Raw genomic sequence first — 57,671 nt, forward strand, 5'->3', positions numbered from 1 at the left:
TTAAGCTCACTCTCCACCCTCGTGCTGAGCACAGCATTAAAACCATTACGGTACCTAAAGATGGCGTACGCTTTTTAGTCGGCCCAGAAGGCGGCTTTACCGACGATGAAATGGCACTAACTAAACAACTAGAATTTGTAGATATTCGCTTAGGCCCGCGCGTTTTACGAACGGAAACAGCCGCTTTAACGGTCTTAAGTGCATTACAACTTCAATTTGGCGATTTAGCTAATTGAAATAACTAAAAGCACCCTCATATAAACAGTAACATTTATAGTAAGGCACAGCGCATGGCAATTAAGTTAGGTATTATTTCAGATCCTATTAGTGGATTTAACATCAAAAAAGACACCGGTTTTGCAATGATGATGCAAGCGCAAGAACGCGGCTACGAAATTTATTATATGGAGATGGATGATTTATCTCTTCGTAAAGGTAAGTCGTACGCTTCAGCGTCTAAAGCGCAAGTGTTTAATAATGCAGAAAAATGGTACGAGCTTGAAGAAAAAGCCACTATAGCGCTTGCCGATCTTGATGTGATTTTAATGCGTAAAGATCCTCCTTTTGATACTGAATACATTTACGCGACTTATATTTTAGAACGTGCAGAACAAGAAGGTACGTTAATAATTAACAAGCCACAAAGTCTTCGCGATGCTAACGAAAAGCTATTTACAGCATGGTTTAGCGAACATACGCCAGATACCCTGGTTACACGCAGTCAAAAACAAATTCGTGAGTTTTTAGCCGAGCATAAAGACGTTATTTTAAAACCCCTTGATGGCATGGGCGGCGCATCTATCTTCCGCCTTAGAGAAGACGATGCCAACATTGGTGTAATTTGTGAAACGCTAACCGAGCACGGCAGCCGCTTTGCTATGGTGCAAAATTACATCCCAGAGATCAAACAAGGCGACAAGCGCGTATTGGTTATTGATGGCGAGGTTATTCCGTATTGTTTAGCGCGTATTCCACAAAATGGTGAGACACGCGGTAATTTAGCTGTTGGCGGTCGAGGCGAAGCGCGCCCACTTAGTGAATCTGATTTAAAAATTGCGCAAGCAGTTGCGCCAACGCTTAAAGAAAAAGGCTTAATATTTGTAGGTTTAGATATTATTGGCGATAAATTAACTGAAATTAACGTAACTGCACCAACGTGCGTGCGCGAAATTGAAGCTGCTTATGATATCTCTATTACAGGTATTTTGTTTGATGCAATTGAAAGAAAGTTAGATAAATAAGCATCTATCTGTCGTTATTAAAAGCACTTTCGTGTCATGAATTTAATATAGTTGTTAACTATTAATCTTTAAACCGTATGAGAGTGCTTTTTTAATTTTAAAAACAAAGGTATGTGCCATACTCAAAGTTCATTAACTAAAAAGGGTGAAGTCTATGCAATCATTAGAAAATCATTTTTTAATCGCGATGCCGTCGATGCAAGACCCTTTTTTTAAACGTGCTGTTACCTATATTTGTGAGCACAATGAAGATGGGGCTATGGGCTTGGTAATAAACCAACCTATTGATGTTACTGTTGGCGAACTTTTAGATAAAATAGAAATTGATAACGACAAAACTCAAAACGCAGCAAAAGTAAGTGTATTTGCAGGCGGACCCGTTAAAACTGACCGTGGTTTTGTACTGCACTCTCCTCAACCGGGTTATTCAGCGAGTCAAAAGCTCAGTAGCGATATTATGATCACTACCTCAAAAGACGTTTTAGCAAGCTTAACCACAGCACAAGCACCTGAGCAATTTATTATTACACTGGGTTATTCAGGGTGGGAGCAAGGACAACTCGAACAAGAGTTACTTGATAACAGCTGGTTGATCATAGAAGCAGATCCAAAGATCATTTTTAATACCCCCGTTGAAAAACGGTGGGAAAAAGCAGTTTCAATGTTGGGCTTTGATATTAGCCAACTCAGCCTTGAAGCTGGTCACGCATAACAACTTAAAATTTAAACAAGATACACATGACAAAAAAATCGCTTAAGCCGCAAGGCGAACGCACTGTAATGGGCTTTGACTTTGGCACCAAAAGTATTGGTATTGCTATTGGGCAAGAGCTAACAGGCAGCGCGTCTAGCCTTAAGGCTGTAAAAGCACAAGATGGTATTCCTAATTGGGACCATATTGCTGTGCAAGTGGCCGAATGGCAGCCTGACTTAATGGTTGTTGGCTTACCACTAAATATGGATGGAACGTCACAAGAGGTTACCTTTAAAGCAAAAAAGTTTGCCAACAGATTGCATAATCATTATGGCATTCCTGTGCAAACACAAGACGAGCGTTTAACGACCGCGGATGCTAAAGCGCGACTTTTTGAAAGTGGCGGCTATAAAAACTTAGGCAAAGGTAACGTAGATAATATGTCTGCGGTTATTATTTTAGAAAGTTTTTTTGAGTCTAGTTACGGTGAATAAGCCTGCTATATAAACAACTCGTTATATACAAAAAAAGCGCCAATTGGCGCTTTTTTTGTATTAATACTTAATAGAAAATTCGTTGGTTTATTGATCGCTATTTTTATCGTCAAGGCCATCAATAGTAACGCCTTGTAAAAAGCCCGCACCTTGCTGTTCGTTATTGCGCAGTTTAATCATTAAGCGTAAATCATTCGGCGAATCAGCATGATGCAGTGCATCGGCGTAATTAATTCGCTGCTGTCTGTATAACTCAAATAGCGCTTGGTCAAAGGTTTGCATGCCCATCTCTTTCGATTTAGCCATTGCCTCTTTAATACCACCAATATCACCGTTTTTAATCAGTTCAGCAACCATTGGTGAGTTAAGCAATATTTCAATAGCTGCAACACGACTTTCACCATCAGCAGTCGGTACTAATTGCTGGGCTACAATGGCGCGTAAGTTAAGTGCTAAATCGTACTTAAGCTTATCGTGTTTTTCTTTGGGGACTAAATGCATAATACGGTCAATTGCTTGGTTAGCATTATTAGCATGCAGTGTTGCAACACACAGGTGACCTGTTTCGGCAAAGCTTAGTGCGTATTCCATAGTTTCTTGAGAGCGAATTTCACCAATCAAAATTACATCGGGCGCTTGGCGCAATGAGCTTTTAAGTGCTGACTCAAAGCTTTCGGTATCAAGCCCTACTTCGCGTTGAGTAATAATGCTTTTACGATGCTCATGAACAAATTCAATCGGATCTTCAATAGTCAGTATATGACCACGTTGGTTACGGTTTCTGTAGCCAATAAGTGCAGCTAGTGAGGTTGATTTACCGGTGCCAGTACCACCGACAAACAATACTAGGCCACGCTTAGACATAATTACATCGGTAAGAATTGAAGGTAGACCTAGCTCACTCACATCAGGTATTTGCGTCACAATACGACGAATAACCATACCTGCTTTATCGCGTTGCCAAAAAGCAGAAATACGAAAACGCCCTTCGTCGGTGGCAATCGCAAAGTTACATTCTTTTGTTGTATGAAACTCTGCTTTTTGTTTTTCGCTCATTGCAGATTCAACTAGCTCAAGCGATTGCTCATCAGTAAGCCTATCATCGCTTAGAGCTATTAACTCACCGTTTATTTTTGCGCTTACAGGTAGCTGACTCGATACAAATAAGTCAGATCCTTTTTTCTCAATCATGATAAGTAAAAAGTCGTTTAAAGATAAAGCCATAATAGTTTCTTACCCACCAAATTGTGTTTTGTCTTGTGCTTTTTCTTTCGCTGCAGCATTTGTAACAATGCCATGATTAACTAAATTAGTTAAACATTGATCCATTGTTTGCATGCCTACAGACGCACCTGTTTGAATAGACGAGTACATTTGTGCAATTTTATCTTCACGAATCAAGTTACGAATAGCAGGTACTGCAATCATAATTTCGTGTGCCGCAACTCGCCCGCCGCCAATCTTTTTAAGCAGTGTTTGCGAGATAACAGCACGCAAAGATTCAGATAACATTGAACGTACCATTGACTTTTCCTCACCTGGGAATACATCGATAATACGGTCAATGGTTTTTGGTGCAGACGTAGTATGTAGCGTGCCAAACACTAAGTGGCCTGTTTCGGCTGCGGTCATTGCAAGACGAATTGTTTCTAAATCACGTAACTCACCTACAAGTATTACATCAGGGTCTTCACGCAATGCACTACGTAGCGCGTTTGAAAAGCTATGTGTATCGCGATGTACTTCACGTTGATTAATAAGGCTTAATTTATTATCGTGAACAAACTCGATTGGATCTTCGATTGTTAGAATATGGTGATGTTTATTTTGATTTATATAATCGACCATAGCGGCAAGTGTTGTTGATTTACCAGAGCCCGTTGGGCCTGTCACTAACACGAGTCCACGTGGGGTATCGGAGATTGTTTTAAAAATATCTGGCGCACCTAAATCATCAAGCGTTAACACTTCACTTGGTATGGTACGAAATACCGCAGCAGGCCCGCGATTAGAGTTAAATGCATTCACACGAAAACGTGCTAAATTAGGCACTTCAAACGAAAAATCCACTTCGAGATTTTGTTCGTAGTCCTTGCGTTGATTATCGTTCATAATATCGTAAACCAGACTGTTTACGTCTTTATCTGCAAGGGCTGGTATATTAATGCGGCGAACATCACCGTCTACGCGTATCATAGGTGAAACACCCGATGATAAATGTAAATCGGATGCTTTGTGTTGCACACTAAACGCTAATAATTCGGTAATATCCATTTATGACTCCACAACTAACTGATAAATATATGGTTACAATAGCAGAACGACTCACATCCGCCTACGCTAGAATTGCAGACGCGGCAAAAAACGCACAGCGAAACACTAACGAAGTTACTTTACTGGCAGTGTCTAAAACTAAACCAAGCGAAGATGTTATTGCAGCTTATGAGCATGGCCAGCGCGAATTTGGTGAATCTTATGTTCAAGAGGCTATAGATAAAATAGCTCAACTACAGTCATATAGCGATATCATTTGGCATTTCATTGGACCAATTCAATCAAATAAAAGTGCATTAGTGGCTGCCAACTTTGACTGGGTGCAAAGTGTTGATCGCATAAAAATAGCCAAACGATTAGATTCCCAGCGCCCAGACGATAAATCGCCCCTTAATGTACTTATTCAAGTAAATATAAGCGAAGAAGAAGCTAAATCGGGTTGTAGTGTTGGGCAAATTTCTGAACTTGCCGATTTTATTAACCAATGTGAGCACTTAACACTTCGCGGTTTAATGGCAATTCCGGCTAAAAGTGACGATCTGGATACGCAAATTCAATCTTTTGAGCAATTACAAACTTGCTTTGATAAACTAAAGACCCAATATCCTCAAGTAGATACTTTGTCGATGGGTATGAGCGGTGATGTTGAAGCTGCCATTAGTGCAGGCTCAACCATGGTAAGAGTCGGCACAGACATTTTTGGAACACGAACTTAAAAGGTGATAACAGATTTATGTCAGATAAAAAAATCGCATTTATAGGCACAGGTAATATGAGCTACGCCATTATTGGTGGCATGGTAAAAAACGGTTTTAACGCAAGTAACATTATTGCGACTAACCGCAACCAAGAAAAGCTTGCAAAGGTAGCAGCCGATTTCAAGGTGCAAACCACCAGTGACAATAACGAAGCCCTGCGCGATGCTGATGTAATTGTTTTGTCTGTTAAACCACAAATGATGGGCGATTTATGTAAATCGTTTCAAGATTCGGGCGTAGATTTTAGCGACAAACTGTTCATTTCGGTTGCTGCGGGCTTAACTGTAAAACGCCTTCGCGAAATGCTAGGTCAAGACGTTAAAATGGTACGCTGTATGCCAAACACACCGTCTTTATTAGGCCGTGGTGTATCAGGTTTATATGGCGCGGGCGAAACACAAAGCGAACACGAGTTTGTACAACAAGTTTTTGAATGCACTGGCATTGTTGTATGGGTTGAAAAAGAATCTCAAATTAACGACATTATTGCTGTGACTGGCTCTTCGCCTGCTTACTTTTTCTTATTTATGGAAGCCATAGAAGAAAAAGCCAAAGCGCTGGGCTTTAATGATGAAGACGCTCGTCGCCTGGTACAACAAACAGCCCTTGGCGCCGCCGAAATGGCACTTAGCCAACCTGATATTACTATTTCGCAACTACGTTCAAACGTAACATCTAAAGGCGGTACGACTCATGCAGCTGTTGAGCACTTAAAAGATGAAGGCTTAACTAAAACCGTTGGCGATGCAATGGATGCGTGTATTGCGCGTGCGATGCAAATGGAAAAAGAACTTTAAAACCACTTTTTTATTGAAGGTTACACTATGAATGCCATGCAATTTTTGATCAGTACCCTGTTTGATTTGTTTTTAATGGTGGTATTACTGCGCTTTTGGCTGCAGTGGGCAAAAGCCGACTTTTATAATCCAATGAGCCAGTTTGTGGTTAAAGCCACGTCGTTTGCGGTAAAACCACTGCGTAAAATTATTCCGGGGTTTGGCGGACTTGATTTAGCATCTTTGTTGCTGGCATTTATAGTGGCTGTAGCCAAAATTAGTACTTTAATGCTTGTTATATATAATGCGTGGGCAATACAGCCTGTACTTATTCAAGCACTTATAACGGTACTAAAAGAAGGCCTTAACTTAGTTTTTTGGGTACTTATTATTCGCGCTATTTTAAGTTGGGTTAGCCAAGGTTATAACCCTATAGAAGCCGTTTTCCATCAGCTTACTGAACCAATGCTAAAACCAATTCGTAAAATATTACCATCAATGGGTGGCTTAGATTTATCAGTTTTAGTGCTTATTATTGGTATTCAGTTTTTGCAAATGTTGCTTATGGACTTTTTAGTCTAAGCACTTAATTTTTGAGTAAAAGAGGCCCAAAGGCCTCTTTTTTATATGTTTTGAGGAATACATGATGAACCGTTTAATTAAGTTTTGTTTTATTGCTTGTTTAGCATTTGCATTTAACGCGCAAAGCGAAGAAATGCAAGGCGCACAATACAAAGAGCTTGGCCCTTGGCAAGTGCATTACATCGCTTTTCCTTCTACTTTTATTCAGCCAAAAATAGCGAAAGCGTATGGCCTTGAGCGAAGCGGATACAAAGGCATTGTGAATATTTCTGTTTTAAAAAATGATGCCGAAAACACAGCCCAAACGGCAAAGCTTACAGGCACAGCTAAAAACCTACTTGGCAACAAGCAAACGCTTACTTTTAAAGAAGTAAAAGAAGGTGAGTCAATTTATTACCTTGCCCAAGTTGATTACACCAACGAAGAGATTTTACGCTTTGAGATTGAAATACAACAAAGTAATCAATTTCAAAAATTACAGTTTCAGCAAAAATTTTACGTAGATTAATAACATGACCAAAACTTTAGTACTTGCTACAGGTAACCCTGGCAAAGTAAAAGAGCTAGCTAACATGCTAAGCTCTCTGAATATTAATGTAGTTCCACAGAGCGATTTTAATGTAAGTGAAGTTGCCGAAACCGGCACTACCTTTGTTGAAAATGCCATTATTAAAGCGCGCCATGCCGCTAAAATTACTGGCATGGCAGCTATTGCCGATGACTCTGGTTTAGAAGTTGATGGCTTAAATGGCGCGCCCGGCGTTTACTCAGCCCGTTTTGCAGGCCCAGGTGCCAGCGATCAAGATAACATTGATAAGTTACTCGTTGATTTGGGTAATAACCCTATCCGTAGTGCTCGTTTTTGGTGTGTACTGGTATTAATGCGCCACGCAGATGACCCTACTCCACTTATTTGCAGTGCAAGCTGGGAAGGCGAAATTACATTAACTCAAAATGGCAACGGTGGCTTTGGTTACGATCCGGTGTTTTTTGTAGCAGAGAAAAATTGTACGAGTGCTGAGCTTACAAAAGAGCAAAAAAATGCAGTGAGTCATCGCGGACAAGCGCTACAAAAATTATTGCTAGAGCTAAAGCAAAAAGGCGGCCTGTGAACCTTCCACCACTGAGCTTATATGTGCACGTGCCTTGGTGCGTGCAAAAATGCCCGTACTGCGATTTTAATAGCCACGGACAAAAAGGTGAAATACCTGAAGCTGAATATGTTCAGCATTTAATTGATGATTTAAAAGCTGATTTGCACTTAGTGCAAGGGCGTAAAATTCACAGCATTTTTATTGGTGGCGGCACTCCAAGCTTATTAACTGGTACAGCTTACACCCGCTTACTAAAAGAAGTCGATAGCCTAATTGGACTTGAAGACAACTGCGAAATTACCCTTGAAGCCAACCCTGGCACAGTAGAAACAGGTCGTTTTAAAGATTACGTAAAAGCAGGTATTAACCGTATTTCTATTGGCGTGCAAAGCATGCAAAACGACAAGTTAAAAGCACTTGGTCGGATTCATGGCAGCGACGAGGCTAATTATGCTGCGCAGCAAGCTAAAGAAGCCGGTTTAAACAGCTTTAACCTTGATTTAATGCACGGCTTACCGGGGCAAACACTTGACGATGCACTGAGTGATTTAAAGCAAATAATAGCGCTAGATCCTCCGCATATATCTTGGTATCAACTAACTATTGAACCTAATACTCAGTTTGCATCAAAACCCCCAACCTTGCCACAAGACGAAACACTGTGGGACATTCAAGAACAAGGGGTCGAGTTACTAGCTCAAGCAGGTTACATACAATACGAAATATCAGGCTATGCAAAACCAGGCTATCAGTGCCAACATAACTTGAATTATTGGCGTTTTGGCGATTATCTCGGTATTGGCTGCGGCGCGCATGGTAAGGTTACTGATGCAAATACAGGGCTTATTACGCGTACCGAAAAGGTTAAACACCCACGCGGCTATATGGATTTAATTAAACCGTATATGTACAAAAGCTGGCATGTAGAGCAAGACGATTTAGCGTTTGAATTTTTTATGAATCGCTTTCGCCTTGTTGAGCCTTGCCCAATTAATGATTTTAATAAATTAACAACACTGCCACTGCAAAGTCAGCAAAGTGCATTAAACCAAGCAATTAATAAAGGTTTATTGACTCAAACAGGCAGTCATTGGCAGGTAAGCTTAAAAGGTCATCGCTTTTTGAATGACCTGCTAGAATTATTTGTGTAGCGCCCAGCGCTACACAAAAAATAAATATAAAACACCCTAATGGGTTTCTAACAACAAAAGGGAAAACAATGCGTAAACTTACCTTTATTGCGGCCGCAGTAAGCGTTGCACTACTTGCTGGTTGCCAGCAAACAACACAACAAGCGACTTCAGCTCCTATTGCACAAGCAGCAGTTCAATCACAACAAAGTGAAATAGACAAAGCCAATGCGTTTTTTGAAGACACATTTAACCGCGATGTAATGAGCAGTCCTGTATATCAAACATACATGGGTATTAAGCAAGATTACGATAAGTGGGACGATGGCAGCGAAGAAAGACAGCTTAAAGATTTAGCGCAAACAAAAGCTGACCTCGTTGCACTAAAAGCAATTAGCCGTGATTTATTAGATGATGCAACAAAAGTTAGCTACGACTTAAAAAAACAAGATCTTGAAAGCTCAATTGCTGACTTTAAATGGCGTTACCATAACTACCCTGTGAACCAAATGTTTGGTACACATTCTATGATCCCTGCATTTTTAATTAATCAGCACTCAATTAGTAATGTAAAAGAAGCTAAAGACTACATTTCACGTTTAAATGGTGTAACTGGTGTTATTGATCAGCTTATTATTGATTTAACTGTACGTGCAGAAAAAGGCATCATTGCCCCTAAATTTGTGTTCCCACATGTTATTGATTCAAGCAAAAACATTATTCACGGTGCACCGTTTGAAAAAGGCGATGATTCTACATTGCTTGCTGACTTTAAGCGTAAAGTAACAGCGCTTGAAATTAGCCAAGACGAAAAAGACTCGTTAATCAGCGATGCATCAGATGCATTAAAATCGGCTGTTAAACCATCTTACTCTAAGCTAATTAATTACCTAGCGCAGCTTGAGAAACGTGCTGATGATCGCGATGGCGCATGGAAACTACCTGACGGCGAAGCGTTTTATAACAACGCACTTAAGCGCACAACTACAACAGATTTAACAGCTAAAGAAATTCATGCAATTGGTCTATCTGAAGTGACACGTATTCATGATGAAATGCGTGAAATTAAAGATAAAGTGGGCTTTAAAGGCGACTTAAAAGCGTTTATGCAGTTTATGAAAACTGACAAGCAATTTTACTACCCTAATGATGCACAAGGTAAACAACGCTATCTTGATGAAGCCACTGGGCTTATTGATACAATGAAAACGCGTTTAGATGAGCTATTCATTGTTAAGCCAAAAGCTGATTTAAAAGTAAAAGCAGTTGAAGCATTCCGTGAAAAAGCGGCAGGTAAAGCATTTTACCAACAGCCAGCTCCGGATGGTTCACGCCCAGGTGTTTACTACGCAAACCTTTACGATATGGAAGCAATGCCAACGTATCAAATGGAAGCACTGGCTTACCATGAAGGTATTCCAGGACACCACATGCAAATAGCTATTTCGCAAGAGTTAGAAGGTGTTCCTAAATTCCGTAAGTTTGGTGGCTACACAGCGTATATTGAAGGCTGGGGTTTATACTCAGAGTTCATTCCTAAAGAAATGGGCATGTACTCAGACCCTTACTCAGATTTTGGTCGTCTTTCAATGGAATTATGGCGCGCATGTCGTCTAGTAGTTGATACGGGTATTCACGCAATGAAGTGGACTCGCCAAGAAGGTATTGATTACTACGTAAATAACACGCCTAATGCAACATCTGACGGTGTTAAAATGGTTGAGCGTCACATTGTAATGCCTTCACAAGCAACGGCTTATAAAGTGGGTATGCTTAAGATTCTAGAACTTCGTGAAGACGCTAAAAAGCAACTTGGTGATAAATTTGATATTCGCCAGTTCCACGACGTAGTACTTAAAAATGGCCCGGTGCCACTTAATGTACTAGAAAATTTTGTAAATGAATGGGTAGCAAGCAAAAAGGCTTAAAACCAATTTAAACAATTGCTTTAAATATGAAAGGTCGCATTTGCGGCCTTTTTTGTTTTATAGTAGTAAAAAAGATTTTTGGAAATAATAATGGATTTAAGCATACAACTACTTAATGCGCGTATTTCAAAGCAGCAGTTAAATGAGCTCGATAACGACTTTAAGCAGTTAAGCCCTGCTCAGCAAACTTTGCAGCTTAACCATTTATATGACAGTGCCCAACGGTTGAGTGTTAAGTATGACTTTATGCAAAACATAGCAACCCGTATACTAAGTACTAATACAGCACCTTCTCCATTTATTAATCAACTCACTAATATTGACGCATTGAGTTTTTTTACCCCAGCGCTGAGAGTAAATAAAGGCTTTTTAGTACAAGATACACAAGGAAATAACGTACTGCACAATGTGTTTAAGCATGCCGATGCTACAAAGCTGCCATTTAACTATGTGCGTTCTTTAATGTTGTTTGAATCAAATGATGACTTAGTTAAAGCGCTTGCGCAGCCCAACTCAGAGGGGTTAACACCTGTTGCCTGCTACATTGCCTACGCAAATAAACCAAGCACACCGGTAAAGCATGAATTTTCAGCTTTGTTAGCATTAATGGAAATAGAGCAAAAACAAAATCCGAACGCAAAACAGCAGCTTATTAACGTATTAAAAGGACAAAAACTTAACGAAACCACAATTTTACTGAGCGCAGCTTATTTACAACGCTCAACGGCGCAAGTTGTGCACCTAATCAAGGCGCTTTAATTCACCCACTACTTCTATACGCACACTATCTATAGCGTGTGTAATGGATTGCGCAGCACTTTCGTGCTCAACCATATTTGGCCAATTTGTTTGCCAGACCTTTTGTAAGTCTTTTGTTTTTAAATGTACTTTATCAACGGCTAAGTAGCTTAAGTCGTGAATTAAGTTAACTTTAACCCAGCCTTTTCTAGGGCTACCATCTATTTTGTTATTGTCGTAATGTGCGGCAAATACTATAAGCTCAAGCTCGGCTAGTTCTTGTAATATTTGAAAGCTAGCAATGCGTGTATTGTTGTTCTCTTCACTTGCCTCCATTCGCCATGCATTATAACTAAAGCCTATAAACGCAAATACTACGCTCGCTATAGCAGTAAAAAAGTACGAACGGGGAGCCAGTACAAACTGACCATATTTAGACTCTGACATATTATTTCCTAGGGCCTGCTTATCTTTCGAGGTTGAATTTGCAGCAGTATGTTTGGTATTTAGGCAAGGCAGAGCCTATGCAGTGTGGTTATTCCCCATAAATAGTTGATAACGTGGAATAAATGCCAAACATGCGCTGCCCGAAGGGTTCTGCCTAGGGGCAATTTACTCTTTGTTGCTCGGTTTTTACTTATTCTTACATGGATGTAAGCCATTAGAATAACGCAGGAGCAGTTATCGAGCCCGCTAGGTTACAAACCTCACGCCGCGATTAAATCGCCCCTAGATTGAACAAATTTTAATCCTGAAAGGTCAACAGGCCCTAGTCATTTAAATAATATTCAACACTGGTTACCACTCTTATATTTTTTATTTGCGGTGTATTTGAATCTCGATTACTGATACTAAATTGCCCTTGGCGAGCTGTTTTTATTTTGCCTAATTTTGAATTAGAGTCTTTAGCAAATTTATTAGCGACTTCACGCGCTTTTTCAGTTGCTTCTTGCACCATCGCAGGTTTTACATCATTGAGGCCTGTAAAAATGTATTCAACTTTTGTTTCGTAGCTGTCCTGCACTATTGCGATATCTTGTTTAGCAAGCTGGCTTACTTTGCTCAGCGCATTTTGTACTTTATCTGGCGCAGCAGAATAAACAATAATATTTGAGCGCACTATGTATCTAAACTGCTGATTTTCGTTACTGTATTCACGTGCTTGCTTATCAATAACTGACTGGCTGCCTATTGTTATTTCATCGTCGTCAAAACCATGCAGTTTTAAAAAAACAGTTACAGCATCATTTTTTTTCTCAACTCGGCTGACTAATTTTTCAAGATTATTGTCGGCATCACTAAATTGCAGAGGCCAAATTACTGTATCGGCTATTACTTCTCGCTCGGCCAACCCCTTAACCTGCACAGTACGTTCCATCTCTTTTACACTCAAAGCTGTACTCTTTAAAATAAACCCTAAGCTAATTAAGCCTATACTTAAACAAATAGCCGCTACAACAATGTAAAAACCGGGGGTTTTATTCACAATAATCTCCTTGATTGATATCAATAATAAGCATCTAGACGCTCGAAATAACACAGTAAACAGGGTACATTGAGACTATAAATAACGCAAAATTTAATCAGCCTAGGAAAAACCATGAGCCTTAAGCGCATTACCCAGTTTTTTAATCCAAGCTCAGTGGCCGTTATTGGTGCCTCTAATATATCAACTCGTGCTGGTTTTGTGGTTATGCGCAATTTGCTTCAAGGCGGCTTTAAAGGGCCGATAATGCCTGTTACTCCAAGCCATAGCGCAGTACATGGCGTGCTTGCTTACCCCACTATTGCTGACTTACCAAAAGTACCCGACCTTGCTGTTATTTGTACTAACAAAAACACCTTAATTGATATTATTGAGCAGCTTGGAGAGCTTGGCTGCAAAACGGCGATTGTTATTGCTGATGGGCTTTCTGGAGAGCAAAAAAGCGCGCTCATAGCATGCGCTCAAGCCAAGCAAGTTACTTTGCTCGGGCCAAATTGTTTAGGCTTGCTGATCCCTCATATTGGTTTAAATGCGAGCTTTTCACATACTGTGGCAAGCCCAGGTAAAATTGCATTTGTATCGCAATCAGCAGCAGTATGCTCAACCATTTTAGATTGGGCTAAAAACAAAGAAATTGGCTTTTCATATTTTGTATCGGTAGGTGACTGCCTTGATATTAACTTTAATGAACTACTCGACTTTTTAGGTCGTGATGCTAAAACCAAAGCTATTTTACTCTACATTGATAACATTGAGGATATTCGTGGTTTTATATCAGCAGCAAGAGCTGCGGCTTTTAGTAAGCCTGTAATTGCGATTAAAACAGGTAAAACAAGTGCAGGCGCACTTGCAGCCGAAATTCACACCGGCGGTAAGCAAAGCTCTGATGCTGTTTACGATGCGTTATTTCAACGTGCAGGTATGCTGCGCGTAAATGATTTACGGGAGCTATTTGCAGCGACACAAACACTTGCCATGCATCCAAAATTATTAAAAGTAGAGCAGCTAACTATCTTAACTAATGGTGGCGGGCCGGGAGTTATGGCCGTTGATGAGCTTATTCAAAGCTCCGGTAAATTAGCAGAACTAAGCATTGAAACTCGAAATGCGCTAAATAAAGTAATTCCACAATCAGAAACCACCTCAAACCCTGTGGATATTTTTGGCGACTCTGCTCCTGCTCGGTACAAACAAGCGCTGGAGATTTTATTACACGCTAAAGAAGTTAAAAATTTACTCATAATTCATACCCCATCAGCACTTGCACTCAGCGAAGACTACGCCAACGTTATTGTAGAAACCTTGCAAACATTACCCAAAATGGCGCGCCCTTACGTTATAACTAACTTTATGGGGGAGGATGCATCTTATGCTGCAAGAAAAGTATGCTCTAATAATGCTATACCGACTTATCGTACGCCCGAAGGCGCTGTTGGCGCTTTTATGCACTTGGTAACGTATCGTCGTAACCAAAAGCATTTAACGCAAACACCTGAGTCGAACACTGATGACGCAAAAATAAATAAAGTGCCAGCTAAAGCACTTATTAATGAATTTTTAGATGAAGGACAAAGCTACTTACCTACCCATCAGGCAAGCCAAGTATTAAACCATTACGGTATTAAATGCATTCAAACTGAGGTTGCCTACACACCAACAGAAGCGAGAGAGCAAGCCATAGAGCTGGGTTTTCCAGTTGCGTTAAAGCTCATTAGCCCAAGTATTGCCTCAAAGTCTGAAGTAGGTGGTGTGGTGCTTAATTTAAACGACGCCAACGAGGTTGAACAAACCGCTTTTGCAATGCTTATACGTATTAAAAACACGTATCCGGATGCGATTATTGAAGGGTTCTCATTACAAAAAATGGCGCCGCGAGCAGGCGCAAATGAGCTGCGAATTGCGATTAAAACCGAGCCCAATTTTGGCCCTGTTATATTATTAGGTGAAGCAGGAACCGGCCTTGAATATGCACAAGCCGCTGTTGCTCTGCCTCCACTGAATATGAACTTAGCAAAGTATTTAATTGCCGCAGCGCACGATAAAGGCGTACTAAAGGAGCGCATATTACCCGAAAAGGTTGATAAGTATCGTTTATGTGCACTGCTAACACGTATTTCTCAGTTAATTATTGACCAACCTGACATAAGCTCTATGGAACTAAATCCTATCCTTGCCAGCAACGGGCAGTTTTTAGTACTCGATGCCACTATGACCCTTAACCGCTATCAAACTCAGAGCAATCGTAAGCGCTTATCTATTCGTCCCTACCCTATTGAGCTTGTTGAAGTAGTAACACTTAAAAATAACACCCAAGCTACGCTCAGGCCTATAAAGCCAGAAGATGAACAAGCTCATAAAGCATTTGACGAGTCACTTAATAAAGAAGACAGATATAAACGCTTTTTTGGCGAACTACCACAATTTAACCACGACCAACTCGCTAAAATGACGCAAATTGATTACGACCGTGAAATGGCCTTTATTGTTTGCCAACGCTTTGAAGGTAAAACCCGCACACTAGGTGTGTCTCGCGTCATTATGGATCCCGATAACCTACATGCTGAATTTGCTATTGTAGTACGCTCAGACTGCCAAGGTTTAGGGCTTGGTCGCATACTAATGAGTGCTGCAATCAACCACTGTAAACGCCAAGGTGTGGAGTCGATTGAAGGCATAACCTTACCAGAGAATACGGGGATGATTGAGCTAGCCCGAAAGTTAGGTTTTAAAATTAGTCGCGACTTTGAAGAAGGCAGTATTAATATGGTACTTAAACTTAAATAATGAATGAACCACATACTTTAAGACAAAAAATGGCCTGCCTCTTTGAAGGCACAGGTCAATACCATCGAGCAGGACATATTCTTGATATCGCGCTCATTAGCTTAATAATGATTAACGTTGTAGCCATTGTTATTGAATCAATCCCAAGTGTGGCAGAGCAGTATTACAACGAATTCTTAGTTTTAGAAATTGTCTCTGTCGCTATTTTTGCTATTGAGTACTTAGCCAGACTTTGGGCTTGCGTAGATAAAACACAATATGCAGCAATGGAAGGGTCTCATACCAAACGTCGGCTTAGCTATTTTTTCTCCCCTTTGGCAATTGTTGATTTAATTGCGATTTTACCAAGCTTAATGATGTTTTTATTTCCTCTCGATTTACGTTTTTTACGTGTGCTCCGACTATTAAGGGTATTTAAACTCACTCGCTACTCACGCGCCATGCAGCTACTTTTAAAAGCCTTTAACGATGAAGGTAGTTCATTAATGGCTGCTTTTTTTATTATGGCCGTCGTGCTTATTTTAGCTTCATGCGGAATTTACTTAATTGAGCACGACATACAACCCGATAAATTTGGCTCTATTCCTGCGGCTATGTGGTGGGCAATGGCAACACTAACGACTGTTGGTTATGGCGATGTAGTACCTATAACGCCATTGGGTAAATTTTTCGGCGGCGTTATTACACTACTAAGCATGGGAATGGTTGCGATACCTACCGGTTTACTCGCGTCTAGTTTTTCAGAACAAATACGTAAACGCCGCCAATTTTTTGAAGATGCTGTACATGAACAAATTCAAGACGGCACTCTTAATGATACTCAACAAGAACACCTAGAAGAACTACGCTATAAACTAGGCTTGAGTAAACTAGAAGCTAATAAGGCCATTAAAACGCAGTTAAATGAGCATAATAGCCATTTATTTTGTAGGCACTGCGGTAAAAGGCCTTAAATGAGTACTGCCATTATCAATTAAATATATCACTCCAATTGCGATTAATAAGCGGTAGTACTTCGTTATTTGGTACTGGTTTACTAAATAAGTACCCTTGGAAATGCATGCACCCTCGCGCCTTTAAAAAGGCGAGTTGGTGCGAGCTTTCTACGCCTTCAGCTACACATTCTTTACCTAAACTATCAGCAAGCGCGAGTATTGATTGAATAATAGCTTCATCGTCAGAATCTATGCCTATGTCTTGCACAAAGCTTCTATCTATTTTTAATACATCAATAGGAAAGCGCTTTAAATAAGTAAGCGATGCGTAACCCGTACCAAAATCATCCATATACAATCTACAGCCCAACTTTTTAAGTTGTTCCATACTATGTAACGCTTCTTTGGAATCACGCATTAATATTGATTCAGTTATTTCAAAAACAATTGCCTCAGATGATACCCCTGCGTTACTTAACGCTTTTTTTATTTCGGGAACAAGGTCTTTAAACTCAAAATCAAGTGCCGATAAATTAATAGATAAATACAGGCTAGGTGAGGCTTTTCGCCACTCTTTTAGCGCTAGTAAAGCGCGCGCAAAAGTCTGCAGCATAATTTTTGTAATTAGGCCTATACCTTCTGCTGCCACCGAAAACTCTTGGGTTTGCACAAGCTTATTTTCAGGCCAACGCAGCAGTACTTCAAAACCTTCTGTTTTTTGACTTTCAGCGTTAATGATAGGCTGGTAGTAATTACAGAACTCTTCTTCTTGATACGCTCTTGTAAGCTGAGATTCAAGATGCAGCGCTCTTTGAACATGCTGATTCATCTCTTGCTTATAAAACTGATAACGTCCCTCTAAAGAGTCTTTTGCATGATATAACGCTATGCTCGCAGCTTTTAAAAGCGCTGATCCTTGCTGCGCATCATCTGGTGATATAGACACGCCAATACTTAAATTAACGTTTACAACTTGACCATTAATCGTAATATTTTGATTCACACAATCCATCAACTTAGTACATATAATGAGTACTTGTTCTATTTGATGAATGTCTTCTACCAGTACAACAAATTCATCGCCACCAAATCGAGCAACACTATCCGATGGACGCAAGGAGCATTTTAAACGCTCAGCTACCTCTTTAATAAGCTCATCAGCAACTGCGTGCCCTAAAGAATCATTAAAGTATTTAAAACGCTTAATATTTATATGTAATAAAGCAACTTTACATTCGTGAAATTTTGCTTGCTCAAGGGCGTGTTCAACGCGGTCGTTAAATAACGTACGATTTGGCAGCCCAGTTAAAGCATCGTAATTGGCTAATAAGTGCAGCTCGTTTTCAGCTGATTTTTGTGCGTTTATATCGGTTAAAATAATGACATAGCTATTAAGACGCTGTTCGTTATCGGCTACTGCACTTATTTTCACAAGTACATGACGTGGCTCACCATTTGCTAAAACCACACTGTCTTCACACGAAAAGTGCTCCCCAACAGATAGCTTTTGCATTATGCGTAAATAATCGAAACGATTGCTGCGCGATATACCTAAATTTAATGCTCGACTAGATAACGACTCAGCAGAGAAGCTAAAGGCGGTCTGCAGGGATTTATTGGAGGCCCTAATATTTAAATTTTTATCGAGAATAAACACCCAATCACGTGTTTGTTCAAACGCTGCGGTAAATAATAATGCATGTTCTTCAAACACCATCTCACGGGTCATATTTGTGTAGGTACCCGCTACTTTTTGTGGCGTTTTATCATCCCACTCAACTACTTTCCCAAAATCCTTATACCAGCGCCAATAGCCTTTTGCATGGCGCAGGCGGTAGGTGCAATTAAAATAACCTTTATCGGTAGATAAAAATTCAAGCCACTCTAAGCGAAATAGTTGTTTGTCTTGCGGATGAATTTTAGATAAATATTCATCTAGGCTCACGGTTTCATTTTCGTAGCCTAATTCACTCGCTAAGCGAGGTTGATAAATACTTGGATTACTTGATTCCCAATCCCAAACACCCGACTCGCTGCCTTCAAGCGCTAGCTTTAAACGCGCTTCGCTTTCTTTACTTTCTTTATTTGCTGCTAATAAAATACGCTGGATTTTATTACGGCGCATAACCCACATAGCAACAAAGCCAATAAACAACATGCCATAAAGCACCATAAAATAAGGTGCACGCCAAAGCGGATACTTTACTTTTATTTTTAAAATAGCGGGCGAAGTATATTCGCCAGTCAGCGGATCTTTAGCCCAAACTTTTAATTGATAATTACCGGGATTTAATTTTGGAAACAATACGCGGTTGTTATTTCGAGTATAACTTTTTTGACCGTTATCGAGTTGATACTCATAAATGATGCGTTCTTGATTACTGAATGCCATGGCCGAAAATGCCACTTCAAGCCCAATATCATCATGGTTTAACACAACTTCGTTGAGCGGCTGTTTTAAATCAAGCGATAAATCTCGAGACATTAAATCAACTCGCGTAATATTTACGTGATCAATAAGCGACTGGTAATTTTGGTTTTCCATTGGATGAAAATAAGTAAATCCTTTTAAGCTACCATACGCAATATGGCCATCTTTGAGCTGTGCCATGGCGTTACTATTAAACTCAGCTGAAAGTAGCCCCTCTGATGTAGAAAATTGCTGAAAATGAAGTGTTTCTGGGTTTAATCGCCAAATACCTTTATGGCTGCTCATCCAAATCATACCATCATCATCTAGCACCATATCGTAGAGCAGTGTGCCTAATTTATTTTTCTCTAAATCGATTGTATGGACTAATTGGTAGGTAGATGCGTCAAGGCCTATCAAGCCAAAATTAGAAAGTGATATCCACAATATATTGTTGTTATCAATTAAGTAAGAAAGCACACTAATAGCAACGTTTTCATGCTGTTTTGGCACTTTGTAAATCATTTTAAGTACTAAATCACTTGGGTTTACTTGGTATAAAATACCGGCATTAAAAAACAATGGTGAGTCTGGTTTATTACTCAGCGCAGGTAAAAAACCATGGGCTAAAAAGGGTTCAAATTGATCAAATTGGCCACCCAAATGCGTTATTACTTGAGAATCTATATTGTATATAAATACCCCATGATCTGAGTGCACAAAGTATAAGTCGCCATTTGGCATTAATGTAACGCCATGCACCCTACCGGTAATTAGCTCTTGATTAGCAGGGTCATGCACTTTAGGTTCGCTAACTTGATGCGTTACAGGATCAAAAATAAACAAACCACGGTTTGTATAAAGCCACAAATTGTCTTTATAAGGTGTTATTTCGTATACGGTAAACTCAGTGGTGAGTAAGTCGACTTTGTAGTCTTTTAAATAAACTTTGCCAATATTTGTTTTTAAATCAACTTCAGTAATACCATTGTGCGTTGCAAGCCAGAGTTTATCTTTATATTCAGTAATACCCCAAATAGAGTGATGTGATAAACCATCGCCCCCGAGTAAAGTGCCATCGATATTATTAAAATGATAACTGTCATGAGATAAATAAAATGCCCCATCGGTTTTAGTCGCAACCCAAGTACCACCCGATTTATCTTTAGCCATATCAATAATACTGGTATCAGCAAGTGTGTACTTACTTTGGGCTATTCGGGTGTTTTTAATCATCTCCCCAGTGCTTAAATCAAATTTAAACAAGCCTTTATCAGTAGCTAAATCTATTTTTCCGTGTTCGTTTACTATGCTCCACACATTTAAATCAGTTAGTAATACCTTACTTTTAAACGGTAAATCTGGACGTTCAAACATTTTTGATAAGTTACTAATATCAACTTCGTATAAGCCTTTTACCGCCCCTACTAACAACTGTTTATTTTCACCTAATGCGAACGACTTAACATTATTTTGATAAATATGCTCAGCTTCACCTTTTAAGTGTTGTAGTGGCCTAACCTGCTCTGTTGCAATATCAAATACATATGCACCATGGCTTGTACCAATAAATATATAACCATTGTAGGCAAACAGCTTTCTCACAAGGGTATTTTTATATTTAGCGGGTAGCTCAAAGATAGTTGTAATTTCTCCGGTCGCAATATCAAGCTTTGCAAAATCGCGGCCTCGCCCAATCCAAAGTGTTTTTTTATCAACGGCCACCATACTAAAAACAGATTGATTGATAATTTCTTCTTCACTGGTGGGTTTTTCTAAAAACTGCTGATATGAATCTGTTACGGGGTCGTATCTAAATAGGCCTGCAAGTAAAGAGGCTATCCAAATGTGCCCTTGGGTATCTTGGTAAATACGATCAATGATCGCTTCTTCTAATTCACCATTAGGGCCGTTTATTGGAATAACTTGATAGCCATCATAACGATTAAGCCCAGCCTCAGTAGAAAGCCAAAGGTAACCATTAGTGTCGATAAGCATTGTATTAACGTAGCTTTGCGATAAGCCTTCGCTTGGAGATAAACGTTTTACTTGTGCGCCTACTTGGCAACTTAGGATAGCGATTAAAACTACAAAGCAACTAATGATCCCGTTAACGCATTTACTCATGCTTATTCCATATTATTATTTATTATTATTTATTATTATGGGTACTCTAGAGCGACTATATTTCGATGTTTGTAAGTATCAAAAAGTACTTGTAAAGCAAGAGTATATGTTAACACCTGGTTAAAACCAATAGCACAATATAAATCAACTACGTTTTTATATGCGAAGGTATTAATCTTCTTATCTTGCGACTTTAAGAGTGTTGATAATAGCTGCTTAGCAACACCTTTACCGCGATGCTCCAGCGCAACAAACACGGTAGATAAAAATAAAAAATCTGTTTTATCTTGTAACCTACATGCTGCAACTATTTCATTATTATAGTAAGTAACCCATACTTTATCTTGTTTATTAGCCCGCCCTCTTACATTATGTTTTTTATAAAATTTATTAACGAGTGGAATTTTTAGCTCATCCAACAATTCAACTATATGCATATTTATATCAACACTTAGCTAAGCATCAAGGCTAAATATTGCTCAAACTTTTGCTTTAAAACCATTTGCTCTGCCATTGGGCGGCTATGAATTGTATTATAAACTTGCTCTCGCGTTTTTTTATTTCGCTTGATTTGATACGCCCAAAAAGACGCTTCATAATCTAACTGAATTTGGTATTTTTCTTCACGTGGCAATAGGCATAAATTAAAACTCACAATACTTCCTCATTCGCTTTTAAAATTATTTGATTAACCCCGAAACTGGGCAAGAGGTAATCTCCTTGTTATTATACGCGTCTTATTTTATTTATTTCTGTAGTAATTGGAACTGATAATGAATAGACATTTTAGTATCTTGTTATTATTGGTAAATTTATCTTTTAGTGCCTCTTGTTTTAGTCATCAATACAACCTCACTTTTAATCGTCCGCAAAGTACACCACAAGCTGATTATGCCTTAGAGCTATTAAAGTTAGCATACGCAGATATAGGTTTTAAAATATATATCATCGATTTTAGCCACCAAAATGCTTTGCTAGCTGCAAATAATGGCGTACTTGATGGACAGTTAGGAAGAGATGTAAGCGTTGAAGAAAATTACGAAAACTTAATTAGGGTCGATTATGAGCTATTTAAGTTTGACTTAGTGTTATATAAAAACTGTTTACCTAGCAGTTTAGAGCAACTAGATAGCGTCGCAATTGTTGATGGCTACCCTGTCCAAGAACATTATTTAGCAAACACTCAATTTGCAGGAAATATTATTAAAGTTAAAAGTATGAATGCCCAGCTTAATTTACTAGCTCAGCAAAAAGTACAAGGGGCTTTAATGATTAACTTTATAATGCAAAACAACGATCTCCCTACACCACAAGGTTGCTTTGAAAAAGAAGTGTTGAATACGTATCCGCTTTATCATTATTTAAATAAGCGTAATAAAAACCTAGTAGAAAAACTTAAAATGTCATTAATTAACTTAACTAACAATGGCACTGTGTACGCGCTAAGAGCCAAATATGGATTAAGCTTTTAAAAATCGAACCCTTGTTGCTCTGCCTGTGTACTTGGCACTGCATTTTGCTGCTTTTTTTGAAGATAGCGTTTGTAGCGCTGCTGGCACAAACTAAGCACCTTCTTTTTTTGGTCGTTAGTTAAGCTATTCCACGAAAAGCGTTCATCGCGACTACGATAACACCCCTTACAATACCCTCTGTTATTAACTAAGCAAATACTTTTGCAAGGGCTTGGAATATCAAATATTTCAATTTGTTGCATAGCATTCGCACCGTTTAATTAGAGGTACTTAGTATAGCGTCATTTTTGAGCAAAAAAAAAGCAGCAATTAAATTGCTGCTTACTTTTATTAAGCTATGAGCATTAATGCTCGCAGCTATTTGTGTTTATCTCTGCTTTACGATGAAACGGCTTAGCATACATAGCTAGCACTAATGGTTTTAACTCTTCAGGCACACAGGCTAAACGTTGTTCAAATGTCGCTGTATCAGGAGAGTCTATTACCGCCTCTTTACAGCCACCAGCAATGTAATTGCCTGGGTGTAAATAAAACGAATCAACAATTTGCCTATCAATCGTTTTAGCAAGCTCTTCAGCACTATCACATTTAGATTCAATTGGTTGCCCAAATGCTAAATGCACGTGCCCTTTAGCAGTACTAAAGCCTTCAACAATGCTCGCAATATCTTCACCAGCCGATTTAACGTACTCACCATGGTGTTGTTTATGGTAAAGCTCTTTGGCTTTAGCAATTGCACACGGCTCATATTGATAAGAAATAGAAACCGGCACTATTTTTAACTCTTTAATATAATCGCCAAACTCTTTCTTTTGTTTACGCCCGTTTAATTGCAACATTTTTAGAAGCGCAGGATCAGTTTGATCAAAACCGTCTTTTGCACGCCCTTCTTTTTGCGCAATCCAAATAGAATTTCCACCCACTACAGAATCGTAAATGTATGACGATAATTGAGTCAGTGCTTTTAACATCTCTTTTGGTGCTTTAGCAGAGCGCTTAACGATAAAGCTTTTATTTAGACGCATAAGCTCAGTAATGTAAGGTATTTGCAATAAATTATCGCCAATAGCAATACGCACTGTTTTCATTTTATGTTGATATAAACCCCAGTTTACTAATGCAGGATCAAGCACTATGTCTCTGTGGTTTGAAATAAATAAATAGGCCTGGTTAGCATCTAACTGATCTAACCCAGAAAAGGTTACTTTTGACGTGGTGCGCTTTACTAATTTATCTAAGTATTGCGCAACTTCGTTTTGCACGTCTTCGACGGTGCTTACTTTACCCCATTTTTTGCGCAATTGGCTTCTAACCAATGGACGAGCTATAAATGGCACAGACGATAAAAAGCGTGGTAGATTATATTTTGCGATCACATCAATAAACGCATTATCGTTCATTAAACGCGAAAGCGAAGCCGTAACTTCATCATCGTTATAAGGTCTTATATCAGCGTACTTATCTTCTAATTCACTCATTACTACATCTATAATGTTAAAAAACGGCACACGAAAGCGCCGTATTTTGGGATTATTATTCTCTAACTGATTATAACTCAGCCAATATCAAATGCGAAATAGCTCAATTTATACCAATTGCATTAAATAAGTGATTATTATAGCGCGAAGAAAATAACACAATAACAAGGCGAAAATTGTGACATATAGCTGTCCTATATAAATAATTTTCAACGCAGTTAGTGAGTTATTTAATGCGATATAATGATCATGTTTTTAATAAAATTGGTAGTAGTTAGTGTTTTATTTTCTTCATATACCAATTGACCATTAAACGCAGCATAAGTGCAATTAAAACGATGCTACATAATAAAGTAAGCCAGTTAGGCAGGATATCATATTCTTCTCCTATAAGAGGGCTGACCACAAAGCCATATTTTTCAACTAAAAAATCGGTTAAAAAGCCAAATACCACTGCTACGCCTATTACACCAATTAAATAAGCTGCAAGGGCACGCTTTCCAAGCTCATTGGCTACAACACCAAGTGTCGCAATATTTGTTGCAGGCCCCGCCAACATAAAAACTAAAATAGAGCCTGGCGAAAGCCCGCTCATTAATAAGCCTGCTGCAATAGGCGTTGAAGCTGTCGCGCAAATATACATAGGGATACTGACTAATATCACAACGAGCATAGCCAAAACGCCACTTCCCCACTGGGATAAAAAACTCTCAGGAACATAAGTTTGTACTAATGCGGCAAAAAACAAGCCAATCAATAACCACTTCATCGTATCTTCTAAAAGCTTATTACAACTGAAACTGATTGCAGCTTTTAATTTAAGCCATTGCCCAGTGTGTTTAATTGAGTTTACTGAGCATCCGAGGGGCTCTTCTTTTTCAATATTACTGGAACAACATGAATCGCTCAGAGGTTTTTCGTTTTCATTATTTGTACTATGAGTTGATTGTTGAGGCACTTTTGATTGCGTATCACAACATAAGGAAGGCGCCGTTTTTACATCACTCGCACTACAGCTATCACTCTCATTTTTACGACTATTATTAAAAGACCCTTTTTTATCATTTTTACTTTCGCGCCCAACTAATACCCCTGCCACAATAGCACTACAAATAGCTGCTATCGGGCGAATAACCGCCATAAATGGACCGAGTAAAATATAAGACACCGATACAGAATCAACCCCCGTTTCAGGTGTCGAAACTAAAAATGCAGTGGTCGCACTTTTAGAAGCACCCGCTCGCCTCAAACCAATAGCTGCAGGGATAACTCCACAAGAGCATAAGGGCAAAGGAGCGCCTATTAATGCGGCTTTAACGGTAGTCCAAAATCCTTCTTTACCTAAATGTTTACTCAATAAGTTTTCAGGTAAATATACATTCAATAAACCTGCAATCAAAAGCCCTAACATTAGCCAAGGTGCTGATAATAAAAATAACTGCCAAAAATTATTAAGTAACGTCATCTATATCCTCCAAAACACTTAAAATTGAACAATTTTCTGCTATATGCTGCGAGCCACAACACTTATCTGCCAATGTGGTTAATGATTGATGAAATTGTTGGAGTTCTTTTATACGCTGCGCGACCAAATCTCTTTTTTCAAGTGTAATTTTTTTAACTTCAGAGCAGGAATGTGATGATTTTTCAAATTTAATAAGTAAGAGATCTTTTATCTCTGCCAAGCTAAAACCTATATTTTTAGCTCTAATGATAAAATGCATCACTTTTAAATCGTTATTATCATATAGTCTATATCCAGCAGAATTTCGCCTGTTAGGCGTTAACAATCCCTGCTTTTCGTAGTACCTTAAAGTATCGTTAGAGATACCTAGTTGGTGTGATAGTTCACCTATTCTCATATTTCTCTCTCCGATTTATTTTAAACAGACTATAAACCCTAGAGTTAAGACTAAGGTCAAGGGTTTCATTTATTTTTAGGAAAAGCATGAACATCACCATTCTTGATAACGCTACGTTAGCTAAAACGTCTCTTACTTGTATTGAACAACTTGGTAAATTAACGACTTATGAACTTACTAGCCCAGAGCAAGTTATTGAACATTGCCAAGGCGCTGATGTATTGATCACTAATAAAGCGGTTTTAAATCGCGATACGATTAGTCAGCTAACACAGCTTAAATTGATTTGCGTAAGTGCAACCGGTACTAATAATGTTGATTTAGAAGCCGCTAAAGAATTTGGTATTGCCGTAACTAATGTAGCTGGCTATTCAACCCCTTCTGTTGTTCAACATACATTTTCTTTAATTACTAACTTACTGGGTAACACACATCGCTATCAGGCGGATTGCCAGCAAGGCGCTTGGCAAAAAAGTGAAATGTTTTGCATACTCGATTACAGCTTTAACGACTTACAAGGCAAAACATTTGCCATTATAGGCGGTGGTACGCTAGGTAAAGGCGTTGCTAAAGTGGCTGAGGCATTTGGCGCAAATATTATTGTTGCAGAGCGCAAAGGTGTTGCATGCCGCGATGGTCGTACGCCTTTTGAGGACGTTATTAAAACAGCCGATATAATCAGTGTTCACTGCCCACTTACCGATGAAACACGTGATTTAATTGCACTTAATGAGCTTAAAATGATGAAGCCAAGTAGCATTATTATTAACACTGCTCGTGGTGGCATTATTAACGAAGCCGACTTAGCTACAGCACTTGAGCAAAACCTAATTGCTGGAGCCGGGGTTGATGTACTAACTAAAGAACCTGCTGAGCTTTCAAACCCACTTGCTAATTACAAAGGCAATAACTTACTACTTACTCCACATATTGCATGGGCAAGTACTGAATCTATTGTGCGTTTAATTAATGAGGTAAGTTTAAACATTGCGGCATTTAATAAAGGCGAATCACGCAACCGCTTGGTGTAACTGCACTGCGGGAAAATAGTTAAAAAAACTAAAATGTGGCTGTTTTTACTAATTATTTTTGCAAATGATTAGTAAAACATAGTCCTTAAAATCTAACCAACTGAATTAAAAAGCTTTTAAACTTGGCCTACTACTTGCCTTATATGATCAAAATATTAAAAACTCATTTAAGGAATATCACAATGAAAAAATCTCTATTAGCAGCAGCCCTTATTGCACCATTTTTAACTGGCTGTGTTATTGCCGTATCTGATGGTGAAGCTGAGACTCATTGGGCAGGGAAAAACTCATCAAGCTGGCAAGCACAACATAAAAATAATCGTGAAGCTATATCAGAGCTAAAAATGGATAGCAGCTATCAATCTGTTTTAACGCAATTAAAAACACCTAATTTCACAGAGCTATTAAAAAAAGATGACGATATATACCAAGTACTTTTTTATGTAACTCATAGCAAGCATTCAGATTCTAAAACAACGAAAGATGAATGTACGCCACTTGTATTTAAAAATGATAAGTTAGTGGGCATTGGTGACACCGCTTTAGGTATGATCACGCAGTAACAATAAAAGTAGTTTGATACTAAAAACGCCAATATAAATGTTGGCGTTTTTTATATTAAATTTTTACCGTGCGACTATTCTATCTCGCCCTGCATCTTTAGCAGCATATAAGCCTAAATCCGCCTCTTCTAATAATGCTTGCTCAGCATACACTTTACCACTTTGCGTGGTGGCGATACCTATACTAATAGTGATGTGGTCTGCATTTAATGAGGCTTTGTGTTCTATATTTAAAGCATTTACAGCATTGCGTAATTTATTAGCAAACTCCAAGGCTTCATGCTTATCAATTCCCGGTAAGACGGCTGCAAATTCTTCACCACCATAACGAGCTATGAAGTCACTACCACGTTCACACTGAGCTGCGAGTGCTTGCGCAACATCCTTTAAGCATTCATCACCAGCACGATGTCCGTAGCAATCGTTGTAACGTTTAAAGTGGTCTATATCCATAAGCAACACAGATAGTGGTGTTCCGCTTCGTTTACTGCGGCGCCATTCTCGAGCTAAGTTTTCGTCTAGGTAGCGTCTATTTGGGATTTCAGTTAAGCCGTCAATCGAGGCGAGCATCTCTAGCAGATCATTTTTTTGCTTTATAAGTAATTGGTTACGTACTCTAACGCGCACAATAGAAGGGCTAAATGGCTTAGTTATATAGTCCATAGCACCGAGCTCTAGGCCCTTAGCTTCGTCGTCGTGGCTACGATTAGCTGATATAAATATAACAGGGATCGATTGAGTTATCGGATTTTCTTTAAGTTGTACAAGCACTTCATAGCCGTCAATTCCTGGCATAATCACATCAAGAATAATTAAATCAACTTGCGCAGTTTTTACAAAGGTCAGTGCTTTTTCACCACTTTCAACTAAGAATACGTCGTGTTCTACTTTAAGTGTTTTTTCAAGTACTAATCGGTTGATTGGATCATCATCTACAATAAGTACTTTAGCTCTTTTCGACATCCCTAGCCCCTACCCCTTTTATAAAAACAATTACCTGTTCTAACTGCATAATAAGCTCTTTCAGTGTTATTTCAACAGGCTTGTTAGTTGTTTTAAGTGTTCTTTCACACAATAAAGCGCAGTGAGACAATCGTCTAAAACCTAAATTCCCTGCTACACCTTTTATACTATGCACTAAGCGTACCAAATCATCCTTATTGGTTGTTTCTTCTATTTGCGATAGCTGGGTTTCACATAAATTAGCAAACTTATCAATCATTGTATTGAGGAGCTTTTCATCCATACTAAACTGCGTTAAAGCGAATGATTTTTCGAAAAAGCTTGGTTTCACTACGTTTAAATCGGCAATTGCATCAATAAGCACTTTAGCAACAACCGGTTTAGTTAAATGCTTATTCATACCGCACTTTAAAGAACGTTCAATATCAGCAGGCTCACAATGAGCCGTTAAGGCAAAAATAGGCAGCTGCTTTGCGTCAAACTGTTGGCGAATTAAGGCTGTTGCTTGGCAGCCATCTATTTGCGGCATTTGCACATCCATCAATATTAAGTCGGGCCTTAAAATTTGCAACAATTCCATGCCAATAGATGCGCTTAAAGCAGTCACTACATTTACGTTTGCTTGGCGAAGTACACTGCTAATTATTTCTAAATTAAGTTGATTATCATCAATAGCTAATACAAGTAGACCCGATATATCAGCTTTAATTTCAGCAACGTTGTGTATTACCGCATTGGTACTCGCTTTAGGCTTTTGCTGAGAGTTCAAGCTAAATAGCCTTTGTCCCAATGCCGATGCTTTAACGTGGTGCGCAGCTAAATGCTCACTTGTTGGTAAATTAAGCGTGTGCTGATGATTAATAATAATTACCGATGTTTCTTTAGCTGATAACGAATCATTAATTGCTTCAATATTTAAAAGTGCGGGTAAGTCGGCTGCATCTATTATTATTTTTTGAATATTGGAGAGCTTAATTGGGTATTTGAGTACTTCATCTAAATTAATATTAGCAAGCTCTGTATAAGCATTTGTTACTTGCTTAAGCTCTTTACTTTGATCCGATAAAATAGCCAATGTATTAGTCGGTAACATCGTATTTTTAGTGGTATCAACCAAAAAGCTAACGCTGAAGTAAAACTCACAGCCATGGCCTTTTTTACTCTTTAAAGCAATCTCTCCCCCCATTAATGACACCGCATGTTTAACAATAGCTAAACCTAACCCAACACCATGATGTATGCGTGTTGAAGACTCATCACCTTGCGTAAAGGCGTCAAATAAACGCCTTTGATCGGCTTCATCTATACCCATACCTGTATCGATTACTTTAAAGCAAATATGCTGTTGCTCTAGGCTATTGCTTTCAATCAGTTCCATTTTTAAAGTAATAGAACCTGTTTTTGTAAACTTAACAGCATTTGTTAATAAGTTACCTAATATTTGCTGCAAGCGAATGCTGTCGCATATCAAATCAGGCGCTATTAACGGGTCAATATCAATAACAAATTCAATACCTTTTCCTTCGCACAATGGAGCCGTTAAACTTTCGCAAATATCCACCAGCTCAACCATGCTAAAAGATGCTTGTTTTAAATCAGTTTGCGAACTTTCTATACGTGCAAAATCAAGCATTCTATTGAGCATTAGCAACAAGCTTTGTGCTGCATGCTTAGCTTGGTCAGTTTGTTGTAATTGTTTTTGTGTTAAGCCTTGCTCAATAAGCATATCGAGCAGCCCTAAAACAGCGTTAAGAGGAGTGCGTATTTCATGACTTAAGTTGGCTATAAAGCGACTTTTAGCAAGGGTTGCCCGTTCGGCATCAAGTTTTGATTTAGTTAATGCGCTCACATCCTGAATGTGAATAACATAATAAGCTGGGTCACGGTTTTCATCCCATACGAGAGACACACTCAGTTGCAACCAACTTGGTAGTCGCCCCTGCGACAGTGTTAAGTGATATACACGTTTTTTGTCATCTAACAATTGCGCTAAGGTTGTTTTTATTTGCTGCCATTGAGAATCATCAAACAATGCTTTCAACTGCTCGCCAACCAGTACTTGCTGTTCAGAGAATTGCTTCCTAGCTGCTTTATTTACTTGTAATATAGTATGTTCAAGCGAAAGTAAAACCACGCAGTTAGCGGCAAATTCAATCGCGCTTCTAAATTTTGATTCAGATGCTTTTAAAGCCAATAATGCTTGCTGCTGATCGGTAATGTCACGGCCAATACCCATTGTTCCTAATAAGTGTTGATGTTCATTATAAAAAGGTGCAATAGTAAGTTGATATGATTTTGTATCGGTTTCGATGCGTTGCTCAACACTATTTCTATTTTGTAAAACTTGTTTTTCAAGCGCATTTATTTGCTGATCGTTATCACCTAAATCATCTACATATTTACCTACTAATGCAGTTTGATCTTTACCAATATAAGCTTCAAATGCTTTATTACACCCTAAAAAGGAGCCATCAATATTTTTAAAATAAATTAGATCTGGCACACTGTTTAGCATAGTGTTGAGCAAAGCCAAGTGGCGCTCTTTAGCTTCGTAACTGCGACTTAGTTTTTCTGATTGCAGCTGAACTTGGTCATCTAGCGCTTTATTCGCATCTTGTAATGAATCAACCAACTCTTTATTTTTAATAAATACCCTCTTCACCTTAGAAAACCAAGGTTGCCAGCTCAGCGGTATTTTGTAATTTAGCTGCTCTTCGAATTGCGTACCGTTACTCTCCAAATACGACATTAAGTGAGTCATTGGCTTTATAAAAACACGCTGACTTAACCAAAAAAACACGCCAAACATAATGCTTAAAAATAGTGTTAAAAATGCAAACTCTAATAATATTTCATATTTAATTAAGCTTATTAATTGGGGTTTGTGCTCGTAAAATGCCGCGTGAATAGGCAACTCATCCAAAGGTTGCATAAAGTAATTACTATCACTAGTTAATACTGTTTTTTTACTATGGTGCTGGGCCAAGTTAGGCCAATAGCTTTTTAACGCTGTCGCTTGCTCTATCAATTGTTTAGAGCTGGCGATAATTTGATGTGATTGATTCATAAAAACGTATTCACCACTACTCGGTGAAACCTTTTTTAGCCATCCAGAAATTGCCTGAACATCATAAATTAAAATAATGTAATCGGCTGAGCCAGTGCTTCGTTGTCGGCCAATAGCAAAATACGATTTGTCATTAACTTTAACAATAGGACTTGAGGTAAGTTTATTTGGTAAAAATTTTGGCTTAAACTTCTCATTTAGAATTTCAGTAAGCATTGAACTTTGGCTTTTGTTGCGCCTGCTGACATAAGCAAAACCATTATCATCAACATATGCTACAGCCGATAACGACTGCATTAATGCAAGCGTTGTATTAAACGAAGGCCCTAATGCAATCGCCCGTTGCCACTGTATAAGTGCCTTAGTAGATAACGCAAACTCGCCCTTACCTACAATTTCAGTACCTTGCTCACTAAAGTGACGGTAATAGTAACCATCATATTGATTTATACCTTCAAGTAGGCTTTGGTTTATTTGTGGAACGGTGGTTTGCTCGTATAAGCTAAACATTGTGGTAAGTAGATTACTCACTGATTCCATCCCGTGAGTAACCTGCGCTGAAACATTCGTAAAATCGGCTTCACGTTTTTCAACCGCCCGCTCAAGCTTTATATTATATAAGTGCAAGCACAGTAAAAAAGCGACAATCAATGGCACTAAAAGCGCAATAAACAACGAACGATAATAATGTTTCAGAGGTAAAAAATTCAATGTACTGCCTGCCATTTGGCTCGAAAATCAATCGATAGACTATCGAGCCAATTTGTTAAGCGCAAGTTATAAATTTTCTTCTGCAAATGACGCTAAGCGGCTACGTACCACACCATTGAGGTTTATAGTTGCGCTGCCTTCAAAGTTTTTAAAGCGCTCTACTATGTACGTTAAGCCCGATGTTACTGGCGTTAAATAGTTACTATCTATTTGCGCCAAGTTACCCGTACAAATTAATTTAGTACCTTCGCCGCAGCGGGTAATAATAGTTTTGAGTTGAGATGCCGTTAAATTTTGGCTCTCATCTAAAATCACTACCGCATTTTGAATGCTACGCCCGCGCATAAAATTAACCGATTTAAACTGTACATTAGCCTTCTCCATAATGTAATTTCGACTCGATATCGGATTTTCGTCGCCTTTGTGCAATACCTCTAGCGTATCGGTAATGGCTGCAAGCCATGGTGCCATTTTTTCCTCTTCAGTGCCTGGTAAAAAGCCAATGGACTCTGCTATTTCTGGCGTATTACGAGTGACTATTACTTTATCGTAAATACCTTTTTCGATGACCATTTCAAGGGCGCTGGCAAGTGCTAACAAGGTTTTACCGCACCCTGCTGGCCCTGTTAAAATAACAAGTTCAATACTTGTATCGAGCAGCGCATCAAGCGCCATTCCCTGATAAATATTTTTTGGCTTAACGCCCCATGCTTGTTGGTGCATTAAACGCTCAACACCAATATCTTTGAGCGTTATGTGCTCGTCATCGTATGATTTAACACGTGCCGCAAACTGATCCCCACCATCAAGTAAATATTCATTACAAAATACATCTGGTATTAAGTTTTTAGGCACATGATGAAACGTATCACGCCCGTGTTGCTCGGTATTACACTCCCCAACATGCTCCCAAAAATCACCTTCGATTTTTTTATAACCACTAGTGAGCAGGCTTATGTCATCAATAAGTTGATCGGTGCGATAGTCCTCAACATATTTAAGCCCTGCGCCTTTGGCTTTTAAGCGCATGTTGATATCTTTTGTTACTAATATAACTTTTGAATCACTGTGCTGCTTTTGTAAGTACACGGCGCAATTAATAATACGATGGTCGTTTTCGTTACCAGGCAAACCAGAAATGGAGTCGGCAAATAAATGGTCGTTTACAATTATGAGGGTACCTGCAGAGCTCGCTTTTGCCTTTTTGTTACTCGGTAGCGCCACGCCTTGTAGCATTTGTTCAGGCGTTGCATTTTTAAGTACTTCATCTAATCCACGAATAGCGACGCGCGCATCACGACTTACGTCGTGTTTTCTGTCTTTTATGTGGTCAAGCTCTTCAAGCACCGTCATCGGAATTACAACGTCATGCTCTTGAAAAGACAAATAAGCGAGGGGTTCGTGAAGTAGTACGTTGGTATCTAGCACATACATTTTACTTTCAAGGTTTGAAGCTTTTTCCATAGCACTTTCCTTACGTTTTATGATTTTTATGCTATACCAAAATAACTAAGTAAAACGGGCAAAACTTAAACCTGCAATACTTAATTGCCAAGGCATAATGTAAGTTTAGTCTATTTGTCATAAAAGTCCGTTTTATTACAAACTGTAATTAGTTTTGATTTACCTAAAAAAGAGTCATAAACAAGCTGTTTTAATAGTAATAATTAACACTTACAAAATTAATTAAAAGTGAGCCAAATAGCGCCTTGCAGTGGTGTTAGCTTACAGGTAACATAGCCGCCTTTTTCATCATAGACGAGACATACATGAATTTTTCCTTAGGTCAGCGTTGGATCAGTGATACAGAGTCAGATTTAGGATTAGGCACCGTTGTTGCCATTGAAGGCCGTCAGGTCAGCATATTATTTCCTGCCAGTGGTGAGAGCCGTGTTTACTCTTGTGCAGAAGCACCTGTTACCCGTGTGGCATTTAATCCTGGCGATGTGATCAAAAGCGTTGAAGAATGGGAATTAGAAGTAGAGTCTATTGAAGTACAAGGCGAGTTACTGTGTTATCACGGCACCCGTGTTGATAACGGCGAAACTGCCAAGCTTAAAGAAACCTTTTTAGATCATTTTATTAAGTTTAATAAACCACAAGATCGTTTATTTGCAGGTCAAGTTGATCGTTTTGATCGCTATACACTTCGCTACCAAACGTGGTTGCATAAATTTGAACGTGAACAATCGCCTATTAAAGGCTTAATTGGTCAGCGTGCTAATCTTATTCCGCACCAGCTTTATATTGCCCAAGAAGTGGGTAAACGTTTTGCACCTCGCGTACTTTTATCAGACGAAGTAGGCCTTGGTAAAACAATTGAAGCGGGCATGATTTTACATCAACAAATTATTAGTGGCCGTGCGAGCCGCGTACTTATTGTTGTACCAGAAAATCTACAGCACCAATGGTTAGTAGAAATGCTACGCCGCTTTAATTTACATTTTTCTATTTTTGATGAAGAACGCTGCGACGAAGCGTTTGCAGATTCACCAAACGTGTTTGATACAGAGCAATTAGTACTTACCAGCCTTGAGTTTTTAACCAAGAAAAAACGCTGGTTTGAACAAGCAACGCTTGCTGATTGGGATTTACTAGTAATCGATGAAGCTCATCACCTAAGTATAAATAACGGCAAGCCAAGCTCAGAGTACCAACGTATGGCAGAGCTTAGCCAAGATATTCCGGGCCTTATTTTACTTACAGCAACACCTGATCAACTTGGTCACAGCAGTCACTTTGCACGTTTACAGTTACTCGACCCGGATCGTTTTTACGATTACGACGTGTTTAAAGAAGAAGAAGCAAATTATAAAGACGTTGCTGAAGCTGCAAATCAATTACTGCAAGAGCAAGGGCTAGACGACACAGCCAAAGCCACGCTAATTGAGCTATTAAAAGAAACCGATATTACTGATATTCTTGAAAAAGCACAGCAAGGTGATTTACCAGCACGTAAAGAAATACTTAACATGCTGCTCGATCGCCACGGCACGGGTCGCATATTATTCAGAAACAGCCGCAGCGGTATTGATGGCTACCCAAGTCGTAAATTACACGCCTATCCAATGGCACTGCCAAAGCAGTATAAAACGGCTATGTCGGTTCTCGGTAATATGGGCGGCATTCAAAACCCTGAACTAAGTGCACACCGTGCTCTTTTCCCTGAAAAAATATTTCAAGAGTTTGAAGGCGAAAGCGCAAGCTGGGGTCTATTCGATCCACGTGTAGATTGGTTAATCGACACTCTTAAAACGCTTAAGCGCGAAAAAGTACTACTTATATGTGCTAAAGCTGAAACAGCTATCAGCCTTGAGCAAATACTGCGTGAACGCGAAGCAATTAAAGCATCGGTATTCCACGAAGGCATGTCTATTATTGAGCGTGACCGCGCTGCTGCATTTTTTGCAGATGAGTACGACAACGCACAAATATTACTGTGTTCAGAAATTGGCTCAGAAGGTCGTAATTTCCAGTTCTCGCATCACTTAGTGTTGTTTGATTTACCACTAAACCCAGACTTACTAGAGCAGCGTATTGGTCGATTAGACCGTATAGGTCAAACGCAAGATGTGAACATTCACGTGCCATATTTTGAAAACACCGCTCAAGAAGTATTACTACGATGGTATAACGAAGGCCTAGACGCATTCGAATCTACATCAACAACGGGGCAAATGCTTTATAAAGAGTTTCGCGATGACTTACTTGAATATATTTCTGCGCATAACTGCGATGAAGACGAACTCGATCCATTACTTGAACAAGTAGCACAACAAAATGCGGTACTGCGTAAAAAAATGGAAAGCGGACGAGATCGTTTACTCGAACTACATTCATCGGGTCAAGGTGCTGCCGACTCGCTTGTAGCTGATATTGAAAAACTCGATAACCAGTTTGAGTTACCAAGCTACATGATCAACGTGTTTGATACATTCGGCGTAAGCCAAGAAGATAAAGGCGAAAACACCATTATCTTAAAGCCAACTGAGCACATGTTAAGTGCCTCATTCCCATCGCTTAAAGACGATGGCATGACGGTTACCTTTGATCGTGACACGGCTCTTTCGCAAGAAGACGTGCACTTTGTTAGTTGGGATCACCCAATGGTGCAAGGTACCATGGATATGATTTGTGACGACGACTTTGGTAGCGCATCGGTAGCATTGCTTAAAAACAAAAAGTTACCACCAGGCACCTTTTTTGTTGAGCTTATTTTTGTTGCAGAAGCAATGGCACCAAAAGTATTACAGGTTGGTCGCTTTTTACCGCCTACACCAATTCGTATATTGCTTGATAAAGCAGGTAATAACTTAGGTGAGAATGTGGCTTTTGAAGGTTTTAACCAGCAGTTATCTGCAGTTGGCCGTCAAACAGCAAGTAAACTTGCAGGTGCACTACAAAGCGCTGTCCACCCGATGATCACTACCGCTAAAGATATGGCACAAGAAAAACTTGAAGTTATTCGTGCAGCGTCGCTTGTTAAAATGCAAACGTCACTCAGTGAAGAGCAAGAGCGACTGGTTGCCCTTAAGCAAATTAACCCGAATATTCGCCAAGAAGAAATAACATTTTACGATAAGCAACGCAACGACCTAACTACGTACATTGAAAAAACGCAGTTACAACTTGATGCCATTCGACTAATCGTGGTTTCACACTAAATATTTAGTTTTTAGCCTTTTAAGCCAACTCCAAAGTAAATGTGGAGTTGGCTATTAAAAGCTTAATTAACTAAATAGCTGTATGTTTTTTAAACTTCATTTTAAAAACCACGTGTTCTTATTTACATGTTAGCTAATTCCACCTCTTTAGCCTCATACTAAGTCCTTTGTTGGACTGTCGATTTTGCTAAGCACAGCCTTATCCAAAAACTTAAGCTTCGCTCTATACAGCTATTGTGAGAGAGAGCTGATAGGTTTATTTTCCCTTGCATAAAGTTGTTTTTTTGTTAACCTACTCGCCTTCCATTTTAGTCTTTTTGAGGTGTTTATGGCGTTTCTATCTCGTTCGATATTGGCGTTGTCCATAGCGCTCTCAAGCAGTAATGTCTTTGCACAAGCCCAATGCGATGTTGAATTACGTCATGGTTTAATTATTACTGACGATGCGATTCGCATATTAGATAAAGGCCAGACTCGTGTACAAATTAATAACAATAACCAACTGTTTATTCGCGGTTATTGGGTTGATTTAAGCGATGACGAAAGCAAAGTACTCGAACAGTTTAGTAATGGTATTCGCCACACAGTCCCCGAATTAGTAAATCTTGCTACAGATGGTGTTAACTTAGGTTTAAGCGCTATTGAACACGTAGTTGAAGGTATGTCTGACAAAGAACCTGAAGTACTTAAAACACAACTGCAGTATGTAGAGCGTGCGCTAATGGATAAGTTTAAGCGCGGCGATGACTTCTTTTTTATAGCCCCTCAATCACTTTCGCAAATAGATGATTTTTTTACTAAAGAGATCAGCCAGCAAATTCACTCTGCAGTGCATGGATCGTTAGGTGCTATTTTGGTATCACTCGGAGATGCGTTTAAATCGCGTGAAGGCAATATAGAAGATCGTATTAACGACATGGGACAACGTATGGATATTATCTCAAGAGAAATTGATAAGTCGCTACAAAAAAAGGCGCATCAATTAGAGCTTAAAGCTTCTGAATATTGCGAATGTCTAAATGCACTCGATGTAACCGAATCTCGCTTACAAGCAATAGTACCTGGTATGGCCGATTATGATTTAGTGCAAATAAAGTCTTAAAGTACTCATCCACTTTTAGAATCAAATAACCCCGAGTATAAATATACTCGGGGTTTTGCTTTTTAACTTACTAATATTGAGTGCTAAAACTAAGCGCTTCAATTTTTATTCTAAATTGGTGAGCCCGGAGGGATTGGAAGTACTTTAAAGTTATTTGGCCATTGCCCTTTAATTAAAAACTGATTTACTTGCTCTGCTAAATATTGCTTAAATGCACTCTCGCCAATACTTGTATGGCTCAACATTGAGTTTTGGTTAAAGTCTTCACTCAACTTAACTAAGTAGTAACGCAACTGCGCCTGCACTTCAGGGCTTACACTATCGCTTGCTACTAAATCAGCCATAGTTTTTGCTGCTAAAAATTGCACGCGCTGAGTAATTTTACCTGTCATTGTATTAGGCGACGACACGTTAAACACTTGGTTATATAGCGCCTCAAGTAGTTCATCTAGACTATAAAAGTCATTACTGCGTGCTTGCTGCTGCGCTAGGCGATTTAAACGCTGTGCATTTAATAAAAGCGATAAACTATGCTGCACTGCAACTTCGGGTAATGCCATTGCATCGAGCGTTAACCCTGTGCGCCCAACTATGCTCTCGCGCGATTTAGACTCGCCATAGGCTTTTGGCGGAATTAGCGATAATACAGATTCAGGAAGTAATAAGTTATTTGGCTTAAGCGTTGCAAAAATAGCACTTACCGCTTCTTGCTGCATTTTTTTATTAACGACTTGTGCGCCTTTTACGGGTGAGTCACCACGTGTTTCGTATTCGTAATCAACACCGGCTATAAGCTTAACTGCCGCCTCAACCTGAAAACGGTGGAACAGATAAAGTGGAACTAGTTTTTCCTCTAATTGCGATAGTGAATCGCCCGTTTTAATATTATTAATACCAAACTGCGAAAGCGCTTTTTTACGTACGTCGAGTACGCGTAAAAGCTCCTGAGAGGGATTAGTGCCGTTATCCCATAAATGAGCTGTTGGATGCGCGCCACCTTTAGCACGAGCGTCGCTATCTGATATAAACTCAAGGCCTTTGGCTTTGTTCTCCTTTAAAATAGCGGCGAGTTCTGCGCTTTCATCTTGGTTAGTAAAATCGCTATAGCCATATTTAATTACTTGGGTATCCCACACGCCCATGCCTGTTGCATAGCCGCGCGTTACATCAAGCTTACCTTGTTCATTAAAACTGAGTAGCGGATGTGGGTAATCCATTACTGAGGCTCTATCCCCTACCGACGCAGCAAAGTTATGAGAAATACCTAACGTGTGGCCAATTTCATGCGCGCTTAATTGGCGAATACGATCAAGCGCCATTGCTTGCAAGTTTTTAGCAACTTCATTACCTTTTAAATAAGGTGCAGCGAGTGCTTCAGCTATTAAAATATCTTGGCGAACACGCAATGAGCCAAGTGTTACATGCCCTTTAAGTATTTCACCTGTGCGAGGGTCAATTACAGAGCTTCCGTATGACCAACCACGCGTTGCACGATGTACCCATTGAATTACGTTGTAACGAATATCCATAGGATCGGCACTACTTGGCAGCACTTTTACTACAAATGCGTTTTTGTACCCTGCAGCAGTAAATGCGTCGTTCCACCACTTCCCACCTTCAAGTAAAGCGCTTTTAACTGGCTCCGGCACGCCGGGATCTAAATAATAAACAATAGGTTCAACTGGCTCACTAATTGGTAAGCTTGAGTCCTTTTTCACTAAACGATGGCGCGGTATATAGCGCACAAACATAGACTCGCCAAGCGGGGCTGCGTAGTCTTTATGCTCAATACTCCAAAAGCCAGATTGCGGGTTAAACTTGCGCGGCGTGTAGTTATCATCTGGTAATTGAATAAGCGAATGATGCATATGCACAGTAAGTGCGTATGGGTCGGCACTTACTTGGCGAACAAACTCACCTGGTTTTGTGCCTTTAAATGTAAGCACGGCTTCAAGCTCGGTGTTTTTTACAAATGCTTTTGAGCGATTCATATAAACGGCGCTACGTGATTCATCAAGGCTAAAGCTACCTTGCTTACGTGCAGCAAGCGTCCGGCTTACGCCATGTACATCACTTAATAAATAAGGAGTGTAATCAATAAGTGCTGTGGTTTTATCTTCTGCGACCACTTTAAAACCTGCAAGTATACTTGATGCAAACGCTTCTTTAATGCTTTGCTGCTCAGCCTTATTACTTGTATTAGCACGATAGTAAGTATTTACAGCACGTAGCATTACTTTTTCACCAAAACGCTCAAACTGCACAAGGTGAGTATTACCCAGCTGACCTCTATCAAGGCCTATGTCGTTAGAGCCAATACCGTAAGGTAAACTTTGTTGCAGTAAAAATTGCTGTTCAAACTTATCTACTTTTAAATAAACTTTGCCGTTTTGGGTATCGTAAAAAAACGAATAGTAGCCCGGAAAATGATTCATTTGCGTAGTAAATTCATCAATTGACTTAATTGCTGCGTGCGCTTGAGTTATGATAGTGCACAGCACAGTAAAGAATATGTAACTTATTAGTGGTATTTTTTTCATAATCTTATCTTTGTTATTTGTGTTTTAAGTACGATTAGGTGACACCATTATAGGGTGCTATTTAAACAATACAGTTATTTAAGACGAATTTCAGCGCACTAAGCTAATCTCTCTCACATTATGATTGGCTTTAACACGTTACCAGGAAAATAAAATGCGTAGACTCCCTCCAGTATTACTAGAAGACGGTTGCCCAAGAGAACTTTTATCATTAATTCGAACAATTTTAGCGGCATGTAAAGAAATTTCGTTTCGCGTTGGCCAAGGCGCGCTTTCTGGCGTATTAGGCTCAACCCTTGATGAAAACATTCAAGGTGAAACTCAAAAAAAGCTCGATGTATTATCTAATCAGCTGTTAAAAGATATTTTACTGGAATCTGGAACGGTTAAAGCAATCGCCTCTGAAGAAGAAGACTACACAGTAGCCGGTAATCCAGACGCTAAATTTATAGTGGCATTTGACCCACTTGATGGCTCATCAAATACTGATATTAACTCACTTGTGGGTACTATCTTCTCGATTATGGAAGCACCTGAAGGCTCTGACGCTGCTGATGAAAGCATTTTTATGCAGCCAGGCCACAAGCAAGTTGCAGCAGGTTACGTACTTTACGGCCCGTCAACAATGCTTGCGCTGACTACAGGTAAAGGCACCCGTATGTTTACCCTTGATAAAACACAAGGCAGCTTTTTACTTACACAAGACTTTGCCGAAATTCCTACTGACACAAACGAATTTGCAATTAATACGTCTAACCAACGTCATTGGCAACCAGCTATGCAAGACTACATCAATGATTTGCTAGCAGGCGATACGGGCCCGCGCGCTAAAAACTTTAATATGCGCTGGATTGCAGCAATGGTTGGCGATGTGCATCGCGTACTTAGCCGTGGTGGTTTATTTACTTATCCTACCGACACCAAAGATCCTAAAAAGCCAAATAAATTACGCCTACTTTACGAAGCAAACCCAATGGCCATGCTAGTAGAACAAGCTGGCGGTATCGCTTCAACCGGTACCGAGCGCATTATGGATATTCAGCCTGATGCAATCCACCAGCGAGTAGCCGTTATTTTAGGTTCTAAAAACGAAGTAGAAACGTGCTTGGGATATCATAAATAATCGCTTAAAACGATTGTTCTCAATTTAAAAACCGCATTCAATTGAAGTGCGGTTTTTTTGTAGGTGAGGTTTTACACCTCGCTTTTTAAACAAATCAAATTTTTACTAACGCAACTATTTGGGCAAGCTTTTGATGATTAAGCTCTCCCATTTGCTCACTATTACTGAGTGCATAAATAAAACCTTCGTGCTCAGCACAGTCAATATCATCTCGCGATTCAATTACGTTTGCCCAAAGCTCTAAATCATCTAAGTCTATTTCGTTACTTAAACAGCGCTTAAGTACATCAATTAAAACCTCAGCTGAGAGAGTATAATGAGTTTTATTGCTACCAGCGGGGCTTGAAATGATAACCGATATAGCTTCGTCCCTTTGCTCACCAAACGTAATAAATTCAGCTAATGCTTTTTGTGTATTCATAATATTTGTTATTCTTGGCTCACTGTTACTAAAAAGAATTATAATGACTCAACTTAACTGCACTCAATGCGACAAGACTCTAACGTGTAATGTAGACGATATATCAGCGTGTTGGTGCAACGAACTGCCTGCTATTTTACCGCTAGATACCACAGCAACAAGTTGTTTATGCCGCAAGTGCACGCTGAATAAAATAAATACTTTTTTAGAGGGTGTTTATACACAACCTATTAAAACCCAAATAGACTTTGCAAAACAATTTAGAGGTAACGACAATTTAATCGAAGGGCTCGACTACACCATGCAAAATGGTTACATGGTGTTTAGTAAGTGGTTTTTTTTAAAGCGTGGTTCGTGCTGCAAAAATGGTTGTAAAAATTGCCCTTATGGTTTTAGAAAGTAAAAACTATTTAATACAAATACGAGCAAACATTGGTTTTTACCTTCTCATTTTCTTCTCTTTCACTTCCCCTTGTGAATAATATTTTTAAGTACTGTTATTCACAAAGAGGTTTAGAGGCGCTGCGCTTTTAGAGTAAGTGATTGTATAAAAATACTATTCAAATACGAGTAAGCACTGGTTTTTATCTTCTCATTTTCTTCTCTTTCACTTCTCCTTGTGAGTAATATTTTTTAAATGCAATTATTCACAAAGAGGTTTAGAGGCGCTGTGCTTTTAACGTGAGCAAGCTTTACATATCCAACACGTCTACTTTTCTCCCGTGGCGATGGGCAATGAATCACTCGCGCCCCACTCACTCCAGGAGCCATCATAAACGCTTAAATTACTGTAACCACATTCAGTAGCAAATAACGCTAAAACACAGGCTGTGATACCTGAGCCACAGCTAAATTGTAACTGCTGCGCATCATCGACCACATCACTAAACATCGCTTTAATTTCAGTAAGTGGTTTGGCTTCACCTTTATTAAGTAAATCCATAAAAGGCAACGAGCGACTATTTGGAATATGCCCGCTGCGCATACCTTTTCGGGGTTCACTTTCTTCGCCTGTAAAACGTTTATAAGCACGTGCATCTAGCAATACAGTGTTAGGCTCATCGATTACGTCAACCACTTGTTGGCTATTAATAAAATACTCAGAATTATAGTTTGCTGTAAAATCACCTTTACCTAATACTTCGCTATAACCTTGTTGTATGGCGTAACCGCACTCTAACCACTTTTTAAGGCCACCGCTGAGTACTTTAACATTGTGATGTCCCATAGCTTTAAACATCCACCACGCTCTTGCAGCGCTAAATAAACCGCCATCTTCGTATACAACTATAAACGAGTCGTTATTTACACCTACATTTTGCATCACGTGGGCAAACTGCTGCTCACTGCATATCGTACTCGGTAAGGGATTTGATCTATCGGCCAATTCGTTTTTTATGTCAAAACGTTTAGCGTTAGGCAGCATTGCTTGCGGCGAATAAGTACCCAAAACACCTGGGCGCAGCATACCTGCATCAAATATCACTAATGCAGGATTATTAAGTTGCTCGTGTAATTGCTGACAGCTAATTAGGTTTTTCATTAATTATTTAGCACTACATATTTTGTCTAATACGTTTCTTAATTTTGTACTAGATGTATGTGAGGTATAAGAGAAATAACATATTTCAACATTAAACTTTTTAAAGTCAGCTTCTATTTGGTTCCACTTATCGGTGCCCTTCCAATCATCACCCACGAACATTTTATCAAACTTTAAGTTGTTCCAGGCTTCTTCTTTGTCATAGTTAACCTGGGGAACAACTTCATCAACAAATTTTATTGCTTCAACTATTTCCATACGCTCCTGAAAAGGAATCACTGGCTCTTTATTTTTAGCTGACTTGCTTAACTCATCGGTAGTAATACCCACAATTAAGTAATCACACTCTAATTTGGCTCTTTTCAGAATATTTAAATGACCTATGTGGAATAAGTCAAAAACACCCGTTGTATATCCAATTTTTTTCATTTCTAAAGCCCAATTATAATTTAGAGTTTATAAATCCTTTTAGTAGTTCGATTACATCCAAATACTTTTGTAATAGTTACTTATTTTTTATTAAATATTGAACAATTCTATTACTTGCTTTACCGTCCATTTTACCCGCTAACTTTTCTGATAAAGACAATCTAATATTAGCTAAGCTTTCTGGTTCAGCCAGTTGTTGTTCAACTAACTTTTTAAGGTTTTTATATTTTTTGGCGTGTATAGCAACATTCGCATACTCACCATAATCTTGATCCATTCGCTTTTTAAAACGATATGAAAATATTCCTTTGTATCCCCACCGCAACTTCAAAAAATCGCACCAAATGACCGGCTTGTTTAACAGAGCAAATTCAAATAAAGCTGATGATGCATCACTAATCAATAAATCTGCTTTATCTAAAAAAGGCACTAACGAATAATCTTCTACTTTTGCTAAATATACATTGGGATACGTTGACCAATGATCTAGCAATTTCACGTGTTTTTTATAACGCTCTTTACTAATAGAAAAGTAATGAGGTTTTATTAAGATGTTGTAATCACCAAAATGTTCCGGCCAATTTTCAGGAAATAACTCTAAGCTGCTTGGATAAAATGTAGGAGCGTATAAAATAGTTTGTTTTTTATTATCAAAGTTAGTTAATTCTAACGTACCATCAATTTTTTCCTTATTAAAAATAGGGTCTAATTTGCAAAAGCCTACATCAACAAATTCATCATTTGGATACATTGATTTTAAACGGTTTAGTCTGTACTGACCTTCAACAAATCTAACTGTCATTGCTTGACTAGACTTAGTATAGTAACTTGATTTAGGGCCTATTCCATGTCCGAGCTGAGCGCTTTTAGATACTTTATGTAAGCGGTCTAGGTAACAAAAAGAGTTAGCAAAAAAAACCCAATCAGCTTTTTCATTTTCGTAATAAGCAATTGATTGTTGTTGTTCGTTAACCCAGATGTGCTCTAAGTCATAGTCATCTATAACACGCTGGATTAAATGTTCATGGCTATTTTTATAAAATACAAATTTACTTTTGATGCCATTTTTACATAATTCTTTATATACAGGGATATACTGAGGGAGATAGTAAAGACTTTGCGTATCAAAAATTATATTCATATAGGATCACTATTATTTTTTCTTTATATTCTACCTTGAAAGGAGCATAACAAAAACAAAGTGATTACATTTTTATAATTTCACCACGAAGTGGTGCCATTCTAGAGAGAATATCGTTTTGCAAACTATGGCTAATGTTCTGCTCATTCATTGCATTTATAAGTAAATCAACCACATGATTAAAGTCTTTCTCTGTAATATGCATACCTGTATGGATTGCTACCATAGAGTCGCCATCGTATGTACATGGGCCTTCTACTAACATACACATATGAGTAATAAACCCTTGGCGAAAGTACGCTATATTGCTGTGTTCAAAGTAATGAATTATCTGCTCGTCATTACCTATTTGATAGATAAAGCTATCAACAATTCTGCCTATCCCCGCTTTACCATCGAGCTTTTGATAAAGCGATAATTGTGTTGAGCTAGCACAACTACAAAGCAATCCTACGCATACTATAAAAATACCAACGCTTTTCATTACCAATACCCTGTTACCGATAAATACCAACCTGTTTGATCGCCAGCTCCTGCAATGCTTCCTAAATCAAGGTAAGCCGCTGTCACACTTACGTGCTTATTAGGCATCCATGCTACAAATAAGTCTTTCCAATCTTGTTCGCCTAAGTTTAAGTTATTTGATTTTTGACGATACTCAACACCTACGGCTACTTCACGACTAAAAAATATAGCTGTACTGCCTTCAAATAGCACTTTACCGCTATCATTCTCCCCACCGTAGCCAAGTAAACCAAGTTGATTAGCTTCGCTGTATCGTGTGGTTACGTTCCAAAACCAGTTATAACCAGCAATAGCCCCCAAATGTAACTTACTAGCAGCGAGGTAGTAGTCAGTGCCGCTAGTATCTTCTGCGCCTACAAGTGTTGCAATACTGCCATCATCCAGTGATTTATGCTGAATACCTAAGCTAAGTTGTGGCCAATCACTGTAAACAATATCGCCATATAAACGTATTTTAGCACCTGTAATTGATTGCTCTATTTCAGCATCAAGTGCTGGTACATCAAAGCGCTGTTGGGCATAACTGAGCTCAACGCGATTAAATAAATTAAGTTGTGCACCACATACGTCAAGTGTGTAGTCGGTTACATCTGCGCGGCTACAAAAGCCATTTACCGAAAATTCATCATCACTTGCGTACCCAGCAAGTTGTGCCCACGGTACAATACCGCCGCCGCCACTGCCTTCAATTTGAGAAACTCCCGGCGTAGCTAGCAGTTTTCCATTGCTTGCAATGCTCGGTACACTAATTATTAAAAACAAACTTGCTAATAAGTATTTAATTTTTTTCATAGTATTCCTCCAGCCATTCTTCTAATAGTTCTGCTTTTAAAGGCCTACTTAAGTAATAGCCTTGTGCATGGTCACACTGCATACCTCTAAGTAAATTTAATGAGCCAAGTGTTTCAACCCCTTCAGCTACAACCGAGAAACCTAGCTGATGCCCCAACGTAATTGATGATTGCACTATAAATTGATCTTTTTGCGATTCATCAAGTTTTAGGATAAAGCACTTATCTAGCTTAAGCTCATCAATCGGTAACATTTTTAATCGACCAAGTGATGTTTGCCCTACACCATAATCATCTAATGATATTTTAACGCCAATTGCCTTTAGGTTTTCGAGCGCTTTAATACCTTTTTCTTCGTTTTCGATCATATCGCGCTCAGTAAGCTCAATAGTAATCAGCTTAGGATCTACTTTGTGCTTTTTAAGCGTACGAACTAATGCAGCATGAAAGCCCGGAAATGCTATATCTTGTGCAGATACATTTATTGCAGCCTGTAAGTTTATATTTTTAGACTGCCAATCCGCTACTTGTGCTACAACCGTATTAACAACCCACCCTGTAAGCTCAACAATAAGGCCCGACTGCTCAGCTAAGTCAATAAACAGTTCAGGATTAACCCAACTACCATCTTTTCGCTGCCAGCGAATAAGCGACTCAACTTTATCTATTTTTTGCGTTTTTATATGTAATTTAGGCTGGTAGGTCATAAATAGCTGACCATCATCATCACTAATTGCCTGCTTTAATTCATCAAGCATTATTAAGCGCTCTAAGTGCGCCTCGTCTTCACCATTTTGATAATAATGTATGCTCTCTTGTGTGTTTGCAGCACTTTCAACAGCAATTAGCACGCGGCGCATTAAGTCATCACTTGCAATTCCTTGCGTAGGATACTGCACAATGCCCGCACTAAAGCGTAAGTTAATTTTTAGTTTTTGAATGGTGTAGCACGCTTGTAATTGTGCCATTAAGCCAACAATACCGCTTTTGTGTTCGCGCGCTGCCGCAGTCGGAAACACAGTTAAAAACTCATCCCCGCCAATACGAGCATGAAAGCCCCCTAACTCATCCGAAAACTCACTTATTCTGCAAGCAACCGCCTTTAGGCAGTCATCACCAATACGCGGACCGAGCTTATCGTTTATATGGCGAAGACCCTTTATGTCTATTGCAACGAGCGTGTACTCGGCTGATGAATCTAACTCATCATCAAGCACCTCAAGCATGGCTGAGCGGTTATAAAAGCCTGTTAAGGAATCGTGTCTGGCTTGAAAACTAATTTGCTGTTCACGCTGATTAATATCATTACCCATGCTATCAAACGCGGCAACTAAGGTGGCTATTTCTGTACTTTGCTTTTGCCCTTTAAATTCAAAAGTATAATTACCTTGGGCAAATTGCCTTGCAATAACAGCGAGCTGGGTTAGCGGTGTCGTTAAGTTATTAGCAAATAAACTGCTAGTAATAACACCTACAAACATAGTTAAAATAGCTAATATAATGAGTGTAAAAAGAAGTTTTTCGAAGTCGCTATAGCTTTGGGTTAAATCGGCACTTAGTAAAATAATAATGGGGTGAGTTAGCAGGGATGGTAAATTTATATCGCGATTACGATACACTAAGTACTCCCCCAAAAAGCGTGATGTAGTCACTGTATTAAAGTAATTAACGGGTTCAAATGGCTCTGGGCGATTAGCTAATGAGCTAATAACAATATCATCAGCACTGCCTATAAAGCTTACATCCATGCCTGTTAAGCTTTTTAGTTCATGGGCTACATTGTCGTCAATTTTAAAGCCCACCAAACTATAGGCCACTGTACGTGGCGCTCTTACAGGTAATAAAATAATTTGGTAAAGCTCGTTATTTAGCACCACAAAACTAGACTCTTCTGGCGCACTTAAAAGCTCTTCCATTAACGGCTTTAAGTTATGTGCAAAAGCGTCTTCGTCAGTATTGGCGGAAATTAGCCTACCCGATAAATCAAGTAGCAGCATTAATTCGGCATCAATACGCTGACTATGATTAAACAACACACTGCTTATTGTCCCGGCATCTCGCGTTGCTACAGCTTGCTTAAAACCAAAGTCGGAGGTGAGTACTTTTGCTGCGGTTAGTAGTAGGCTTTCTTTTGATTTTAAATATTGCTTATAAACATTTTGCGCTACGGTAATGTCTTGATTTACTTTTTCTTCTTGAAACTTACTCGTAGACCACCAAAAACTAAACAAGCTGACCATAGTGGTTAATAACACTAAGCCAACACATAAAATGGTTATGCGATTTCGTAAACTATTAGTCATTACCAGCCTTAAACTTACTACCAAAGGTATTTCTAGGTGCTGGGGTCGATGTGTTTACTGTTATCTGTAACTGTTTTTGAGAATTAATTGTTATCATTTTTTTATTCTCCAATGGCGCTGTTTGTAAAGGGTGCCACACACTCACTTGTGCAGGCAGCGTATTAATAGGCAAACTAACATAGCCTTTTTTATCTGTTTTATATACGGATTCACTACTCGCTACATAGATATAGCCAACCATAGAGTCATGAATATTACACCCTAAAACAACAACCCCTTGTTGCTCAAACGTAATGGGCTCTTTTGGTTGCCCTGAATATAATCTTAGTTGAAAAGGCTTCGCTTGTGAAAAAGAATAAACATGATGGCGAATATTATCGCTGTTAGGAAAGTTAACTTTTTGACCCTGTTGTACAACTAATAATTCGGGTAAAAACTGCTTATGGACTTGATCCATTATGGCAGTGGGCAAATTTGATGGTGTGGCTTGCTTATCAGCAACATTAAGCTCAACCACTGCACCTGATAACTTTTGGCCGTGTTGATCTTCTATTACTAATTCAATATTTGCACTTAAAGCAAACTGACTAAAAAACAAACCTATAGCTAAAAAACAATGTCTTTTAGCAAACTTTTGCAATGCCCGCTCAAACATAACAACACCTAAATATTAATGTTAGGTTAAGTTAATTAGAGACGAGCACTAATTGCAAGAATTATAGCCCAGTAACTAAAAATAAAGACTTAGTTACTGGCTTTGTTAGCACTTAAGTGCTGCTATTTAACAATTAATCCGTAATCGTTATCTAAAATAGTAATTACTTCTTGGCGAGGATCTTTAGGGATCACAATATCTCTGCCTACAATTTTGCTCGCTATACCAACATAGGTGTTTGACACTTCAAGCATTACTGATTCTGGTAAAATATAATCTTTAGCTAATTGCTCACGCTCACTCATGCGATCTTTATTTAATAATACGTCACTCTCTGGCACATTATTAATAAGCAATTGTCGAAAACCCTCTTTAGAATTTTCAACAATTTTACCGTTTTTGTATGCAGCTTCATCCCAAATGCGTGACGAATCAGGCGTGCCTACTTCATCAATATATATAAGTTGTTGCGCGCCATTTAAATCCTCTACATAACCAAACTCAAATTTAGTATCTACAAAAATTTGGTTAAGCTTTGCTAATTCATCACTAATTAATTTAAAACCTTCAACTAACAGCTTTTCGTATTTGCTTACGTCATCTACCGATTTAAAGTTAAATACGTCTAAGTTATTAGTAATGTTAGCGCGAGTAATATTTACATCATCAACTGGCGGAATATCAGCAACGTCTTTAATAATACCTTTTGTTGATGGCGTAATTAAAACGTTATCAAGCTTTTGGTTCGCTTTTAAGCCTTCAGGCAAGTCAATACCACAAAAGTTACGTATGCCTTTAGCGTAGTCACGCCACATGCTACCCGTAATATATTGGCGAGCAATTGCCTCTACTTTTACAGTACTGGCTTTGCGTACAATCCACACATACGGATGCGGAATATCTACAATATGGTTACCCGCAAGGCCTGCTTTATCAAATAACTTAAACCAATGGGCTGCCACTGAGTTTAACGCTATACCTTTACCTGGTACGCCATTTAAACCATTTTCGCCTTGCCAAATGCAATCAAATGCAGAGATTCGGTCTGAAATAACCATAATCGCAAGCTCAGTACCTGTCGGCACTTGGTAGCCTTTGTCTTTAATTAATCGTGCGCTGTCTTCATCAGTTAACCAATAAACTGAACGAACTTTACCGCTGTGTACTTCACCTTTGGTACGAATGGGTAAATCATCGTTTACGTCTAAAACTTTATAGCTAGTCATGCTATCTCCGGGGTTAGGGATGCTCTTTGAGCAAAGTATGGTATGGGGTTATATGGGCTGTATAATAATCTAGCCAACCTCAAAGCTCAATCGGATGCTTAAAACAAATAAAGGCATATATTTATAAGCAAGTCGCAATGGGGTAAACTTAATGTGCTAACCAGCCTGAGGAGATAGCTTGAACTACTTAACTGCCACTAAAAATAAAAAATACTTGATGTATATTTCTCAGAATTATTCATACGCTATCTTGAGACCTTTGCAGGCGCAAATCTTGGCGCATGGTGGTGAAGTACGCTGGTTTTTGGCGGGTAACGAAGTAAACCCCGATTTTTTAACCACAAACGAGCAGCGTTTACATACCATAAAAGATGTTAAAAGTTGGGCTCCAAACATTACATTTATACCGGGCAATATAATTCCTGATTTTATTCCTGGTAAAAAAATAGCTGTATTTCACGGGTTTAATTCAGGAAAATTAAATCGAAAAGGGAAAGAAGACCACTTTAACATTCGTGGTTGTTACGATTTATATTGTACGCAAGGTCCAAATACAACAACCCGATTTAAAGAGCTAGCTAAGCAGCATGGTTTCTTTAAAGTAACTGAAACTGGCTGGCCAACGCTCGATCCACTTTTTAGCAATACTTCAAATAATCCTTATGTAAGTGACGACTCTCGCCCTACTTTACTTATATGCTCTACTTTCTCACGAAAGCTGTCACTTGCTCCTAAATTATATGAGCAAATAAAACATTTTAGTAAACAAGGTAAGTGGCGTATTTTGATCCAATTTCATCCTAAAATGCCTACCGAATGGGTTAATAAATACAAAACGCTGAGTAACGAAAATCTAACATTTATTGAAACCGATAACGTCTTGCCGTTACTGCAAGCTGCCGATGTTATGCTGTGCGATACATCGTCAGTTCTTTTAATGTTTTTACTACTACGTAAACCGGTAGTGACATTTTGCAATCAAAAACCACTTCCTCATTTACTCGATATTATCGACGCTGATGAAGTAGAAGCAGCTATTGAACATGCGCTTACTAAACCTAGTGATTTAATGCAATGTATTGAAAGCTATTGCCAAGAACTTCATCCATATACCGATGGTCAATCTAGCCAGCGCGTATTAAATGCAGCTAATGAATTTTTACAAAGTAACGATAAACTAAAATCCAAACCACTAAATATAATAAGACAACTAAAAATGCGTAAAGATCTAAACTATTGGGGTTGGTAACCAAATAATGATAAACCTAAAAAATGTTACTTTTAAGTGGCATAAAAACGATTCCTCACCCACGCTCAACATAAAAGAGCTAGTTATTGAAAAAGGCGAGCGTATTTTTTTGTATGGCCCTAGTGGCTCTGGTAAATCGACACTATTAGCAATTCTTGCTGGTATTAACACTGTCACTAGCGGTGAAGTGTTAATTTTAAATAAAAACCTCAGTACGCTAAGCAATACTACCCGTGATGCGTTTAGAGCGGATCACATTGGCTATATTTTTCAAAATTTTAACTTGCTCCCTTATTTATCACCTATTGAAAATATAACGCTTGGGTGTGAGTTTTCAAAAATCCGAAAACAAAAAATATTAAAGCAATCATCAAATAAAAGCGCTGCCTTACAAAATGAAGCGATACGGTTATTAAATGCTTTAGGGCTTACTGCGCAGTACCACAATAAAAACGTAGCAGAGCTTAGTATTGGACAACAACAGCGAGTTGCAGCCGCTCGCGCATTCATAGGCAGCCCTGAACTAATAATTGCTGATGAACCCACATCCGCACTGGACACTAACAATCGTGAGAGCTTTATAAAGTTACTGTTTGAGCAGGCAAAGTTATCTAATAGTACATTGGTGTTTGTGAGCCACGATGAAACACTAAAGCCTTTATTTAACAGCTCCATTGACCTTATAAATTTGCAGGAGCAGGTATGATCATCGCTAAACTTGCTTACAAAAGCTTATTAAATCGCCGCGCAAGTGTACTGCTTACATTATTCACTATCGCAATTAGTGTAATGCTACTTTTAAGTATTGAGCGTGTACGAATTGATGCTAAAAGTAGTTTTAGTAATACTATTTCGGGCACTGATTTAATTGTTGGTGCGCGTACCGGCGATATACAGTTGCTGCTTTCGTCAGTATTTAGAATTGGCCATACTAATAACGGCGTAAGTTGGAAAAGTTACGAATACATAACAAGTCAGCGAGGCGTAAACTGGAGTATACCTATAAGCCTAGGCGACAGCCATAAAGGCCAAGCGGTACTAGGCACAACACTTGATTACTTTAGCCATTATCGCTTTGCGAAAAAACAAAATTTAACCTTTAACAAAGGCCGTCCTTTTGCCGCAATTAACGAAGTGGTGCTAGGTAGTGAAGTCGCAAATAAATTAGGTTATAAACTTAACGACTCTATTGTTATATCGCACGGCATGGGGAACACAAGCTTTCATCATCATGACGATAACCCATTTAAAGTCGTCGGTGTTTTAAACCCTACAGGCACGCCTGTTGATAAAACGTTGCATATTCCTTTGGCTGCAATCGATTTAATTCACGGCGGTAAAGCTAGCCTTGTGCATGAGCATGAGCATGAGCATGACGAACATAACAACCTAGTTGGGCATCCAAAGCAAATTACAGCATTTTTAATGGGATTTAATTCGCCTTTGTACACACTACAAATTAGGCGCAATATAAATCAATATAAGCCAGAAGCCTTGCTTGGGATTATGCCAACCGTAACACTTAAAGAGTTATGGGAAATGCTCGCTATAGTAGAAAAAATACTTTTGCTATTCTCAGCTGTTGTCGTGTTAATTAGCCTACTTGGTATGTTAACGACATTGCTTGCAAACCTGAGCCAGCGACGTCGCGAACTTGCTATATTACGTTCGGTAGGTGCTCGCCCTTGGCATTTATTCACACTTATAAGTATTGAGTCATTACTGACAACTTTACTTGGTTGCCTAGTAGGTAGTGCGCTTTACTATTTAGCTATTTTTTCAGCCGGCGGTTACTTACAAAGTCATGCAGGTATAAGCGTAAATATCACGATGCTCTCTTACTATGAACTGGGCTTAATCGGGGTTATTATGGCTGCAGGTTTTATTATTGGCTTAATACCCGCTACTCGCGCTTATTTTTATTCACTCAGCGATGGTATGAGTATAAAAGCATAATTTTTAGGTATTTTATGACATTTTTTAAAACAGCTTTTCAGTACATTGCTGCTATTAACTTATTATTTATAAGCGTAGCGAGCTATGCCAATCCACCAAAAGAAATTTTTTGGGAAGACTTAATTCCTAAAAACCACGTGCAAATAGACACTCAAGCACAAGCTAATCACGAAGGTAGCGATCAAAATTGGGTGCAACCCGATTTAGATGCCCCTGTGGTAAAGGCACTTGATGGCCAATCGGTGAGTTTGCCAGGTTTTGTTGTGCCATTAGAAGGCGATAGCGAAGTCATTACTGAGTTTTTACTCGTGCCTTACTTTGGCGCCTGTATACACGTACCACCACCACCGCCAAATCAAATAGTCCATGTAACGATTAAAGGTGGCGTGCCTATAGATAGCTTGTACGACGCAATCGTTGTAACCGGAATAATAAGTACAGAAACATGGTCGGGCGAAATTGCGCAGGTAGGATATAAAATGAAAGCGGTCGGTGTAGCACCGTTTGAGCTTTAAAATAAAGGGCCCGCTTTTAAAGCTGGCCCTTAAATATCATTAAATTTAGAATCGATAAAATTCAAATAACTGAATACTCAAATAACTAGATAACTAGATAACTACTTTTGGCAATTTGAGCAAAAAATAGTACTGCGCTGCCCCAATCTAATTTCTTCTAATTCGTTTTCGCACGTCATACATGGCTTGCCTTTGCGCCCATATACTAATAACTCTTGAGCAAAATACCCTGGCTTACCATCACTTTGTGCAAAGTCTTTAAGCGTTGTACCACCTTGCATAATGGCCGCAGCAAGCGTGTCTTTTATAATAGGGATAAGTGCTTGATAACGTTTGAGCGATACTTTTCCCGCTTCTCGCTTGGGATGTATACCCGCTTTAAATAACGATTCATTCGCGTAAATATTACCAACACCAACCACCACTGCGTTATCCATAATAAATTGCTTTACGGGTACTTTTTTATTGCGCGATTGTTCGTACACGCGTTTAGCAAAAAAGTCATCAGTAAGCGGCTCAGGACCAAGCTTAGAGAGTAGCTTATGCACTTCACCAGGCTCTTGCCATAAGCAGCAACCAAAGCGACGAGGATCGTTTAAGCGCAGTGCTTTAGCGTTGCCAAAAATAAACTCTACATGGTCATGCTTTTTAAGCGGCTCACTTTTATCTACAACACGTAAATTACCTGACATACCCAAATGTAAAATAGTGCTTCCAAGCTCACAGTGTAAAAGTAAGTATTTAGCTCGTCGTTCAATACTAGTAACAATTAGCCCTTCAAGTTGATACACGTCATCTGGCACTGGCCAGCGCATACTGGCATTGTAAATATTTACCTTTGTAACAACTTGGTTTTGTACGTGGGGAGTGATGCCCATTCGGCTCACTTCTACCTCTGGTAATTCAGGCATTAATTAGACTCACTTTGTGAAAAATCAAAACTAGGAAATAACTGCTGTGCAGTTTTTAAATCGAGTGCGAGTATTCGTTGGCTACTCTTTTCGAGTAAGTAATATTGCCCATCGCCTTTATAAAGCAAATAAACCCAAGGTAAACTCTCGCCAGCCAGCTCAAATGTAGCAACATATAAAGGTGCATTAGGATTAAAAACAACAGATTCGTTAACACCCATTAACTGCGCGCTTTGCCACTGATTAATTAAATCACTAAGCTGCTGCTCAGATGCTTGCCACACAAGCGGTATGTCTTTTTGTAGTGGGGTTGTACGCCAGCTTGTTCCTATTCGCTCAATTTTTTGATCAACAAATTGCAGTGTGAGTACAAAACTTTGTTCGGGGAGTACAGCTTGTAACGCTGGCTTATCATCACCTCCCAAAAATTGCTTATGCCAGCCATTCAAAAAGAAGATCATAATCAACATCGAAAATATTATAACGTTGTTCCAACCTTTACGGCCCAGTCGCATATAAATACACCTAGTAAATTCAAGATTTTAAAGTGTAACTAAAACTTAATTGCGCTGTCTATATGTTAAAGGCCGCAGACTTTGTTAGAATATCGGCAAATTTAAAGGAGTTCCGTCAATGTCTATGTATGTAGTGGGCCATAAAATCCCAGATTCAGATTCTATTTGTGGTGCAATTGCACTGGCTTATTTAAAAAACCAAATTGATGAGCCTGCAATTCCAACTCGTCTTGGTGAAATTTCACCTGAAACTCAATTTATCCTTGATAAATTTGGCTTCGAAGCACCAGAGCTTAAATTAAGCTACGCGGGTGAAGATGTGTATATTGTAGATCACACAGAAAAAACACAAGCACCTGATGATATCGACCAAGCTCGCGTTGTTGGCGTGGTAGATCACCATAAATTAGGTGACTTAACATCATCTACTCCGCTTGAATGTTGGATTCGTCCTGTTGGTTGTTCAAACACCATTATTAAAATGATGTACGACTTCTACAGCGTAGAAATCCCTAAAGATATCGCGGGTATTATGATGTGTGCAATTTTAAGCGACACAGTCATATTTAAATCACCAACATGTACCACTGCCGATATTAAATGTGTTGAAGCGCTAGCTGAAATAGCAGGTATCGATGACTTTAAAGAATTAGGTATGGATATGTTCCGTGTTAAATCTGCGGTTGAAGACACACCTGCACGTGATCTAGTAATGCGTGACTTTAAAGATTTCAACATGAACGGTAACCTAGTAGGCATTGGCCAACTAGAAGTAATCGACCTTGCTGTTTTTGACGATATTAAAGCAGACCTTGCAGCCGATATTGCTAAGCTAAAAGTTGAAGGCAACCGCCACTCTGTATTTTTACTGCTTACCGATATAATGAAAGAAGGCTCAGAAATGCTAATTGTATCTGACGATGCAAACTTAGTTGAGCAGGCTTACGGTGTAAAACCAGAAAATGATAAAGTATGGTTAGATGGTGTACTAAGCCGTAAAAAGCAAGTAGTACCACCACTACAAGATGCATTCACAAAAATATAATGATACCTATTTTATTAAAACATGATTATTTTATCGCATTAAATAGCTCACTAATTTAATGCTATTGGTATAACGTTTTTTGATTTAAAAGCCTTGTTGGTTATGCCAACGAGGTTTTTTTATATCAATCCACTAATCATATTTTAAAAAACAAAAAACCCAGCCTAAGCTGGGTTTTTAAATTCTAAAAGAACTAAAATTACTTAATTTTAGCTTCTTTAAAAAGAACATGTTTACGAATCTTTGGATCAAACTTTTTGATTTCCATCTTCTCAGGCATGTTACGTTTGTTTTTGTCAGTAGTGTAGAAAAAACCAGTACCGGCAGTTGAAACTAAACGGATTTTATCGCGCATGATTCAGATCCTTAAACTTTAACGCCGCGAGCACGGATTTCTGTAAGAACCGTGTCGATGCCTT

The 57,671-nt window shown here is 38.9% G+C and carries 54 protein-coding genes (2 of these 54 cut by a window edge); 26 read left to right on the plus strand and 28 right to left on the minus strand.

Annotated elements, in window-relative coordinates:
• The 4 genes from rsmE to ruvX all read left to right on the plus strand — a co-directional run.
• Nucleotides 1-236, plus strand: the 3' portion of a protein-coding gene (rsmE, locus tag I6E80_RS10415; RefSeq protein WP_197185499.1) for a 16S rRNA (uracil(1498)-N(3))-methyltransferase. The gene continues 499 nt to the left of window position 1, outside the view; the window shows 236 of its 735 coding nt (coding positions 500-735); its start codon lies off the left edge, out of view; the stop codon is at nt 234-236.
• 54 nt (nt 237-290) lie between these two features.
• Nucleotides 291-1,241: a glutathione synthase gene (gshB, locus tag I6E80_RS10420; protein ID WP_197185500.1), complete on the plus strand. Its 951-nt coding sequence runs from the start codon at nt 291-293 to the stop codon at nt 1,239-1,241.
• Between the two features lie 154 nt (nt 1,242-1,395).
• Nucleotides 1,396-1,953, plus strand: coding sequence for a YqgE/AlgH family protein (locus tag I6E80_RS10425; RefSeq protein ID WP_024598891.1), 558 nt, complete (start codon nt 1,396-1,398; stop codon nt 1,951-1,953).
• A gap of 26 nt (nt 1,954-1,979) precedes the next feature.
• Nucleotides 1,980-2,429, plus strand: coding sequence for a Holliday junction resolvase RuvX (gene ruvX / locus I6E80_RS10430; protein WP_002961947.1), 450 nt, complete (start codon nt 1,980-1,982; stop codon nt 2,427-2,429).
• 87 nt (nt 2,430-2,516) lie between these two features.
• On the opposite strand, the gene I6E80_RS10435 is transcribed toward ruvX, so the two are convergent.
• Nucleotides 2,517-3,653 carry a PilT/PilU family type 4a pilus ATPase gene (locus I6E80_RS10435; protein WP_076925076.1) on the minus strand — a complete coding sequence of 379 codons (1,137 nt, stop codon included), beginning with the start codon at nt 3,651-3,653 and terminating at the stop codon, nt 2,517-2,519.
• Nucleotides 3,654-3,662: 9 nt separating this feature from the next.
• Nucleotides 3,663-4,703: a type IV pilus twitching motility protein PilT gene (locus I6E80_RS10440; protein WP_007585408.1), complete on the minus strand. Its 1,041-nt coding sequence runs from the start codon at nt 4,701-4,703 to the stop codon at nt 3,663-3,665.
• A gap of 2 nt (nt 4,704-4,705) precedes the next feature.
• Here I6E80_RS10440 and I6E80_RS10445 point away from each other — a divergent pair, with 2 nt between their 5' ends.
• From I6E80_RS10445 to I6E80_RS10480, 8 genes are all read left to right on the plus strand, one after another.
• The gene (locus I6E80_RS10445) at nt 4,706-5,419 is read left to right on the plus strand and encodes a YggS family pyridoxal phosphate-dependent enzyme (protein WP_197185501.1); all 714 of its coding nucleotides are present in this window, start codon (nt 4,706-4,708) and stop codon (nt 5,417-5,419) included.
• A 17-nt stretch (nt 5,420-5,436) separates the two neighbouring features.
• Nucleotides 5,437-6,258: a pyrroline-5-carboxylate reductase gene (proC, locus tag I6E80_RS10450; protein WP_024596216.1), complete on the plus strand. Its 822-nt coding sequence runs from the start codon at nt 5,437-5,439 to the stop codon at nt 6,256-6,258.
• Between the two features lie 27 nt (nt 6,259-6,285).
• Complete coding sequence (locus tag I6E80_RS10455) at nt 6,286-6,819, plus strand: YggT family protein (protein ID WP_002962568.1); 534 nt, start codon at nt 6,286-6,288, stop codon at nt 6,817-6,819.
• 64 nt (nt 6,820-6,883) lie between these two features.
• On the plus strand, nt 6,884-7,327 hold the full coding sequence (locus I6E80_RS10460) for a DUF4426 domain-containing protein (RefSeq protein WP_024596215.1): 444 nt from the start codon (nt 6,884-6,886) through the stop codon (nt 7,325-7,327).
• A gap of 4 nt (nt 7,328-7,331) precedes the next feature.
• The gene (locus tag I6E80_RS10465) at nt 7,332-7,931 is read left to right on the plus strand and encodes an XTP/dITP diphosphatase (protein WP_182196828.1); all 600 of its coding nucleotides are present in this window, start codon (nt 7,332-7,334) and stop codon (nt 7,929-7,931) included.
• Complete coding sequence (gene hemW, locus I6E80_RS10470; RefSeq protein WP_024598896.1) at nt 7,928-9,064, plus strand: radical SAM family heme chaperone HemW; 1,137 nt, start codon at nt 7,928-7,930, stop codon at nt 9,062-9,064. Before I6E80_RS10465 ends, hemW begins: the two co-directional genes overlap by 4 nt.
• Before the next feature lie 68 nt (nt 9,065-9,132).
• Nucleotides 9,133-10,971, plus strand: coding sequence for a DUF885 family protein (locus I6E80_RS10475; RefSeq protein ID WP_197185502.1), 1,839 nt, complete (start codon nt 9,133-9,135; stop codon nt 10,969-10,971).
• Nucleotides 10,972-11,061: 90 nt separating this feature from the next.
• On the plus strand, nt 11,062-11,730 hold the full coding sequence (locus I6E80_RS10480; RefSeq protein ID WP_197185503.1) for a hypothetical protein: 669 nt from the start codon (nt 11,062-11,064) through the stop codon (nt 11,728-11,730).
• Here I6E80_RS10480 and I6E80_RS10485 read toward each other — a convergent pair.
• Nucleotides 11,713-12,156, minus strand: coding sequence for a hypothetical protein (locus I6E80_RS10485; RefSeq protein ID WP_166419701.1), 444 nt, complete (start codon nt 12,154-12,156; stop codon nt 11,713-11,715). The genes I6E80_RS10480 and I6E80_RS10485 overlap by 18 nt on opposite strands.
• A gap of 322 nt (nt 12,157-12,478) precedes the next feature.
• Nucleotides 12,479-13,195 carry an SIMPL domain-containing protein gene (locus tag I6E80_RS10490; protein WP_197185504.1) on the minus strand — a complete coding sequence of 239 codons (717 nt, stop codon included), beginning with the start codon at nt 13,193-13,195 and terminating at the stop codon, nt 12,479-12,481.
• Nucleotides 13,196-13,309: 114 nt separating this feature from the next.
• Here I6E80_RS10490 and I6E80_RS10495 point away from each other — a divergent pair, with 114 nt between their 5' ends.
• Nucleotides 13,310-15,979, plus strand: coding sequence for a bifunctional acetate--CoA ligase family protein/GNAT family N-acetyltransferase (locus tag I6E80_RS10495; protein ID WP_197185505.1), 2,670 nt, complete (start codon nt 13,310-13,312; stop codon nt 15,977-15,979).
• Nucleotides 15,979-16,932, plus strand: coding sequence for an ion transporter (locus I6E80_RS10500; protein WP_024590672.1), 954 nt, complete (start codon nt 15,979-15,981; stop codon nt 16,930-16,932). The genes I6E80_RS10495 and I6E80_RS10500 overlap by 1 nt, the downstream gene beginning before the upstream one ends.
• Nucleotides 16,933-16,948: 16 nt before the next feature.
• Here I6E80_RS10500 and I6E80_RS10505 read toward each other — a convergent pair whose 3' ends face one another.
• The 3 genes from I6E80_RS10505 to I6E80_RS10515 are packed head-to-tail and all read right to left on the minus strand — an operon-like array spanning nt 16,949 to nt 22,106.
• Nucleotides 16,949-21,451 (minus strand): EAL domain-containing protein, encoded by a 4,503-nt coding sequence (locus I6E80_RS10505; RefSeq protein ID WP_197185506.1) that lies wholly within the window; start codon nt 21,449-21,451, stop codon nt 16,949-16,951.
• A gap of 35 nt (nt 21,452-21,486) precedes the next feature.
• Nucleotides 21,487-21,888 (minus strand): GNAT family N-acetyltransferase, encoded by a 402-nt coding sequence (locus I6E80_RS10510; RefSeq protein WP_197185507.1) that lies wholly within the window; start codon nt 21,886-21,888, stop codon nt 21,487-21,489.
• Between the two features lie 14 nt (nt 21,889-21,902).
• Nucleotides 21,903-22,106 (minus strand): DUF3283 family protein, encoded by a 204-nt coding sequence (locus I6E80_RS10515; protein WP_002962585.1) that lies wholly within the window; start codon nt 22,104-22,106, stop codon nt 21,903-21,905.
• Between the two features lie 118 nt (nt 22,107-22,224).
• Here I6E80_RS10515 and I6E80_RS10520 point away from each other — a divergent pair, with 118 nt between their 5' ends.
• On the plus strand, nt 22,225-22,923 hold the full coding sequence (locus tag I6E80_RS10520) for a transporter substrate-binding domain-containing protein (protein ID WP_076925068.1): 699 nt from the start codon (nt 22,225-22,227) through the stop codon (nt 22,921-22,923).
• On the opposite strand, the gene I6E80_RS10525 is transcribed toward I6E80_RS10520, so the two are convergent.
• The 4 genes from I6E80_RS10525 to zntR all read right to left on the minus strand — a co-directional run bounded on the left by I6E80_RS10525 (nt 22,920) and on the right by zntR (nt 26,263).
• Nucleotides 22,920-23,165 (minus strand): DUF1289 domain-containing protein, encoded by a 246-nt coding sequence (locus I6E80_RS10525; protein ID WP_024598905.1) that lies wholly within the window; start codon nt 23,163-23,165, stop codon nt 22,920-22,922. The two genes, I6E80_RS10520 and I6E80_RS10525, sit on opposite strands and share 4 nt — an antisense overlap.
• A gap of 102 nt (nt 23,166-23,267) precedes the next feature.
• Nucleotides 23,268-24,401 (minus strand): 1-acyl-sn-glycerol-3-phosphate acyltransferase, encoded by a 1,134-nt coding sequence (locus tag I6E80_RS10530; protein WP_076925118.1) that lies wholly within the window; start codon nt 24,399-24,401, stop codon nt 23,268-23,270.
• Nucleotides 24,402-24,675: 274 nt separating this feature from the next.
• Nucleotides 24,676-25,866 (minus strand): SO_0444 family Cu/Zn efflux transporter, encoded by a 1,191-nt coding sequence (locus tag I6E80_RS10535; RefSeq protein WP_197185508.1) that lies wholly within the window; start codon nt 25,864-25,866, stop codon nt 24,676-24,678.
• Nucleotides 25,853-26,263 carry a Zn(2+)-responsive transcriptional regulator gene (zntR, locus tag I6E80_RS10540; RefSeq protein WP_004335460.1) on the minus strand — a complete coding sequence of 137 codons (411 nt, stop codon included), beginning with the start codon at nt 26,261-26,263 and terminating at the stop codon, nt 25,853-25,855. The genes I6E80_RS10535 and zntR overlap by 14 nt, the downstream gene beginning before the upstream one ends.
• 86 nt (nt 26,264-26,349) lie before the next feature.
• Here zntR and I6E80_RS10545 point away from each other — a divergent pair, with 86 nt between their 5' ends.
• The gene (locus I6E80_RS10545) at nt 26,350-27,294 is read left to right on the plus strand and encodes a D-2-hydroxyacid dehydrogenase (RefSeq protein ID WP_170072436.1); all 945 of its coding nucleotides are present in this window, start codon (nt 26,350-26,352) and stop codon (nt 27,292-27,294) included.
• A gap of 182 nt (nt 27,295-27,476) precedes the next feature.
• Nucleotides 27,477-27,857, plus strand: a complete 381-nt coding sequence (locus I6E80_RS10550) for a DUF3192 domain-containing protein (protein ID WP_024598908.1) — start codon at nt 27,477-27,479, stop codon at nt 27,855-27,857.
• Nucleotides 27,858-27,920: 63 nt separating this feature from the next.
• Here the strand turns inward: I6E80_RS10550 and I6E80_RS10555 are convergent, their stop codons facing one another.
• The 3 genes from I6E80_RS10555 to I6E80_RS10565 are packed head-to-tail and all read right to left on the minus strand — an operon-like array spanning nt 27,921 to nt 34,062.
• Nucleotides 27,921-28,820, minus strand: coding sequence for a diguanylate cyclase (locus I6E80_RS10555; RefSeq protein ID WP_004335468.1), 900 nt, complete (start codon nt 28,818-28,820; stop codon nt 27,921-27,923).
• Complete coding sequence (locus tag I6E80_RS10560) at nt 28,804-32,613, minus strand: PAS domain-containing hybrid sensor histidine kinase/response regulator (protein WP_197185509.1); 3,810 nt, start codon at nt 32,611-32,613, stop codon at nt 28,804-28,806. Before I6E80_RS10560 ends, I6E80_RS10555 begins: the two co-directional genes overlap by 17 nt.
• A gap of 51 nt (nt 32,614-32,664) precedes the next feature.
• Nucleotides 32,665-34,062: a PhoH family protein gene (locus I6E80_RS10565; RefSeq protein WP_008136608.1), complete on the minus strand. Its 1,398-nt coding sequence runs from the start codon at nt 34,060-34,062 to the stop codon at nt 32,665-32,667.
• A gap of 305 nt (nt 34,063-34,367) precedes the next feature.
• Between I6E80_RS10565 and rapA the strand changes: the two genes are divergently transcribed.
• Both rapA and I6E80_RS10575 read left to right on the plus strand, forming a co-directional pair.
• The gene (rapA, locus tag I6E80_RS10570) at nt 34,368-37,262 is read left to right on the plus strand and encodes an RNA polymerase-associated protein RapA (protein ID WP_197185510.1); all 2,895 of its coding nucleotides are present in this window, start codon (nt 34,368-34,370) and stop codon (nt 37,260-37,262) included.
• A gap of 328 nt (nt 37,263-37,590) precedes the next feature.
• Nucleotides 37,591-38,364 carry a YggN family protein gene (locus I6E80_RS10575; RefSeq protein WP_004335480.1) on the plus strand — a complete coding sequence of 258 codons (774 nt, stop codon included), beginning with the start codon at nt 37,591-37,593 and terminating at the stop codon, nt 38,362-38,364.
• Nucleotides 38,365-38,474: 110 nt separating this feature from the next.
• On the opposite strand, the gene I6E80_RS10580 is transcribed toward I6E80_RS10575, so the two are convergent.
• A complete protein-coding gene (locus tag I6E80_RS10580) occupies nt 38,475-40,904 on the minus strand; it encodes a zinc-dependent metalloprotease (protein WP_170072430.1) in 2,430 nt (809 codons plus the stop codon).
• Between the two features lie 154 nt (nt 40,905-41,058).
• Here I6E80_RS10580 and I6E80_RS10585 point away from each other — a divergent pair, with 154 nt between their 5' ends.
• Nucleotides 41,059-42,027: a class 1 fructose-bisphosphatase gene (locus I6E80_RS10585; RefSeq protein WP_197185511.1), complete on the plus strand. Its 969-nt coding sequence runs from the start codon at nt 41,059-41,061 to the stop codon at nt 42,025-42,027.
• 94 nt (nt 42,028-42,121) lie between these two features.
• Here the strand turns inward: I6E80_RS10585 and I6E80_RS10590 are convergent, their stop codons facing one another.
• Nucleotides 42,122-42,448: a hypothetical protein gene (locus I6E80_RS10590; RefSeq protein WP_197185512.1), complete on the minus strand. Its 327-nt coding sequence runs from the start codon at nt 42,446-42,448 to the stop codon at nt 42,122-42,124.
• A gap of 43 nt (nt 42,449-42,491) precedes the next feature.
• On the opposite strand from I6E80_RS10590, the gene I6E80_RS10595 reads away from it, so the two are divergent.
• Nucleotides 42,492-42,851: a DUF5522 domain-containing protein gene (locus I6E80_RS10595; protein ID WP_197185513.1), complete on the plus strand. Its 360-nt coding sequence runs from the start codon at nt 42,492-42,494 to the stop codon at nt 42,849-42,851.
• Nucleotides 42,852-43,157: 306 nt separating this feature from the next.
• Here I6E80_RS10595 and I6E80_RS10600 read toward each other — a convergent pair whose 3' ends face one another.
• From I6E80_RS10600 to I6E80_RS10635, 8 genes are all read right to left on the minus strand, one after another.
• On the minus strand, nt 43,158-43,991 hold the full coding sequence (locus I6E80_RS10600; protein ID WP_197185514.1) for a sulfurtransferase: 834 nt from the start codon (nt 43,989-43,991) through the stop codon (nt 43,158-43,160).
• A 3-nt stretch (nt 43,992-43,994) separates the two neighbouring features.
• Entirely contained in the window at nt 43,995-44,420 is a 426-nt protein-coding gene (locus I6E80_RS10605; protein WP_004335499.1) for an adenylyltransferase/cytidyltransferase family protein, read from the minus strand.
• Nucleotides 44,421-44,496: 76 nt separating this feature from the next.
• A complete protein-coding gene (locus tag I6E80_RS10610) occupies nt 44,497-45,561 on the minus strand; it encodes a CDP-glycerol glycerophosphotransferase family protein (RefSeq protein WP_024592822.1) in 1,065 nt (354 codons plus the stop codon).
• Nucleotides 45,562-45,625: 64 nt separating this feature from the next.
• A complete protein-coding gene (locus I6E80_RS10615) occupies nt 45,626-46,045 on the minus strand; it encodes a group 1 truncated hemoglobin (protein ID WP_007581961.1) in 420 nt (139 codons plus the stop codon).
• Nucleotides 46,045-46,878 (minus strand): DUF3034 family protein, encoded by an 834-nt coding sequence (locus I6E80_RS10620; RefSeq protein WP_197185515.1) that lies wholly within the window; start codon nt 46,876-46,878, stop codon nt 46,045-46,047. The genes I6E80_RS10615 and I6E80_RS10620 overlap by 1 nt, the downstream gene beginning before the upstream one ends.
• Nucleotides 46,865-49,180, minus strand: a complete 2,316-nt coding sequence (locus I6E80_RS10625) for an EAL domain-containing protein (protein WP_197185516.1) — start codon at nt 49,178-49,180, stop codon at nt 46,865-46,867. The genes I6E80_RS10620 and I6E80_RS10625 overlap by 14 nt, the downstream gene beginning before the upstream one ends.
• The gene (locus I6E80_RS10630; RefSeq protein ID WP_197185517.1) at nt 49,173-49,835 is read right to left on the minus strand and encodes a methylamine utilization protein; all 663 of its coding nucleotides are present in this window, start codon (nt 49,833-49,835) and stop codon (nt 49,173-49,175) included. The genes I6E80_RS10625 and I6E80_RS10630 overlap by 8 nt, the downstream gene beginning before the upstream one ends.
• A gap of 122 nt (nt 49,836-49,957) precedes the next feature.
• Nucleotides 49,958-51,061, minus strand: a complete 1,104-nt coding sequence (locus I6E80_RS10635; RefSeq protein WP_197185518.1) for a phosphoribosylaminoimidazolesuccinocarboxamide synthase — start codon at nt 51,059-51,061, stop codon at nt 49,958-49,960.
• A 178-nt stretch (nt 51,062-51,239) separates the two neighbouring features.
• Here I6E80_RS10635 and I6E80_RS10640 point away from each other — a divergent pair, with 178 nt between their 5' ends.
• The 4 genes from I6E80_RS10640 to I6E80_RS10655 are packed head-to-tail and all read left to right on the plus strand — an operon-like array spanning nt 51,240 to nt 54,781.
• Complete coding sequence (locus I6E80_RS10640) at nt 51,240-52,310, plus strand: CDP-glycerol glycerophosphotransferase family protein (protein WP_197185519.1); 1,071 nt, start codon at nt 51,240-51,242, stop codon at nt 52,308-52,310.
• A 7-nt stretch (nt 52,311-52,317) separates the two neighbouring features.
• On the plus strand, nt 52,318-53,016 hold the full coding sequence (locus I6E80_RS10645; RefSeq protein WP_197185520.1) for an ABC transporter ATP-binding protein: 699 nt from the start codon (nt 52,318-52,320) through the stop codon (nt 53,014-53,016).
• A complete protein-coding gene (locus I6E80_RS10650; protein ID WP_197185521.1) occupies nt 53,013-54,266 on the plus strand; it encodes an ABC transporter permease in 1,254 nt (417 codons plus the stop codon). The genes I6E80_RS10645 and I6E80_RS10650 overlap by 4 nt, the downstream gene beginning before the upstream one ends.
• Nucleotides 54,267-54,280: 14 nt before the next feature.
• A complete protein-coding gene (locus tag I6E80_RS10655) occupies nt 54,281-54,781 on the plus strand; it encodes a DUF3299 domain-containing protein (RefSeq protein WP_024598923.1) in 501 nt (166 codons plus the stop codon).
• A gap of 101 nt (nt 54,782-54,882) precedes the next feature.
• Here the strand turns inward: I6E80_RS10655 and mutM are convergent, their stop codons facing one another.
• Nucleotides 54,883-55,692 carry a bifunctional DNA-formamidopyrimidine glycosylase/DNA-(apurinic or apyrimidinic site) lyase gene (mutM, locus tag I6E80_RS10660; protein WP_197185522.1) on the minus strand — a complete coding sequence of 270 codons (810 nt, stop codon included), beginning with the start codon at nt 55,690-55,692 and terminating at the stop codon, nt 54,883-54,885.
• Nucleotides 55,692-56,207, minus strand: a complete 516-nt coding sequence (locus tag I6E80_RS10665) for a hypothetical protein (RefSeq protein ID WP_170072406.1) — start codon at nt 56,205-56,207, stop codon at nt 55,692-55,694. The genes mutM and I6E80_RS10665 overlap by 1 nt, the downstream gene beginning before the upstream one ends.
• Nucleotides 56,208-56,325: 118 nt before the next feature.
• Here I6E80_RS10665 and I6E80_RS10670 point away from each other — a divergent pair, with 118 nt between their 5' ends.
• Nucleotides 56,326-57,252 (plus strand): manganese-dependent inorganic pyrophosphatase, encoded by a 927-nt coding sequence (locus I6E80_RS10670; protein WP_010553321.1) that lies wholly within the window; start codon nt 56,326-56,328, stop codon nt 57,250-57,252.
• Nucleotides 57,253-57,451: 199 nt separating this feature from the next.
• Here I6E80_RS10670 and rpmG read toward each other — a convergent pair whose 3' ends face one another.
• Complete coding sequence (rpmG, locus tag I6E80_RS10675; RefSeq protein ID WP_004335545.1) at nt 57,452-57,607, minus strand: 50S ribosomal protein L33; 156 nt, start codon at nt 57,605-57,607, stop codon at nt 57,452-57,454.
• Between the two features lie 11 nt (nt 57,608-57,618).
• On the minus strand, nt 57,619-57,671 hold the end of the coding sequence (gene rpmB / locus I6E80_RS10680) for a 50S ribosomal protein L28 (protein ID WP_004335549.1). Its footprint extends 184 nt past the window's final position; the window shows 53 of its 237 coding nt (coding positions 185-237); its start codon lies beyond the right edge, outside the window; it ends in the stop codon at nt 57,619-57,621.

Source organism: Pseudoalteromonas sp. NSLLW218, from assembly GCF_015864775.1.
Lineage (GTDB): Bacteria > Pseudomonadota > Gammaproteobacteria > Enterobacterales > Alteromonadaceae > Pseudoalteromonas.

Excerpts from the sequence above, each read along its gene's own strand:
- gshB (WP_197185500.1), top strand. The coding sequence starts at position 291 with ATGGCAATTAAGTTAGGTATTATTTCAGATCCTATTAGTGGATTTAAC.
- I6E80_RS10425 (WP_024598891.1), top strand. The coding sequence starts at position 1,396 with ATGCAATCATTAGAAAATCATTTTTTAATCGCGATGCCGTCGATGCAA.
- ruvX (WP_002961947.1), top strand. The coding sequence starts at position 1,980 with ATGACAAAAAAATCGCTTAAGCCGCAAGGCGAACGCACTGTAATGGGC.
- I6E80_RS10435 (WP_076925076.1), bottom strand. The coding sequence starts at position 3,653 with ATGGCTTTATCTTTAAACGACTTTTTACTTATCATGATTGAGAAAAAA.
- I6E80_RS10440 (WP_007585408.1), bottom strand. The coding sequence starts at position 4,703 with ATGGATATTACCGAATTATTAGCGTTTAGTGTGCAACACAAAGCATCC.
- I6E80_RS10445 (WP_197185501.1), top strand. The coding sequence starts at position 4,706 with ATGACTCCACAACTAACTGATAAATATATGGTTACAATAGCAGAACGA.
- proC (WP_024596216.1), top strand. The coding sequence starts at position 5,437 with ATGTCAGATAAAAAAATCGCATTTATAGGCACAGGTAATATGAGCTAC.
- I6E80_RS10455 (WP_002962568.1), top strand. The coding sequence starts at position 6,286 with ATGAATGCCATGCAATTTTTGATCAGTACCCTGTTTGATTTGTTTTTA.
- I6E80_RS10460 (WP_024596215.1), top strand. The coding sequence starts at position 6,884 with ATGAACCGTTTAATTAAGTTTTGTTTTATTGCTTGTTTAGCATTTGCA.
- I6E80_RS10465 (WP_182196828.1), top strand. The coding sequence starts at position 7,332 with ATGACCAAAACTTTAGTACTTGCTACAGGTAACCCTGGCAAAGTAAAA.
- I6E80_RS10475 (WP_197185502.1), top strand. The coding sequence starts at position 9,133 with ATGCGTAAACTTACCTTTATTGCGGCCGCAGTAAGCGTTGCACTACTT.
- I6E80_RS10480 (WP_197185503.1), top strand. The coding sequence starts at position 11,062 with ATGGATTTAAGCATACAACTACTTAATGCGCGTATTTCAAAGCAGCAG.
- I6E80_RS10485 (WP_166419701.1), bottom strand. The coding sequence starts at position 12,156 with ATGTCAGAGTCTAAATATGGTCAGTTTGTACTGGCTCCCCGTTCGTAC.
- I6E80_RS10495 (WP_197185505.1), top strand. The coding sequence starts at position 13,310 with ATGAGCCTTAAGCGCATTACCCAGTTTTTTAATCCAAGCTCAGTGGCC.
- I6E80_RS10500 (WP_024590672.1), top strand. The coding sequence starts at position 15,979 with ATGAATGAACCACATACTTTAAGACAAAAAATGGCCTGCCTCTTTGAA.
- I6E80_RS10505 (WP_197185506.1), bottom strand. The coding sequence starts at position 21,451 with ATGAGTAAATGCGTTAACGGGATCATTAGTTGCTTTGTAGTTTTAATC.
- I6E80_RS10510 (WP_197185507.1), bottom strand. The coding sequence starts at position 21,888 with ATGCATATAGTTGAATTGTTGGATGAGCTAAAAATTCCACTCGTTAAT.
- I6E80_RS10520 (WP_076925068.1), top strand. The coding sequence starts at position 22,225 with ATGAATAGACATTTTAGTATCTTGTTATTATTGGTAAATTTATCTTTT.
- I6E80_RS10525 (WP_024598905.1), bottom strand. The coding sequence starts at position 23,165 with ATGCAACAAATTGAAATATTTGATATTCCAAGCCCTTGCAAAAGTATT.
- I6E80_RS10530 (WP_076925118.1), bottom strand. The coding sequence starts at position 24,401 with ATGAGTGAATTAGAAGATAAGTACGCTGATATAAGACCTTATAACGAT.
- I6E80_RS10535 (WP_197185508.1), bottom strand. The coding sequence starts at position 25,866 with ATGACGTTACTTAATAATTTTTGGCAGTTATTTTTATTATCAGCACCT.
- zntR (WP_004335460.1), bottom strand. The coding sequence starts at position 26,263 with ATGAGAATAGGTGAACTATCACACCAACTAGGTATCTCTAACGATACT.
- I6E80_RS10545 (WP_170072436.1), top strand. The coding sequence starts at position 26,350 with ATGAACATCACCATTCTTGATAACGCTACGTTAGCTAAAACGTCTCTT.
- I6E80_RS10550 (WP_024598908.1), top strand. The coding sequence starts at position 27,477 with ATGAAAAAATCTCTATTAGCAGCAGCCCTTATTGCACCATTTTTAACT.
- I6E80_RS10555 (WP_004335468.1), bottom strand. The coding sequence starts at position 28,820 with ATGTCGAAAAGAGCTAAAGTACTTATTGTAGATGATGATCCAATCAAC.
- I6E80_RS10560 (WP_197185509.1), bottom strand. The coding sequence starts at position 32,613 with ATGGCAGGCAGTACATTGAATTTTTTACCTCTGAAACATTATTATCGT.
- I6E80_RS10565 (WP_008136608.1), bottom strand. The coding sequence starts at position 34,062 with ATGGAAAAAGCTTCAAACCTTGAAAGTAAAATGTATGTGCTAGATACC.
- rapA (WP_197185510.1), top strand. The coding sequence starts at position 34,368 with ATGAATTTTTCCTTAGGTCAGCGTTGGATCAGTGATACAGAGTCAGAT.
- I6E80_RS10575 (WP_004335480.1), top strand. The coding sequence starts at position 37,591 with ATGGCGTTTCTATCTCGTTCGATATTGGCGTTGTCCATAGCGCTCTCA.
- I6E80_RS10580 (WP_170072430.1), bottom strand. The coding sequence starts at position 40,904 with ATGAAAAAAATACCACTAATAAGTTACATATTCTTTACTGTGCTGTGC.
- I6E80_RS10585 (WP_197185511.1), top strand. The coding sequence starts at position 41,059 with ATGCGTAGACTCCCTCCAGTATTACTAGAAGACGGTTGCCCAAGAGAA.
- I6E80_RS10590 (WP_197185512.1), bottom strand. The coding sequence starts at position 42,448 with ATGAATACACAAAAAGCATTAGCTGAATTTATTACGTTTGGTGAGCAA.
- I6E80_RS10595 (WP_197185513.1), top strand. The coding sequence starts at position 42,492 with ATGACTCAACTTAACTGCACTCAATGCGACAAGACTCTAACGTGTAAT.
- I6E80_RS10600 (WP_197185514.1), bottom strand. The coding sequence starts at position 43,991 with ATGAAAAACCTAATTAGCTGTCAGCAATTACACGAGCAACTTAATAAT.
- I6E80_RS10605 (WP_004335499.1), bottom strand. The coding sequence starts at position 44,420 with ATGAAAAAAATTGGATATACAACGGGTGTTTTTGACTTATTCCACATA.
- I6E80_RS10610 (WP_024592822.1), bottom strand. The coding sequence starts at position 45,561 with ATGAATATAATTTTTGATACGCAAAGTCTTTACTATCTCCCTCAGTAT.
- I6E80_RS10615 (WP_007581961.1), bottom strand. The coding sequence starts at position 46,045 with ATGAAAAGCGTTGGTATTTTTATAGTATGCGTAGGATTGCTTTGTAGT.
- I6E80_RS10620 (WP_197185515.1), bottom strand. The coding sequence starts at position 46,878 with ATGAAAAAAATTAAATACTTATTAGCAAGTTTGTTTTTAATAATTAGT.
- I6E80_RS10625 (WP_197185516.1), bottom strand. The coding sequence starts at position 49,180 with ATGACTAATAGTTTACGAAATCGCATAACCATTTTATGTGTTGGCTTA.
- I6E80_RS10630 (WP_197185517.1), bottom strand. The coding sequence starts at position 49,835 with ATGTTTGAGCGGGCATTGCAAAAGTTTGCTAAAAGACATTGTTTTTTA.
- I6E80_RS10635 (WP_197185518.1), bottom strand. The coding sequence starts at position 51,061 with ATGACTAGCTATAAAGTTTTAGACGTAAACGATGATTTACCCATTCGT.
- I6E80_RS10645 (WP_197185520.1), top strand. The coding sequence starts at position 52,318 with ATGATAAACCTAAAAAATGTTACTTTTAAGTGGCATAAAAACGATTCC.
- I6E80_RS10650 (WP_197185521.1), top strand. The coding sequence starts at position 53,013 with ATGATCATCGCTAAACTTGCTTACAAAAGCTTATTAAATCGCCGCGCA.
- I6E80_RS10655 (WP_024598923.1), top strand. The coding sequence starts at position 54,281 with ATGACATTTTTTAAAACAGCTTTTCAGTACATTGCTGCTATTAACTTA.
- mutM (WP_197185522.1), bottom strand. The coding sequence starts at position 55,692 with ATGCCTGAATTACCAGAGGTAGAAGTGAGCCGAATGGGCATCACTCCC.
- I6E80_RS10665 (WP_170072406.1), bottom strand. The coding sequence starts at position 56,207 with ATGCGACTGGGCCGTAAAGGTTGGAACAACGTTATAATATTTTCGATG.
- I6E80_RS10670 (WP_010553321.1), top strand. The coding sequence starts at position 56,326 with ATGTCTATGTATGTAGTGGGCCATAAAATCCCAGATTCAGATTCTATT.
- rpmG (WP_004335545.1), bottom strand. The coding sequence starts at position 57,607 with ATGCGCGATAAAATCCGTTTAGTTTCAACTGCCGGTACTGGTTTTTTC.